The organism is Paenibacillus chartarius (genome assembly GCF_042432825.1).
Lineage (GTDB): Bacteria > Bacillota > Bacilli > Paenibacillales > NBRC-103111 > Gordoniibacillus > Gordoniibacillus chartarius.
The window spans coordinates 57,672-115,342 of the sequence record NZ_JBHLWN010000060.1 but is presented as its reverse complement, the minus strand read 5'-3'; the positions used below and the strand labels follow the sequence as shown (position 1 = coordinate 115,342).

General features: G+C 56.4%; 44 protein-coding genes and 1 riboswitch (1 of these 45 only partly in view). Of the genes, 14 read left to right on the top strand and 30 right to left on the bottom strand.

The features are described 5' to 3' along the window. From ACFFK0_RS14830 to ACFFK0_RS14815, 4 genes are all read right to left on the bottom strand, one after another. Positions 1 to 5,689, bottom strand: partial view of an Ig-like domain repeat protein gene (locus ACFFK0_RS14830; protein WP_377471041.1) — the 5' portion only. It extends 65 nt beyond the left edge of the window; the window shows 5,689 of its 5,754 coding nt (coding positions 1-5,689); it begins with the start codon at positions 5,687 to 5,689; the stop codon falls past the left edge of the window. A gap of 446 nt (positions 5,690 to 6,135) precedes the next feature. Further along, entirely contained in the window at positions 6,136 to 6,867 is a 732-nt protein-coding gene (locus tag ACFFK0_RS14825; RefSeq protein ID WP_377471040.1) for a suppressor of fused domain protein, read from the bottom strand. A 235-nt stretch (positions 6,868 to 7,102) separates the two neighbouring features. Next, entirely contained in the window at positions 7,103 to 8,827 is a 1,725-nt protein-coding gene (locus tag ACFFK0_RS14820; protein WP_377471039.1) for a glutamine--tRNA ligase/YqeY domain fusion protein, read from the bottom strand. A 99-nt stretch (positions 8,828 to 8,926) separates the two neighbouring features. Next, positions 8,927 to 9,688, bottom strand: coding sequence for a YhfC family intramembrane metalloprotease (locus ACFFK0_RS14815; protein WP_377471037.1), 762 nt, complete (start codon positions 9,686 to 9,688; stop codon positions 8,927 to 8,929). Between the two features lie 187 nt (positions 9,689 to 9,875). On the opposite strand from ACFFK0_RS14815, the gene ACFFK0_RS14810 reads away from it, so the two are divergent. After that, positions 9,876 to 10,067 carry a PspC domain-containing protein gene (locus ACFFK0_RS14810; protein WP_377471036.1) on the top strand — a complete coding sequence of 64 codons (192 nt, stop codon included), beginning with the start codon at positions 9,876 to 9,878 and terminating at the stop codon, positions 10,065 to 10,067. A 247-nt stretch (positions 10,068 to 10,314) separates the two neighbouring features. Here ACFFK0_RS14810 and ACFFK0_RS14805 read toward each other — a convergent pair whose 3' ends face one another. Continuing rightward, the gene (locus ACFFK0_RS14805) at positions 10,315 to 11,241 is read right to left on the bottom strand and encodes a GAF domain-containing protein (RefSeq protein ID WP_377471035.1); all 927 of its coding nucleotides are present in this window, start codon (positions 11,239 to 11,241) and stop codon (positions 10,315 to 10,317) included. Positions 11,242 to 11,450: 209 nt separating this feature from the next. Here ACFFK0_RS14805 and ACFFK0_RS14800 point away from each other — a divergent pair, with 209 nt between their 5' ends. Next, positions 11,451 to 11,588: a hypothetical protein gene (locus tag ACFFK0_RS14800; RefSeq protein WP_377471034.1), complete on the top strand. Its 138-nt coding sequence runs from the start codon at positions 11,451 to 11,453 to the stop codon at positions 11,586 to 11,588. Positions 11,589 to 11,876: 288 nt separating this feature from the next. On the opposite strand, the gene ACFFK0_RS14795 is transcribed toward ACFFK0_RS14800, so the two are convergent. Next, a complete protein-coding gene (locus ACFFK0_RS14795; protein WP_377471033.1) occupies positions 11,877 to 12,671 on the bottom strand; it encodes a hypothetical protein in 795 nt (264 codons plus the stop codon). 209 nt (positions 12,672 to 12,880) lie between these two features. Between ACFFK0_RS14795 and ACFFK0_RS14790 the strand changes: the two genes are divergently transcribed. Continuing rightward, entirely contained in the window at positions 12,881 to 14,008 is a 1,128-nt protein-coding gene (locus ACFFK0_RS14790; RefSeq protein WP_377471032.1) for a metallophosphoesterase, read from the top strand. Between the two features lie 196 nt (positions 14,009 to 14,204). Here ACFFK0_RS14790 and ACFFK0_RS14785 read toward each other — a convergent pair whose 3' ends face one another. After that, positions 14,205 to 15,284, bottom strand: coding sequence for a ribonucleotide-diphosphate reductase subunit beta (locus ACFFK0_RS14785; RefSeq protein ID WP_377471031.1), 1,080 nt, complete (start codon positions 15,282 to 15,284; stop codon positions 14,205 to 14,207). A gap of 39 nt (positions 15,285 to 15,323) precedes the next feature. Continuing rightward, a complete protein-coding gene (locus ACFFK0_RS14780; RefSeq protein ID WP_377471029.1) occupies positions 15,324 to 17,624 on the bottom strand; it encodes a ribonucleoside-diphosphate reductase subunit alpha in 2,301 nt (766 codons plus the stop codon). A 163-nt stretch (positions 17,625 to 17,787) separates the two neighbouring features. Next, positions 17,788 to 17,987, bottom strand: a riboswitch (cobalamin riboswitch). Positions 17,988 to 18,202: 215 nt separating this feature from the next. Between ACFFK0_RS14780 and ACFFK0_RS14775 the strand changes: the two genes are divergently transcribed. The 4 genes from ACFFK0_RS14775 to ACFFK0_RS14760 all read left to right on the top strand — a co-directional run bounded on the left by ACFFK0_RS14775 (position 18,203) and on the right by ACFFK0_RS14760 (position 26,363). After that, entirely contained in the window at positions 18,203 to 18,589 is a 387-nt protein-coding gene (locus ACFFK0_RS14775) for a PAS domain S-box protein (RefSeq protein ID WP_377471028.1), read from the top strand. A gap of 179 nt (positions 18,590 to 18,768) precedes the next feature. Continuing rightward, entirely contained in the window at positions 18,769 to 19,389 is a 621-nt protein-coding gene (locus tag ACFFK0_RS14770; RefSeq protein ID WP_377471027.1) for a methyltransferase domain-containing protein, read from the top strand. A gap of 51 nt (positions 19,390 to 19,440) precedes the next feature. Then, positions 19,441 to 25,431 (top strand): CLIPPER-2 domain-containing protein, encoded by a 5,991-nt coding sequence (locus tag ACFFK0_RS14765; protein WP_377471026.1) that lies wholly within the window; start codon positions 19,441 to 19,443, stop codon positions 25,429 to 25,431. Next, a complete protein-coding gene (locus ACFFK0_RS14760; protein WP_377471025.1) occupies positions 25,428 to 26,363 on the top strand; it encodes a hypothetical protein in 936 nt (311 codons plus the stop codon). Before ACFFK0_RS14765 ends, ACFFK0_RS14760 begins: the two co-directional genes overlap by 4 nt. Before the next feature lie 90 nt (positions 26,364 to 26,453). Here ACFFK0_RS14760 and ACFFK0_RS14755 read toward each other — a convergent pair whose 3' ends face one another. The 11 genes from ACFFK0_RS14755 to ACFFK0_RS14705 form a co-directional block, all read right to left on the bottom strand. Further along, complete coding sequence (locus ACFFK0_RS14755; RefSeq protein ID WP_377471024.1) at positions 26,454 to 26,813, bottom strand: ATP-binding protein; 360 nt, start codon at positions 26,811 to 26,813, stop codon at positions 26,454 to 26,456. After that, a complete protein-coding gene (locus ACFFK0_RS14750) occupies positions 26,771 to 27,394 on the bottom strand; it encodes a histidine kinase dimerization/phospho-acceptor domain-containing protein (RefSeq protein ID WP_377471023.1) in 624 nt (207 codons plus the stop codon). The genes ACFFK0_RS14755 and ACFFK0_RS14750 overlap by 43 nt, the downstream gene beginning before the upstream one ends. 18 nt (positions 27,395 to 27,412) lie before the next feature. Continuing rightward, the gene (locus tag ACFFK0_RS14745; protein ID WP_377471022.1) at positions 27,413 to 27,865 is read right to left on the bottom strand and encodes a hypothetical protein; all 453 of its coding nucleotides are present in this window, start codon (positions 27,863 to 27,865) and stop codon (positions 27,413 to 27,415) included. A gap of 16 nt (positions 27,866 to 27,881) precedes the next feature. Next, positions 27,882 to 28,379, bottom strand: a complete 498-nt coding sequence (locus ACFFK0_RS14740; protein ID WP_377471021.1) for a CYTH domain-containing protein — start codon at positions 28,377 to 28,379, stop codon at positions 27,882 to 27,884. 129 nt (positions 28,380 to 28,508) lie between these two features. Further along, positions 28,509 to 30,995: a glycoside hydrolase family 31 protein gene (locus ACFFK0_RS14735; protein ID WP_377471020.1), complete on the bottom strand. Its 2,487-nt coding sequence runs from the start codon at positions 30,993 to 30,995 to the stop codon at positions 28,509 to 28,511. 19 nt (positions 30,996 to 31,014) lie between these two features. Next, entirely contained in the window at positions 31,015 to 32,118 is a 1,104-nt protein-coding gene (gene bglB, locus ACFFK0_RS14730) for a beta-galactosidase BglB (protein ID WP_377471018.1), read from the bottom strand. Further along, the gene (locus tag ACFFK0_RS14725) at positions 32,115 to 34,655 is read right to left on the bottom strand and encodes a hypothetical protein (RefSeq protein ID WP_377471017.1); all 2,541 of its coding nucleotides are present in this window, start codon (positions 34,653 to 34,655) and stop codon (positions 32,115 to 32,117) included. Before ACFFK0_RS14725 ends, bglB begins: the two co-directional genes overlap by 4 nt. A gap of 6 nt (positions 34,656 to 34,661) precedes the next feature. Then, entirely contained in the window at positions 34,662 to 35,480 is an 819-nt protein-coding gene (locus ACFFK0_RS14720; RefSeq protein ID WP_377471016.1) for a carbohydrate ABC transporter permease, read from the bottom strand. Between the two features lies 1 nt (position 35,481). Then, on the bottom strand, positions 35,482 to 36,402 hold the full coding sequence (locus tag ACFFK0_RS14715; RefSeq protein ID WP_377471015.1) for a carbohydrate ABC transporter permease: 921 nt from the start codon (positions 36,400 to 36,402) through the stop codon (positions 35,482 to 35,484). Positions 36,403 to 36,507: 105 nt separating this feature from the next. Continuing rightward, positions 36,508 to 37,812 carry an ABC transporter substrate-binding protein gene (locus ACFFK0_RS14710; protein WP_377471070.1) on the bottom strand — a complete coding sequence of 435 codons (1,305 nt, stop codon included), beginning with the start codon at positions 37,810 to 37,812 and terminating at the stop codon, positions 36,508 to 36,510. 184 nt (positions 37,813 to 37,996) lie between these two features. After that, a complete protein-coding gene (locus ACFFK0_RS14705; protein ID WP_377471014.1) occupies positions 37,997 to 38,869 on the bottom strand; it encodes an AraC family transcriptional regulator in 873 nt (290 codons plus the stop codon). A gap of 224 nt (positions 38,870 to 39,093) precedes the next feature. On the opposite strand from ACFFK0_RS14705, the gene ACFFK0_RS14700 reads away from it, so the two are divergent. The 4 genes from ACFFK0_RS14700 (at position 39,094) to ACFFK0_RS14685 (ending at position 41,699) form a co-directional block, all read left to right on the top strand. Continuing rightward, entirely contained in the window at positions 39,094 to 39,807 is a 714-nt protein-coding gene (locus tag ACFFK0_RS14700; RefSeq protein ID WP_377471013.1) for a gamma-glutamyl-gamma-aminobutyrate hydrolase family protein, read from the top strand. 120 nt (positions 39,808 to 39,927) lie between these two features. Next, entirely contained in the window at positions 39,928 to 40,251 is a 324-nt protein-coding gene (locus ACFFK0_RS14695; protein WP_377471012.1) for a hypothetical protein, read from the top strand. A gap of 302 nt (positions 40,252 to 40,553) precedes the next feature. Next, positions 40,554 to 40,868: a DUF2834 domain-containing protein gene (locus ACFFK0_RS14690; RefSeq protein WP_377471011.1), complete on the top strand. Its 315-nt coding sequence runs from the start codon at positions 40,554 to 40,556 to the stop codon at positions 40,866 to 40,868. Between the two features lie 60 nt (positions 40,869 to 40,928). Further along, complete coding sequence (locus tag ACFFK0_RS14685) at positions 40,929 to 41,699, top strand: metallophosphoesterase (protein ID WP_377471010.1); 771 nt, start codon at positions 40,929 to 40,931, stop codon at positions 41,697 to 41,699. Positions 41,700 to 41,759: 60 nt separating this feature from the next. Here the strand turns inward: ACFFK0_RS14685 and ACFFK0_RS14680 are convergent, their stop codons facing one another. Continuing rightward, on the bottom strand, positions 41,760 to 42,962 hold the full coding sequence (locus tag ACFFK0_RS14680) for an MFS transporter (protein WP_377471009.1): 1,203 nt from the start codon (positions 42,960 to 42,962) through the stop codon (positions 41,760 to 41,762). Positions 42,963 to 43,036: 74 nt separating this feature from the next. After that, on the bottom strand, positions 43,037 to 43,624 hold the full coding sequence (locus ACFFK0_RS14675) for a TetR/AcrR family transcriptional regulator (protein ID WP_377471007.1): 588 nt from the start codon (positions 43,622 to 43,624) through the stop codon (positions 43,037 to 43,039). Between the two features lie 282 nt (positions 43,625 to 43,906). Here ACFFK0_RS14675 and ACFFK0_RS14670 point away from each other — a divergent pair, with 282 nt between their 5' ends. Further along, positions 43,907 to 44,617 carry an ArsR/SmtB family transcription factor gene (locus ACFFK0_RS14670; protein ID WP_377471069.1) on the top strand — a complete coding sequence of 237 codons (711 nt, stop codon included), beginning with the start codon at positions 43,907 to 43,909 and terminating at the stop codon, positions 44,615 to 44,617. After that, positions 44,568 to 45,899 (top strand): MFS transporter, encoded by a 1,332-nt coding sequence (locus ACFFK0_RS14665; protein ID WP_377471006.1) that lies wholly within the window; start codon positions 44,568 to 44,570, stop codon positions 45,897 to 45,899. The genes ACFFK0_RS14670 and ACFFK0_RS14665 overlap by 50 nt, the downstream gene beginning before the upstream one ends. Position 45,900: 1 nt before the next feature. Here the strand turns inward: ACFFK0_RS14665 and ACFFK0_RS14660 are convergent, their stop codons facing one another. Continuing rightward, positions 45,901 to 46,563, bottom strand: coding sequence for a hypothetical protein (locus tag ACFFK0_RS14660; protein WP_377471004.1), 663 nt, complete (start codon positions 46,561 to 46,563; stop codon positions 45,901 to 45,903). Positions 46,564 to 46,875: 312 nt separating this feature from the next. On the opposite strand from ACFFK0_RS14660, the gene ACFFK0_RS14655 reads away from it, so the two are divergent. After that, on the top strand, positions 46,876 to 47,250 hold the full coding sequence (locus tag ACFFK0_RS14655) for a nuclear transport factor 2 family protein (protein ID WP_377471002.1): 375 nt from the start codon (positions 46,876 to 46,878) through the stop codon (positions 47,248 to 47,250). A 51-nt stretch (positions 47,251 to 47,301) separates the two neighbouring features. Here ACFFK0_RS14655 and ACFFK0_RS14650 read toward each other — a convergent pair whose 3' ends face one another. The 8 genes from ACFFK0_RS14650 to ACFFK0_RS14615 all read right to left on the bottom strand — a co-directional run bounded on the left by ACFFK0_RS14650 (position 47,302) and on the right by ACFFK0_RS14615 (position 57,363). Then, positions 47,302 to 48,405 (bottom strand): carbohydrate ABC transporter permease, encoded by a 1,104-nt coding sequence (locus ACFFK0_RS14650; RefSeq protein WP_377471001.1) that lies wholly within the window; start codon positions 48,403 to 48,405, stop codon positions 47,302 to 47,304. A 1-nt stretch (position 48,406) separates the two neighbouring features. Beyond that, complete coding sequence (locus ACFFK0_RS14645; protein WP_377471000.1) at positions 48,407 to 49,495, bottom strand: carbohydrate ABC transporter permease; 1,089 nt, start codon at positions 49,493 to 49,495, stop codon at positions 48,407 to 48,409. Positions 49,496 to 49,593: 98 nt separating this feature from the next. After that, positions 49,594 to 51,015, bottom strand: a complete 1,422-nt coding sequence (locus ACFFK0_RS14640; RefSeq protein WP_377470999.1) for an ABC transporter substrate-binding protein — start codon at positions 51,013 to 51,015, stop codon at positions 49,594 to 49,596. A gap of 270 nt (positions 51,016 to 51,285) precedes the next feature. Further along, positions 51,286 to 52,299: a LacI family DNA-binding transcriptional regulator gene (locus ACFFK0_RS14635; RefSeq protein ID WP_377470998.1), complete on the bottom strand. Its 1,014-nt coding sequence runs from the start codon at positions 52,297 to 52,299 to the stop codon at positions 51,286 to 51,288. 165 nt (positions 52,300 to 52,464) lie between these two features. Then, positions 52,465 to 52,896, bottom strand: a complete 432-nt coding sequence (locus tag ACFFK0_RS14630; RefSeq protein ID WP_377470997.1) for a cell wall hydrolase — start codon at positions 52,894 to 52,896, stop codon at positions 52,465 to 52,467. Between the two features lie 28 nt (positions 52,897 to 52,924). Then, the gene (locus tag ACFFK0_RS14625; RefSeq protein ID WP_377470996.1) at positions 52,925 to 54,283 is read right to left on the bottom strand and encodes a sensor domain-containing protein; all 1,359 of its coding nucleotides are present in this window, start codon (positions 54,281 to 54,283) and stop codon (positions 52,925 to 52,927) included. Then, complete coding sequence (locus ACFFK0_RS14620) at positions 54,280 to 56,349, bottom strand: putative bifunctional diguanylate cyclase/phosphodiesterase (protein ID WP_377470995.1); 2,070 nt, start codon at positions 56,347 to 56,349, stop codon at positions 54,280 to 54,282. Before ACFFK0_RS14620 ends, ACFFK0_RS14625 begins: the two co-directional genes overlap by 4 nt. Positions 56,350 to 56,361: 12 nt before the next feature. Then, positions 56,362 to 57,363, bottom strand: a complete 1,002-nt coding sequence (locus ACFFK0_RS14615) for a BMP family lipoprotein (protein ID WP_377470994.1) — start codon at positions 57,361 to 57,363, stop codon at positions 56,362 to 56,364. Positions 57,364 to 57,671 lie beyond the last annotated feature (308 nt).

The window sequence follows — 57,671 nt, the reverse complement described above, 5'->3', positions numbered from 1 at the left end:
AGGTGTACCAGCCGAGCACCGGGGCCGTCAGCTCCGTGCCTGCGAGCTCGAAGGCGTCGTTCTTCATCTCGCCGCGCGTCAGCCGGCCTTTCTTCCACATCACGTTCAACTCGCCTTCCGCGTTCACAAATTCAAATTTCACCTTCGCGCCCGCCACCGTTATCGGCTGATTGCCGACAAGCTCGCCGTTGATGAACAGCTGCTTCTCGTTCATGCCTACCACCGTTACGGTCCGCTGCAGCTTCGCCGTATTTCCAGCCCGGTCGCTGACGCTGTACTCTACCGTATAAGTGCCCGGCCGGGCGATATCGAAGCCGTTCAAGTTTACCGAGATTTGCGAGGTCAGATCGCCGTCCCGCTCGTCCAGCGCCTGTACATCGGCCAGCGAGAACGCACCGTTCTGCTTGAACACGAGCGGCTGAGTCGTTCCCGGCTTCAGCCGAGGCGGCGTTCGGTCAATGTTGCTGACCTTGGCGTCGACGGAAGTCGTGTTACCGAGTGCGTCCCTGATAACGAACGTAAAGACGCCGTTATCGGTAAAACGATACTGCGTGCTGCCCCCGTTGTTTACGACGGTAAACGGCTCGTTCGAGCTGACTGTCGCAATGACCGGCTCGTTCGTCAGCCCGGTTGTGCTGTACGTCACGTTTGCCTCCGGCGGTGTGCTGTCGATATTGGATACGACAGCCGTTACGCTGGAGGTGTTGCCGACCTTATCCATGAACGTAAAGACGTAGCTGCCGTTTTGATAAAATACCCGCTGCGGCTTCGTTTGGTTGTTCGTCACATAGATCGGCTCATCCGCCGTAAGCGTGACGACGACCGGCTCGCTTGTCGGCGCTGTCGTGCTGTACGCCAAGCTTCCTGTCGGCGCTTGCTTGTCGATCCAGTAAACGTCAGCAGTAACCGTCCCCTGATTGCCAGCCTCGTCGACCATCACGAAATCGAACGTACCGTTCTGGGTGAACGTGTAATCCTTCCGCCCGCTATTGGTCAAGATCGTGACAGGCTCGCTCGGCTGAATCGTCACCACGACGTCCTTATTGGTCGCCATGACGCGCGAATAGCTGAGCTCCGCCGTCGGCCCCTCCCGGTCGATATTGCTGACTACCGCCGTGACCGTATCCGTATTGCCTGCCGCATCCTTATACTCGAATGTGAACGTGCCGTTCTCCGTAAACGTGTAAGACAGGCCGCCAGCATTATTCGTTACGGCTATCGGGCTTTGATCCGGGCCGAAGCGGATCGACGCGGTCACCGCTTCCCTTGTTTTGCGGGCGGGATCCCGGTCGTATACGACGGTTGCCGTCGGTGCGGTTCGGTCAATATTGGCGACCGACGCCTTGAACGTCTGGGTGTTGCCGGCCTCATCCTGGACGACGAACGTGAATTCGCCGTTGTCCTTGAACGTATACGTCGGACTGCCGTTGTTGTTGATGACCCGCTGCGGCGATTGTCCCTGCTGCTCGTCCATAATAAGCGTGGCGACGACCTCTCCGTTCGTCCATTGGTTTGCAGGCACACTGTACTCGATCCGCGCTGTCGGCGGCAGCTTATCGATACCGTACACGGCAGCCGTAGCACGGCCCTCGTTGCCCGCCTGGTCGCGGAAAATAAAGGTCCGCTCGCCGTTTTCCGTAAACAGATGGGTAAAGCCTTGACTGCCGCCTTCGATGAGCGTGACTTGGCCGGCGTTGTCATAAACATTCGCCGTAACGGACACGTTCTGATTCGTCCAGCCCGTTCGGCTGTAGGTTAACGACGCGGAAGGAGCTTCCTTGTCGATATTCGTAACCTGCCCTTGCAGCGGAGCTTCGAGCTCGGCGGAGCCGGCATATTTCCACAGCACGCTAAAGCTTCCGTTGTCTTCAACCTGATAGACGGCCTGGGTCACGCTCTGCTCGATGAGCTGCGGTCTCATACTGTCCGGAAACAACACCTGGACAAGCTCCTTGGCCGGATCTCCGTTCGCCGAGATGGTCACGGTTACCGGGCCGTTCGTAGGCGCTAACGTCGAATAGGCAATGCTTACGGTTTTCAGAGCCGGATCGATCCAATCGACATTCGCTTCCGCCGTACCGGCGTTGCCTGCGGCGTCACGGAAGTTGAACGTGAAGGAGCCGTTTTGCTCAAAGACGTAATAATTGTCACCGCTTGCCGGCTGCGTGATCGCGATATTCTCCGCAGATTGCAGACGAGCCACGACCGGGTTGCCTGTAGGCGTTCCCGGAGCGGGACTGTAGACTACCGCCGCTTGCGGCGCCGTATTGTCCAGAACAACCGCCTGGCTCGTGCGCACCGTAGGCAGATCGCCGCGGTCGACCGCTTTCACGTGCAAATACCAGCTCCCGTCGCCGCCCGAAGCCATAAACCTGTATACGTCCTTCGTAACAGAAACGCCGTCGGCCTCTACTAGCTCCAGCTCGGCATGCAGGTTGTCCGCCGGATGATCCCAAGCGGTCGTAGCGGCGGATACCCACTGATCGTCGGCAGGAGTCAACTCTCTGCTCCATTGGTATTGCAGCTTAGGATCGACGGCTTCGCCGGAGGAATTGTCTACGGTAACCTCGATGAGCGCGGATTTCGCCGGCGTCGGGCTTCCTTCCGGATTCATGCGGACCGTTACCGTCTCGTCGTAGATATTGCCGACTTGCGCCGTAACGGTTTCCCGATTCCCCGCTTCGTCTTCGATAACGAAATCAAATGCTCCGTTCGCCGTAAACGTATGCGTGCTTCCGCCGCTGCTTACGATCTTGATCTTGTCGGACGCGCTGCCGCCGGGGTCCTGCAAATTCGTCAGGCTCGCCGTAACCGGCGACTTCGTCCAGCCGGTCGTGCTGTATTGGACGGTTGCGGCAGGCTTCGTCTTGTCCAGTACAATCGCAGTCGAATATACGCCGCTTTCGTTGCCTGAATAGTCCCGGAGCTTCAACAAAATCGTGTATCTGCCCTCCAGGTCTGGGAGTGTCACATCCGTCTCGTCGACGAAACCGCTCCACGGGCTCCAGCTCGCCCCTCCGTCGGTCGACAGCTGATATTGCAGCTGGTTTCGGCGCTCGAACGGCTCCTGTGTCAGCAGCCGGACCCGGGCCGCCGGAACGTTCGTAAACGGCTTAACGGCCTCTAAGCTTCCGATCGGTGCGCTGTTGTCGAGCAGGAACGGCTCGCTTTGGGCCTGCGCCGAATTTCCTTCCGCATCCGTCGCCTTCACATGCAGTACCCATAGACCGTCTCCGCCTGTTTTTACAAAGCCTGTGGAGTCGACCGGCCTCCAATCCGCTTCCTGAACAGCCTCGTTAAGCGGCTTCCACTGATAGTAGGAAGTTACCGCGTTCTTGCCGCCCGGATCGAGAATGGTGACGGCCGGAGAAGCGCTCTTGGCCGGAATGCCCGAGCCGTTCGGTTCGAAGGCAACTGTCGGTGCGGTTAAATCGAAGCGGAACGTCTTCTGCGTGTAAGCAACGTTGCCCGCCGCATCGACGGCCTTGATGTGCAGGTAAGACTGTTCTTCATGAACGGGCATCGTCCCGATCGTGCCGTCCCCGGCTGTCAGCAGCCAGCCTGAATCGTTAGCATCCGGAGTTGCGCCGCTGTCGGACCATTGATAGGAAACCGACTGCACGCCTGCAGCGTCAAGCGCCTCAGCACGAATAGCGTAGCTCTTCTTGTACGATATACTGCCGTCCGGCGTCACCGTAATTTGCGGACCGGTCCGATCCACCTCGAAGGGCAGCGACACGGCATCGGCCGTATTCCCCGCCTGATCCGTCAAGCGCACGGCAAGTTTCCAGCGGCCCGTGGCGGAAGCGCCGGTCGGCGCCGATGCCAGCGCCGTCCCTAGGCTTCCGTCGGTGCGCCAGCCGGACTCGTCGATTGCAGCTCCGCCGGACAGCCACTGATACTGGAAGCCTGTGCCGTTCAGACCGGCTTGCGCATCGGCTGCCCGAACCGTTACGGAGTGGCTTTTCGCAAACAGAGCGCTCCCGTCCGGCGTGAACGTGACCGTCGGCGCCGAGTTGTCCAAGAACACCTTGACTTTGCCGTCCTTGCTGTTCCCAACGCTGTCATAGCCGCGCACATGCAAGTAGTACTCCCCGGTAACACCGGTTGGAGAAGGAATGTTTAAGCTGTCCGTAAGCACCTCGCCGATCCCGCTTGCGCCCCAATCGGCAGGCGGATTCGCATCGGCAGACCAATAGTACCGGAACGATTTCGGGCCGGAGCCGTTTGCATCCGTAACCGCGACGTTCAGGCTTACAGACTTGCCGTATGTCGCAGGGGGAGCGGCGATTTGCACCGCAGGCGCCGTCGTATCGACGCGCAGCCCCGTCAGCTGACTGCCTTGAATCGTCCGCACCAGAGCGTTCCCCGCCGGATCCGTGATCGTTCCGCCCGTCAAGCCTGTTACCGCCAGTTGAGCCGTATCCTGGCCGCTTGCGGCGACCGTGTACCGGAAATTCAGCTCGTTCAAGCCGTTCCCGACGCTAAGCGCCGGCACCGACGCGCCGTTATTCAGCTGCAGCATGATGGAGCTCGCCGATCCCGAGACATTCACGGTTTCGCCAAATCTTACGGTTAGATCTACGGTGTCGCCTGCCTTCAGCGCCGTATTCGACTTGCTTGCCGTAATTTGGGCGATCTGCGGCGGTCCTCCGTCGACGGCAATGCTTTTCGCCGTAAAATCCGTGGCAAAGCCGCTCGTCTGCTCACTAAGTGCATTACCGGCCAAATCGGTTATGTAAAGCATGTTGCTTGCCGTATTCAGAGCGCTGCCGCCCTGCAGGTTGAAGGCGCTCTGCTGATCGGTCGCTCCCACGGTATATGTATAAGTCAGCGTATTCGTCAAATTGCCGCTCTGGTACACCGCTTGTCCGCCGGAGTTCATCGGAATTTTCAAAGCCGTGTTCACCTTGACCGGCTCATCGAACTGCAGGTTGAACGTAATCGTATCTCCCGCTTTATAAGTTCCCGGGGCATTGTTTACGGTAACTTTGCTCAGCTTCGGCGCAAGCTGATCGGCCAAATAAACCTGAATGTTTCTTACGCCGGTCAGGTTGTCGCCAGTCTCCCCATCCGTCGAATAAAAATAGAGCTCGATATCCCGCGTGCCGGGGGCGAGGTTAAACCAAGGGGAGTTGATCGTTTTCCAGTCCATGACGTTGTTGAATTCGTCGCTCCCCTCGTCTTCACCATAGCCGATCAACTTCGTAGCCGTGCCGAAAGGATCAATCGACCGGATGGCGGCCTCGAGCAAATCGTTGTCCCAGTTGTCAAAGCTTCGGCCGTCGAAGTTGACCTGAACCCTCATATCGCCTTTGTCAACGGCTTGCTGTACGGCGCTGAGCGACATACGGAAGGTGGCCTTCCAGTTGCTCATGCTGCCGTTCGGCTGGACCACCGTACTGTTGCCTGAGTAGAGCGTTCCGGTATCGACCCCCTCCGTCAAGGAAGCCGGGGAGAAATAACGGAAATTATTTTCGCCGGGTACCCCGGGGCTTGTCGAATTTTTGATCAAGATTTCCCCAGTCGAGGGAGTAGCGGCATGCGCTGGCAAAACCGCTAAAGTAAAGGCGACGCCCAGCGCTGCGGAAAGTCCTGTAATGGCTTTGGCCGGCACGTACCGAGCGGCCTTCAGCTTGCGCTGCTGGGCGGCAGACTGGCGTTTGCGGGCTTTTCGCGACTTGCGCAAAATCAATCCCTCCCTTTCCATCGTTATTTGTCTGTTATGATTCTCGATACTTCCTTATGTTTCGCGTATTGGTAAAATAGTCCCACTTCATTTTACACTGATCGACACGTATCGGGAATACTTTTTTTATTAAGCCCATATATACCAAAATATTACAAATGAAAAACATATGTAATGCCATGCAAGGCTTGCCGTACGGACAGGCTCCGGGAAAATGCATGGGTGGGATCAGGCGCACCGCAGCTATGATCACAGAAGCTACTCCTTCTGCGGTGGGGAGGGGAATTCGGCTATTGTTGCTTCTTACCGAAGCGGTACGTCGGGGGAAATCCCTGCGATCAAGCAGGCAATTTCACGCTCTTGATACCCGCACAGCAAAAAACAAAGCAATGCCGGCCGCTGCGGGACCAGCATTGCTTTACTTTGGCTTGCCAATCGGATCTCTGTCACCAGAACCAAAAACGCTTCCTCAAGACGCATTTGCGCTGCGGATCAAGCAGCTCGCTTATGCCCGCCCGATCCAGCTTCTCGAACAGCTTGTCCGCCCCGTGCTTCAGCTTGAACGCCATCTCTTCCTCGTACAACGGCACCAGCCCGAAGAAGTGAACCGTCTTCGTCTCCGACAGCTTCAGCTTGAAGAAACCGGGCACATTGTCCAAGGACGCAGGAATCGTCAGCATTACACCGTTCAGCTTCGTGCCGGCAGCATAAGGCTCCGCCGGATCTCCGTTCGGAACCGTATGCCCCAAATGCAGCCATGTATTGTATTCATGGGGGAGCCGGGCCATCGTCTTCAGCAGACGGATCGGCCAGTAGCACGATTCGTCCTTGAAATCCTCTTGTGAGAACCGCCACGTCGGCGGCAGCGCAAGCATCAGCTCGGCATAGCGGTACGTTTCCGCACCGGGCGGAACCGTCATCGGCAAATCGCTCATGCCGCAGGTGACCAGCGTATAGAAATTGCGTTCCGGCGTCGGGGCTACCAGGAACAGATCCAGATGAACGAGATCCGAAATCATTTCATGATACACGCCCGCAATCCGTCCGATATACTGCTCCACATGTTCGCCGACCGCCTTGATCGTCTCTTCGTTGCCCAGCGCAAGCTGAAACGGCGTCTGCCTTTCGCCATGCCGGTAAATCGGCTGTCCGGAAGGCGAAGTTCCAATGTTGACCATCTCTCTGTACCCCCAATGCAACCATGCAACTGCACGGTTCGACATGTCGTTCCTGTTCGCTATATCTTACAGCTTTACAATACCATATCTTGGGCGGACCGCAAACGATTTTTCCGAAATTCGATAATCGTTGAAGCGTTTATACCCCGGAACGGGAACAATTGTTCCATAATTGGATAATCATTCCTGCCGCTGCGCACAAATAAAGCCGCGCCCCTAAGGACACGGCTTCCCCTTATTTGCCCCCGGCTCCAGGGTCAAACGAGCTCTTCAGCGATACGATGCGGTTGAAGACGAGCTTCTCCGCCGTCGTATGCTTCGGATCCACGTTAAAGTACCCATGCCGGAAAAATTGAAACTTATCATGCGCCTTCGCATCCTTCATGTTCGGCTCGACGAAGCCATGCACGATCTCCAGCGACTTCGGATTCAGCTTGTCGAGGAAAGAGGCTTCCGCTCCCGCGGCACCGGCCGCATACGCTTCGCCTTCCTCATCGTCCGCCGCAGCTTCGTCCTGCTTCGCCATGAGCGGCTCATACAGCCGGAACTCCGCCGGCACCGCCTGCGTCGCCTCGACCCAATGGATCGTCCCCTTCACCTTGCGGCCCGTAAACCCGCTGCCGCTCTTCGTCTCCGGGTCGTATGTGCAGCGCAGCTCGACAACTTCGCCCGCCTCGTTCTTGACGACCTCTTCGCACTTGATGAAATACGCATGCTTCAGCCGCACTTCGTTGCCCGGGAACAGCCGGTGGTAGCCTTTGACCGGCTCCTCCATGAAATCGTCCCGCTCCACGTAAATTTCCCGCGAGAACGGAATTTGGCGGATGCCCATCTCCGGAGCTTCCGTGTTATTTTCCGCATCGAGCATCTCGACCTGGCCTTCCGGATAATTCGTAATGACCACCTTAAGCGGCTGCAGTACGGCCATCGTCCGCGGGGCCTTCAGCTTCAGATCGTCGCGCACGAAATTTTCCAGGAAAATGAGATCGATCACGCCTCCGCTCTTGGAAACGCCGGTCTCGGCGCAGAAATTGCGGATTGCCTCCGGCGTGTAGCCGCGGCGGCGAAGGCCCGAGATCGTCGGCATGCGCGGATCGTCCCAGCCGTCCACGCGCTTCTCGTCCACGAGCTGCTTCAAGTAGCGCTTGCCCATAATCGTGTCGGCGAGCTTCAGCTTCCCGAACTCGTATTGATGCGGCACCTGCGGCATTTCGCACTCGCGCACGACCCAATCGTAAAGCGGACGCTGCTCCTCGAACTCCGTCGTACAGATCGAATGCGTCACACCTTCGATCGCGTCCTCGAGCGGATGCGCATATGCGTACATCGGGTAAATGCACCATTTGTCCCCGGTGTTGTGGTGCGCCGCGTGAAGAATCCGGTAAATGACCGGGTCGCGCAGGTTGATGTTGCCCGATGCCATATCGATCTTCGCCCGCAGCACCCGCTCGCCGTTCCGGAACTCGCCCTTCCGCATCCGCTCGAACAGGTCGAGGTTTTCCTCCACGCTGCGGTTGCGGTAAGGACTTTCTTTGCCCGGCTCCGTCAGCGTACCGCGCGTCTCGCGGATCTGATCCGGCGTCTGGTCGTCCACATAAGCCTTGCCCTTCTTGATCAGCAGCACGGCGCGCTCGTACATCTCGTCAAAATAATCCGAAGCGAAGAACAGCCCGTCCCATTCGAAGCCCAGCCACTTCACGTCCTCCTGAATGGAGCGCACGTACTCCTCGTCTTCCTTGACCGGATTCGTATCGTCGAAGCGAAGATTCGTCTTCCCGCCGAACTCGTCCGCGAGCGAAAAGTTCAGCCAAATCGACTTGGCATGGCCGATATGCAAATACCCGTTCGGCTCGGGCGGGAAGCGGGTGACGACGGTTTGCACCTGGCCGCTCTTCAAGTCTTCCATAATGATCTGTTTAATGAAATTGGTCGGCGCCGCCGCTTTCGATTCCACTTCCATCGCCATTCCTCCTGAGTTCGTAATCGGATTTGAATATAACAACTATCATACACAATCCGAACCCCAGAAATCAAAGCCCTTACGGCCATACACACAAAATTAACCGTCAGCCCGGCGCCACCAGCGGATCATTCCCCACAAACAAACGATGCCGACCAGCAAAATGATGCTCTCCTGCACAAGCAAACGTCCCGCTAGCACGGCAGCCGTCGCATCAATCGCTACATGTACGGCAAGAGCGGCAAAGTATGGCATCCATCTGCGGCGGACATAAGCGGTGTACACGAGCACGCTCATCGCCACGTGTGCGGTTACGGCACTCATACGTTCCAGCAGCACGACAAGCTGCAGGCTCCATCCCGTACCCGCAAACCGGTCCAGCAGCGGCTGCAGGGCCGCCGCTTGCTCCGCCGGAACGTTCCATCCACCGTTCGCGAACAGATACAGCATCACTCCTGTAGAGATGGAACTGACGCCGACAAGCAGAGCGCTCTCGATGCCGCCGTGGCCAAGGCCGAGCGCTATCGCATCGTCCTTGGCCGGCCGCTTGACGAACCAGCGGTAGGCGAAGTAGCGGCCGGTTTCTTCGAAGAAGCCTGCCGTAATCGCGGCGCCGAGGCCGAACAGCAGGAACGGAACGCCGCTCGTCCAGCCGTTCTGGACGGCCAACTGATTGAGCGGAATTTGCCACGGCAGCCGGAGGACGATCTGCGATACGAAGAACGTCAGCGCTCCGATCGCAGCGACTCTCCACCGCAGACTCATTCCGAACCTTCGGCGCAGCACGGCCATAGCTGCGAACGGCAGCGCCATGCAGAGCAGGCCGACGATAATAATGATAAGCAGTGTTGCAAACGACATTGGAACCCCTTCTTTCTGTGCGCGATGCCATTAATACGCTGACGGGTCTTCATTCGTTCAAACGAAGCAAGACCCGACCAAAGGCCGGGCACCTGCACCGCCGCGGGTCCGTTTCGGCCGGAGACGGGGCGGTCTACAATACAGTCATAAGCAATTCCATTCACATAACTAATGGAGGAATGTATATATGAACCGACTGTACCGTTCCGCTTACAACCGCCGTTTAACCGGCTTATGCGGAGGCCTGGCCGAGCGCTTCGGCCTCAACGCAACGCTGCTGCGTCTCCTGCTCGTCATCGCTACCTTGTTTACCGGCGGCTCGCTTATTTTGCTGTATGCCCTGTCCAGCTGGATCGTACCGAAGCAGTACACGGCATAAAGCCGCTGCACAGCGCCGCGGGGCCCGCCGATACTTTCGGCTTTATTTTACCGGAGCCCTCGCGGCTGGCCCCGGCCGTTGTTGCCGCGGCGCCCTTGGCCGGGACTTTGGTCCCGCATGTCTACTGATGATTTTGCAGCAATCCCGAGAGCGAAGCTGCATTTGCCGTCGCCCCGACTTTCCAATAAAAATATGCATCGCTTCATTTTCCGGTAAAGCAAAAAAGCGCCCTTGAGGACGCTTGAACTTAAGCCGACCGCATCGGCATAGTCATTTTTTTCCGCATATGCAGTTCCGTCGAATCGCCGTTATCGTACAGCACGACAGTATCCATAATTTCCTGCATCAAGAGCGTCCCCCGTCCCCTGCCGGAGACGTTCGGCTCATTCGATTCGCGCAGCTGGAATGCTTGTCCCGCCTGATAAATCACAATATCGAGATCGTTATGGCCCACGTTCCAATACAGCTGAAACGTTCCCGGTCGGCCATGCTGATACGCATTGGTGCACGCCTCTTCCACCGCCAGCTTCAGCAGCAGCGTCTCCGTTCTCGTCCAACCGATTTCGCCCGACAGCTTTTCCGTAATGTCCATAGCCCGCTCGATATCGTCTTCGCCCGCTATCGACAGGCTGCGGCTCATGGGAGTATGCAAACCCCGATCCCGCAGCTCGATTTCGGCCGCAACCCATTTGCTGAAATCGCGGAGCATCTTTTCCCCGGCCTTGTCGAACTCGCGAGGCTTTACATCAATCACGCATAAAGTGCCGAGAATATGTCCCTTAGCCGTCACAATCGGCGCGCCGGCATAAAAACCGATTCCCATTTCCTTGACGGACGGAAGCGTTCGATACTTCTCATGCTCCGCCGCATTGTGCACGACAAGCATCTGCTTGCTTGCGACCACGTGCTGGCAGAAGGACCAAGAGCGCGGCGTCTCCCGCGTCTGCATCAGCACTTCCGGCAAGCCGCAGGCTGACTTGAACCATTGCCGGTCTTCCGTCACTAGCGAGATTAGACATATCGGCATCTCAAATACACGGCCGACCGTTCTCGTAATCCGGTCGAACGCTTCCTCCGCCTCGGTATCGACAAGGGCAAGCCGGTACAGCTCCTGCAGACGCTCCTTCTCTTCTTCCCGGCTGGATACTACAACGCCCCACGCAAGCTGCTCCACGCGGTTTCACCTCAAGAATCATTGTCTACGGTCATCATAGAACCAAATTGTTAAGAAAATACAAGATTCGACAAAACTCACGAAAATAATGTCGAATAAAATATTAACATAACCTTCACTTGATGTTAACCTCCCGTTAAAATAATTCATTTACTATGAAAGTGGCTCAAGAAGCTGAATCCATCAATCTCAAGAAGGAGTGACGACCCATGCGCAGACGCAGATGGAGAAAAATCCGCATCCTTTGGCTGGCCGCAGCGTTGTCGGTGACGGCGAATGCCGTTGCCGCCGCTGCTGCCGGAAATAAGGGAACGGCCGTCGATGCGCAGCCGCTGCCAGCCTTCTAGGATATAAACGATATGTATGGCCGGGTCTATGCCAGCAAGACTACGGACGATCCGATGAATGCGCTTGCAATAATACCTCGTTCTTAATGCGGCTTTCCGAAACGGGAGTTCGAAGCCTTGCTCCCGAACGGAACAAAGTGACGCTAACCTCCGAAGCAGATTTCCTGTCCATGAGAAGCGACCGCGTTAAGCGGAAGTTATTTATCGCCAATCCGAAAGCTCAATATGTTTCTTCTATGGTCAACAATAACAATGCCCTCTGCCGGTTCGACAGAGGGCATCGTTATTTTATTGTGCAGGGGCAGGTGCCGGCTGCGGGGCTGCAGGCGCTTTGTGCGTGCGCTGCACGAAGGTTTTGATTTTGTCGGTCATGCTTTCTTTAATGTGCTCGACGAGCTGGTCTTCGCTGATGCCTTGAGCTTGAGCGATTGCGCTGAGCGACTGGCCTTCCTGCAGCTTCGTCTGCAGCTCGGCTTCCGTCAGCTTCAAATATTCGGCCAAAGCCGCGGCGTCGGTGAACTTGCCCAAGCCGCCATGGTCCCCGCGGGCGCCGTTTCCGCCGCGGCCGAACGGAAACTGTCCGTCGACTTCCTTCGTAATCCGGTCAGTCAGGTTCGCTTTCGCCTGATCGGCCTGCGCCTGCGTCAGCGTGCCGTTCTTCACCTGCTCATCCAGCTTGGCGGTGATCGCATCGCTCAGCTTCTGCACGAGCGTCTCTTTGCTCAGCCCGCTTTTCTCTTGCGCGACTTGCGCTAGCGTCTTGCCGCCGGCCAGCTCGTTCTTCAGCGCAGCTTCGTCGATGCCGAGCAGCGCCGCCGCTTCTTGAACCACATTGCCGCCGTAGCGCTGGCCGCCTTTGCGGTCCTTGAAGCCCTTACCCTGGTTTGGCTTCGCAGGAGCCGCCGTCGTCGAATCAGCAGCGGATGCCGCTGGAGTCGTTGCATATGTAGATGGCGCTGCAGTCGCAGTTCCCGCGTCCTCCGCGTATGCGGTATTGTGAATCAGTGCGGCGCCGCCGCCTACAAGCAGTGCTGCAGCTAAAGACGTTGTCAGAAGGGTACGGCCGAGAGATACGTTTTTCATCGTGGATACCAACCTTTCGTTTTTGAAGTGTTGTTTGGTTTTCGTTCGCCTTACACCCATAGGATAACTGCCCAACATGAATTTCACCTGAGCCTAAGCTGAGGATAACGTTAATGCCAGCTGAAAAAATGCTGAATGTTGGTCCGAGTGGCGGCAAATGGTACAATGAAATGCAGTACCGTGGAGCGGGCCAAGGAGGGTACAACCTGATGAGATATCGGTTCATGTTCATGCTGCTTTTATTTTTTGGGCTTAGCGCCTATATCGGTTGGCACGGGGCCATTTTGCTCGACGCTCTCGGCCTTGCCGCCGTCAAGCCCCTGCTTGCCGCGTGTTTCGTCGTCTTGACGTTCGCCTATTTGCTCGGCAGGCTGCGCATACTCCCCAGACCGCTTCGGCTCGCTCTTAAGCTGATCGGATCGTATTATTTCGCCGTATTCGAATTTGCCGTCATTCTGCTGCCGGTCGCCGACATCGCAGGAGCGCTGCTCGCCTGGTCCGGAGTCGGCTCCGCCGTTTACGTGCCTCTGCTCGGCGTTATCGTGGTCGCTATACTGGCGGCGCTGCTGCTGCGAGGCTCTTACAACGCGTGGACGCCGATCGTTCGCCGCTATCCGGTCGACATCGACAAAGATGCAGGCGGCCTGTCCGGGCTTCGGATCGCCGTCGCTTCCGACATTCACCTCGGGGATATTGTAGAGAACCGGTATTTGAACCGGCTCGTCGATGAGATCGGCAAGCTGGAGCCGGACCTTGTGCTGTTCGCGGGCGACGTGCTGGACGATGCGGTCGAGCCGTTCCTGCGCAAAAATATGGCCGATGTGCTGAAGCGGCTGAAAGCCCGTTACGGCGTATACGCTGTCCTTGGCAATCATGAATATTACGGCGGCGGCATCGAGGCGTATGTAAATCGGATGAGGGAGATCGGCATCCCGGTGCTGCGGGACGAAACGGTCATCGTGGAAGGAAAGTTTGCGGTCGCGGGGCGAAAGGACAAAGCTGCGGAGAGCATGGACCCTGACGGGCGCTTAGCCGTAGATGAGCTGCTGGCGCAGGTAGACTCGCGCCTGCCGATCATTTTGCTCGATCATCAGCCTCATCATCTGGAGCGCGCGGAAGCGGCCGGCGCCGACATCATGCTGTCCGGCCACACGCACCGCGGCCAATTCATGCCGAACCATCTCATTACCCGCCGCTTGTTCGAGCTGGATTGGGGCTACAAGCGCAAAGGCCGGATGCACGCGATCGTCTCGTCCGGTTACGGCACGTGGGGACCGCCGATTCGCATCGGCAGCCGTTCGGAAATTGTAGAGGTTGTGGTGACGTTCACACCGTAAACGTCATTCCCGGGTTAGGGTCATGGTCATGCGGCTTGAACGGAGGCTCCAATACCCGGGAAGACCGTATTCGACAACGAAAAGAACCCTTCCCGGCAGCCCGCTCCCCCAACTTTCGGATAAGGCAACAAAAAACAAATGCCCGTTTACTGCCTTATTACAGGCTTAAACGGGCATTTCCTTATTGCATTAACACCTACAAATCCAGCTCATCCAGCTCGTCCAGCTGCAGATCGCCGCCGCCCTTGGCGTAGTTGATCACCTTCTCTTCGAAGAAATCGGTCTTCGTCTGGTTGAACTGCGTGAACTGGCGGATGAACGGCAGCGGATCGCGGTCGGCTTCCGGATAGAGCGGCTCGAGCCCGAGCGCCTGCAGCCGAAAGTTTGACAAATATTGGATATATTCGGCGATCAACCGGCTGTTCAGCCCCTGAATCCGGTCCCCGACCGCATACTGTCCCCATTCGATCTCGTGCTCCACAGCCGTCTTCATCATGCCCCTCAGCTCTTCCTCCAGCTCCGGCGTAAACAGCCCCGGCTCCTCCAGGCGCAGCTCGCGGAACATGTTCTGGAACAAGCTCAGATGCGTCAGCTCATCGCGGTTAATATACTTAATCTCCGTGCCGACCCCGGTCAGCCTGCCGAAGCGGGCCAAATTGTAGAAGAAGCTGAACCCCGCGTAAAAATAAATGCCCTCCAGAATGTAGTTCGCCATCATCACCTTGACGAACCCTTCCGGCGACTGGTGATCGATGAACTCCTGATAGCAGCCGGCGATAAAGCCGTTGCGCTTCAGCAGGAACGGATCGGTGACGGCGATCTCGTAAATGCCCTGCACCCGGTTCGCGCCGACGACGCTTTCCAGGATGTAGCCGTAGCTCTGCGAATGAAGCGCCTCCTGGTACGTTTGAATGTTCAGCAGCAGATTCACTTCCGGCAGCGTGACGAAGTCGTTGATATTCGGCAAATTGACCGTCTGCAGCGAATCGAGAAAGACGAGGAACGAAATAATGCGGTCGAACGCATCCCGCTCCGCTTCGTCGAGCCGCTCGTAGTGCAGCTTGTCTTGGCCAAGCGAAATTTCCTCGGGAATCCAGAAATTTTGCATCATCGTCTTGTACAGCGGAAAGCTCCACTTGTATTTGTTGTTGCTCAGCATCATCAGATTCGTCGTCTCGCCGCCGATCAGCCTGCGCTGCGCCGGGTCGATGCCGGCCTTCGGATTAAACAGCGCCTTCGGCTCCAGTCGGCCCTGTCCTGTATGTCCTGTTGTCATGTCCGGTACAATCCCTTCTTATCAAATGGAAAATCTCGCTTACACCGCGCACGCTTCGCAGTTTTCCACCTCGACGCTTCGGCTGCGCGTATAATACAGCGTCTTCACGCCGCTCTCCCAAGCGCCGACGTACATCTGGGCGATCTCGGCAGCCTTCGTCTCCGGCGTAATGTACAGGTTGAAGCTCTGCGACTGATCGATATGGCGCTGGCGGGCGGCGCACGCCCGAATGCTCCAGGTCTGCTCGATCGTGTGCGCTTCTTTGTACAGCCACATTGTGCGGGCGTTCAGATCCGGCGCAATGATCGGCACGACGGCGTTCTTCTTCTCGTCGAGATAGAACCGCGCATAGATCGGGTCGATACTTTGTGTCGAGCCGCCATATTGGGCGCTTGAGCCGTTCGGCGCGACCGCGAGCAAATAGCCGTTGCGCATCCCGTGCTCCCGCACCTCCGCCGCCAGCTGCCGCCATTCCTCGCTGTCATAGCCCCGCTGGGCAAAATACGCGCCCGTCTCCCAATCCGAGCCCTCAAAGAGCGGGTAGCTTCCCTTCTCCCGGGCGAGCTCGCAGCTGGCCTTAACGGCATAGTAGGCAATCCGCTCGTACAACCGGTCGACGAACGCAATGTGCTCGTCCGACTCCCAAGGGATGCCCTGCAGTGCCAGCATATGATGATAACCGAACGTCCCGAGCCCGATCGCCCGGTAACGCGCGTTCGTCAGCTCCGCCTGCTTGACCGGCAGCTGGTTGACGGTAATTACATCGTCGAGCATCCGCACGACGACAGGCACGACCTCGGCCAGCAGCTCCTCCGAATGCACCCGTCCGAGGTTCAGCGAGCCGAGATTGCAGACGACAAAATCGCCGGCGCGCCGCAGCTCCGCCACCTGCTCCACGCCGTCCACCTCGAGCACCCGGCGCTCCAGCGGACTGTCGGCGGACATATTTTGCGCAATTTCCATGCACAGGTTGCTCGAGTAGATCATCCCCGCGTGCTTGTTCGGATTGAGCCGGTTGACCGTATCGCGGAAAAATTGGAACGGCGTCCCCGTCTCCGTATCCGAGCGGATGATCGCCTTAAGCAGATCGACCGCCGCCACTTCCTGCTTCGCAATATCCGGATGGTCGACACACTGCCAGTAGCGCTCCGTGAACGTACCGCCGCCCTCGCGCTCGTCGTAGCAGTCCTCCAGCCGCCAGCCCATTACCGTCTCGATCTCGTGCGGGCACATCAAGTAAAATTTGCCGTCCCGCACCCGCGTCTCCTTCTTGAGCTGGCGCATAAATACGTCGGGGATCGACAGCGCCGGGAAAATGTCATGCGCCTTGCGGCGCTCGTCCCCGTTGTTCGTCTTCAGCGCCAGGAAATCCCAGACGTCGCGGTGCCAAATATCGAGCGTGACGCTGACAGCGCCGCTGCGCATGCCGAGCTGGTTGCAGGCGACCGCCGTATCGTTGATAATCCGGATCCATGGGATGATGCCGCCGCTCGTATGCTTGAAGCCGCGGATATCGGAGCCGGCTGCGCGCACTTTGCCCATATAAATGCCCATGCCGCCGCCGAATTTGCTCACCTGGCTGAATTGGTCGACCACATGGAAGATCGACTCGAGCGAATCGTCCACCGTAGCGATAAAGCACGAGGACAGCTGGTGGAACGGCTTGCGCGCATTGGACATCGTCGGCGTCGCTTCCGTCATCTGCAGCTGCGACATAACATCGTAAAAGCGCTTCGCCCAGTACACCCGCTGCGGCTGCGGCTCGGCGAGAGCAATCGCCATGGCTACGCCCATGAACGCCTCCTGCGGCAGCTCGTACACTTCCTTGCTGTAGCCGCGAACGCAGTAGCGCTCGGCAAGCGTCTTGACGCCGACGTAGGTGAACAGCTCGTCCCGCTCCGGCCGAATATAGGCTCCGAGCTCCTCGATGTCTTCACGGGAGTACCCCTTCAGCATATAAGCGCCGTACAGGCCCAGCTCCGTCAGCTTGTCCAGCAGCTCCGCGAAGCTGCCGTAGCCGTAGACGCCGGCCGGATAGCCCCGCTGCTGCGCCGCTTCCTTGTACAAGTCGTATATGTACAGCCTTGCTGCAACCTTGTCCCACCCCGGCTCCTGCACCGACGTCAGCTCGGCGGCGGTCTGCACGAGCTGGCGCTGAATGTGGCGGGTCGTGATGCCCGGTTTCAGCTGCGCGTGCAGCGTATCCAACAGCGCATCTTCGGACAAGCCTGTGCCGGCGACCGCGCGCCCGACGACAGTCCGTATTTTTTGCGGGTTCCAAGCTTCGTTCGTGCCGTCGCGCTTCGTGATTTGCAGTACTTCCATGATCGTTTGAGTCATGTTGGTCAAGCCTCCTGAATGGATAATGAGAAAAGGGCATTCCGCCGTTCCCCTTCGCAGAGAAAAGAACGTCGAAATGCCCGCAGCAGCATAGTGATGCAAACTTGTCGGCCCAGAACCGGCCGCCCGGCTTTCCGCAGTTTCCCTATCTCCCGTAGGTACTGGCAGCGAACGGACACAGGCAGGTCTCCTGGCTCAGGTTCATTGCAGCTCTGCTCCTTCCCGGCTTATTGAGCCAGTGGATCCTGCAGCTTGCTCCCCTTACAGTGGCGGGACCGCGTCGGAATTGCACCGAACTTCCCTATTAAGCCTGCGCTTCGCACCTTCGGCGAAGCGACAGACACCTTGTTCCGCATTAACAATATATAGTTGTCTTGTACCAATTTACACTCAATATATAGTATCGTCAATTATTTTTTTTTGCAGTACCCCACAATTTGGAGGTGTCCGGTCTAAAGTATATAATCATAGATAGAGCTCCGGTTTCCGAACGAGGAGAATGTCTCTCTATGATTTATCTAGTCACAAATCAGCGATTCTCATGATATAATAGACTTTACTTGGAAGGAGTTGTGCCAATGCCACTTAGTCGCTTATCAACGCGCGGCATTCTGGATCATATATTCCAGTACTCACCGATCGGAATGGCTCTTGTCGCCTTGGACGGAAGCTTCCTGAAGGTCAATTCAGCTTTATGCGACATTACGGGCTATGCCGAGCAGGAGCTAACGACGCTCTGCTTCCAGGATATTACTCTCGAAGAGGATTTGCCGGAATCAGTGCGCGTTATCGACTGTCTCCTCAATCGCGGCGACAACTCCGTGGAGCTGACAAAGCGGTATTTTCACAAGGCAGGCCATCGGGTAACCGTCCGCATCCATACCAGTGTCGTACGCGATCCTGACAGCAACAGCCCCATTCTGCTCGTCGCTCAAATTTTGAAGCTGCCCGAAGCTTCTTGCTGAAGCTGCGTTCCGCCGCTTTGCCTGCACTCCGCCGTCCGCTTTCTCCCAAGCCGTGTGAACGGCTCTTTCTCATGACGTTAGCCCGGACCATCATGGGCATTGTCCCTTACCCGCCGTTCCGATTCTGCATAAGCTGTACAAACTATTTTGCAGAATGGCTACGAAAGGAGTAATGGTCCATGAAGCTGGACATCGGCTGCGGTGCCAACAAGCACGCCGGCTTCTTCGGCATCGACAAGCTGCCGCATCCCGGCGTCGATCTCGTCTGCGATATCGACCAGGGGATCCCCTTGCCCGATTCCTCGGCCTCGTTCATAATGGCCTGCCGATCGCTGCCGTACGTTGCGAATTTGCCGTTCGTACTAAGCGAGCTGTACCGCTTGTGCGCCGACCGTGCGGTTGTGTGTATCTACGCTCCGTTCGCCCGTCATTTCCGCCATCTGACGAATCCGTACTTCCGGCAGCGCTTCGATGAATATACGCCGCGCTACACAACCCCGACATTTTACCAGCCGCCGGATAGCCCCGCATGTCCTCCTATCCGCTACGATGATGCGCCTGAACCGCCTTGCGATTTGCGTTTGCTGCGTATGGAGCTGTTCTATGACGAGCCTTTCTCGTCGGAATGGTTCGACAATGAGGAGCGCGAGATGCTTAAGGACCTTCAATTTAACGTAGCAAGCGATATTTTGTACTATTTTCTCGCCGCGAAAAGCCCTATCTCTAACGATGAATTGCTGCACATGAGCCGGCTTTCTTATCCCGAGCCATTCTGTCTCGCAAGAAAGGACAAACGCTGACGTTTTCAAGGCATTTTCAGAGCAAGCTTTCATATAGTTGAGATTGTCGAGTTGCCCGCATCCCTGGCGCAGCAAATTTCCGGACAATTGGTCAAGGGGGTGTTTCCAATCGCACTGATCCTCCGCTCTTCTCTGAATGCCACCGGAGCGATCACGTTTACGGGCAATACACTCGGATTAAGCCGCTCCGGAACGGAAGGAGAACCCGGCACCCAGGACAGCATCGGCGCTTTCATCACAACGAATGCGGCGCTGCGCTTCGGTTCTTACCCGGCCGGCACGACGAACAATTATGCGAACAACCAGTCCGCCGCCCTCCTATCCATGCCTGCCGGCAGCGCCGTCCTGTATGCGGAGCTGATTTGGGGCGGCTCTTACCGTAACGGCAATGTCAATCTGAGCGGTGCAATAAACAATCCGATTTCCTTCACGACCCCGCTCGGCACGTTCTCCATAACGCCCGATACGGTGACATCTAACGAAGTCGATCTCGGCAGCGGCGCCTTCGCCTACGTTCGCACCGCCAATGTGACGCCCCTGGTCAGGCAGGCCGGTCCGGGCACGTATGCCGCCGGAGGTGTGGTCGGTACTATTGTCATCAACAACGATTCCACGGCGAATCATGCCGGATGGACGCTTGCCGTCATTTACGAGAATCCGTCCCTGCCATTTCGCAACATGTCGCTGCGGGCCGGCGCCGTACTCGTCCAATCCGCCTCACCGCCAGTCAATACGACCATAACCGGCTTCGCTACGCCGACATCGGGAACGATCGGAGGGCGGGCCTTATTCAGCGCTCAAGAAGGCGATGCGAACCGTACCGGCGATCAAGCGCTTTTCGGCCCTACCGCATCCTCATTGGCCGCACTCTCCGGCCCCAACAACTTCGCAGCCAATTTCTTCGCTTCCCAGATCAACAACGATACCGGACAATTAAACACAACAGGGACATTCGGCAATCGCAACCAAACGAACGGCGCCCCGGGGACGAACATCTCCGGCGGACGGCAGGGCTGGGATATTACGAACGTCGACGTCTCGGCGCGGCTCGTGAACAATCAAAACAGCGCCGTGCTGCAGCTGACGACGTCAGGCGACGCCTATGTCCTAAATGCGAACGCCATCCAAATCGATATCAATGCACCCAAGGTGTCTGTCATCAAGGCTGCGAATGTGACCGGGGCTGTCGTCGGAGACACGATTACATACTCCGTTACCGTCAGTAACACGGGCACCGCCAATGCCGGAAGCGTCGTCGTCTCCGATGAGCTGCCGGCCGGTCTTGCCTTTACGGCAGGCTCCGTGACGGTCGGAGGGGCGTCTCGCCCTGCCGCCGATATAAAAACCGGCGTGTCAATCGGGACGCTGGCCCCCGGCGCAGCTGCCACAGTAACGTACCGGGCCACGGTCATTTCCGTGCCGAATCCGCAGTCGGCATCCAATACTGCCAACGCCGCCTTTTCGTTCCAGAGCGTTGCCGGCGGACCGACCATAACCGGAGTGATCCCCTCCAACACGGTCACGCTGCCGATTTACGCCCCGATCCTTACGCTGGTCAAGTCGGCGGACACGGCGAACGCCACCGTCGGTGACATTGTAACTTATACGCTGCAGCTGACGAATACCGGAAATGCCGGCGCTTCCGTGACCTTGACCGACAATATCCCTGCCGGCGCCAGCTACATCCCGAACAGCTTTCGGCTGAACGGCATCGTCGTCGTCGGCGCGAATCCGGCCGCAGGCGTGCCGATCGGTACGGTCAACGGCAGCGGAGGAACGGCCACAGCTGCGTTCCAGGTTCGGGTAGAGTCGCTGCCGAATCCGCCCCAGTTAACGAACCAAGGCAGCGCGGGCTACACGTTCAGGCCGCCGGACGGCCGTACGTTTACCGGTACAGCGGTCTCCAATACGGTCGTCCTTCCGGTCGCACTGCCTAACGTAACGGTAAGCAAATCGGCGGATCGAACAGCCGTAACGGTAGGGGAAACGATTACCTATACACTCGTTATAGCCAATAACGGTACTTCGCCGATAACGAACGTCAATCTGGCCGATCCGCTCCCTGCAGCTCTTCGGTTCGCAGCGGGCAGCGTTACGCTGGGCGGCATTAATCAGCCGGCCGCCAATCCGCAGACGGGCATTGCCGTCGGAACGCTCGCAGCAGGCGCTTCGGCAACCGTCAGCTTTCAAGCTGCGGTCGTCTCGCCGCCGGATCCCGCCCAATTGGCCAATACGGCTACCGCAGCCTACAGCTCCGGCACATTTAGCGGCATTTCCGCGTCCAGCACGCTCCTTACACCGGTGTACCAGCCTGTCATTGCGGTACGAAAGAGCGCCGACCGCAGCGCTGTTGCCGTCGGCGAGACCGTCACGTATACGATCGTTGCGAACAACAGCGGCAATATCGCCGCTTCCGCCACGGTGACCGATACGATTCCCGCGGGCACTGTGTTCGTCCCGGGCAGCGTTACCGTTAACGGCACGGGCGTACCCGCCGCTTCGCCTGTAAGCGGGATTGGCGCAGGAGAGCTATCGCCGGGAGCATCCGCGACCGTAACGTTTCAGGTGCAGCTCCAAACGCTGCCGAATCCGCCACGGATAGCGAACGCGGCATCCGTTTCTTTCACCTATCAGCTGCCGGACGGGCGTTCATTCTCCGGAAGCTCGGCGTCGAATACGGTGATGCTTCCCGCTACGGTGCCTTCAGTTGCCATAGCCAAGAGGGTGAACGCCGCCGCCGCTGCTGTCGGCGATACGTTGACCTATACGCTGAATGTGAGCAATACAGGTTCAACGGCGGTGAACGACATCTTGGTGTCCGATCCGCTGCCTGCAGGCGCGGCCTTCGAAACCGGGAGCGTCACGGTTCGCGGCACCGCACGTTCCGACGCCAATCCCGCCGCAGGAATCTCGCTCGGAACGCTTGCCGCCGGCGATTCCGCCGACATTACCTTCCGTATCCGCGTCCTTCCGGCAGCGCAAGGAGGAACGCTAGGAAACCAGGCGTTTGTCAGCTATAGGCTGGGCAGCTTTAACGGTTCATCCGCCTCAGGTACCGTCAGCACTACCGTCGTTCAGCCGCAAATCCAAGTCGTTAAGAACGCTCTCGTACCAACGGCAATTGTCGGTGTACCTTTCGCCTACGTGATCCGCGTAACCAACACCGGCAATGCGGAAGCGGCAATTGTGTTAACGGACCCGCTTCCGCCGGAAGCCGAGTTCGTTACGAACAGCGTGATCGTAGGCGGTACGCCTATGCCGGGGGTTACCCCGACAACGGGCATTCGGGTCGACGCGCTGCCTCCCGGGGCGTCGGTGGAAGTCAGCTTTCAAGTAACGGTCACTACTCAGCCGGCCAGTCAGCAAACGAGCAATCGGGCCGTTGCTGCATACACCTTCACGCTCCCTGACGGCCGAACGGTAACGCAAAGGGCCGAATCGGTTACGACGGCGCTTCCCGTCTCCGCCCCGCAGGTAACGGTTGGTAAGCGTTCGTCCGCCGCCATCGCTTCGGCCGGCGAGACGCTCCGCTATACCGTTGAGGTCACGAACTCCGGCAATGCACCGGCCAATCAAGTCATCGCGTACGATCCTATTCCCGCCGGGACCGAGCTCGTACCCGGAAGTGTAGCCGTCAACGGCGTCTCGCGCCCGTCAGCCGACCCGAGCAGCGGAATCGCTGTCGGCGTACTGAATATCAATAGCACGGCAGTGCTAACTTACGAGGTGAGAATAACGATGCCAGTTAATTCCCCAGTGGTGAACCAGTCGACCGTCAGCTTTACGTCCGGGACGTTCTCCGGCTCCTCGGCATCCAATAAGGTCGCGACCCCGATCTTCCAGCCGGAAATTACGCTCGGCAAGAACTCGATTCCATCCATTGCCACGGTAGGCGATACGGTCTCGTATACGATCAACATTACGAATACCGGCAATATCGCAGCTCTGGTTACGCTGTCCGACAACATTCCTGCCGGCACTACGTTCGTAGCGAACAGCGTCATCGTGAACGGCTCGCAGCGGCCGGGCGCAAGCCCCGTCGATGGAATCGTCGTCGGCGCCGTAGCGCCGAACGCTTCCGCTGCCGTCACGTTCTCGGTCGTTATTGACGAGCTGCCCCCGAATCAACAGCTCGTCAATTCGGCCGTATCCACGTTTACCTTCACCCCGCCGGACGGACGTCAGCGGCAGGGCAGCGCGGCATCCAACATCGTCGTCGTTCCGGTTTCCTCCCCCAACGTAACTGTAGTCAAGAGCGCCAGTTCGCCGAATGTATTCGTAGGGGATACCTTAACGTATTCGATCGCGATAACCAATAACGGCTTGTCGCCGGTCAACAGTATCATCACGAGCGATATAGTCCCGCCTGGCAGCATCTTCGTAACGGGCAGCGTCGTCATTCGCGAAACGCCGGCTCCAAGAGCCGATCCGGCGGCCGGCATTATCGTAGGAACTATAGCTTCCCTAGAAACCGCGGTCGTCACCTTCGATATTCGCGTCGTCTCTCTGCCGAATCCGGCGGAGCTTAACAACCAGGCATCGGTTAGCTTCACATCGGGCACGTTCTCCGGATTGTCGTTATCTAACGTTGTTACGACCCCGGTATTTACGCCGATCGTGAATCTCGCCAAAAGCTCAAGCGCCGATCGAGTGACCGTCGGCGATACCGTCACCTTCAGCTTCAATGTAACCAATTCGGGCAACTACGCAGCCGCCGTAACGCTGACGGACCCTCTCGAAGAGGGCACCGCTTTCGTTCCTAACAGCGTTATCGTAGGCGGAACGCCGGTACCGGGCGCAACGCCGGCGGGGGGGATTCCGGTCGGGTCCGTTCCGGGCGGGACGACCGTTCCGGTGTCGTTCTCGGTCGTCGTCCATTCGCTGCCTCCCGGCCAGCAGCTGACGAACCAAGGAACGGCAGCCTTCGAATATATCACGCTCGACAACCGGACCTTAACCGGGACGGCCGCTTCCAATACGGTCACGGTTCAAGTGTCGACTCCGGAGGTTAGCGTCGTGAAGAGCACGGCAGCAACAGACGCCGTCATCGGCGATCCGATTACGTATTCGACTGTTATCACCAATAACGGTACCGCCCCGGTCAACAACGTGGTGTTCACCGACGTCATTCCGGCAGGAACGGCATTCGTTCGAGGCAGCGTGACGATAAACGGTGCTCCGCAGGCTTCCGCGGATCCGGCTCGCGGTGTTTCCGTCGGCTCGATTGATCCCGGTGCCACAGCTGTCGTAGCCTTCACCGTATCCGTCACGTCGCTTCCGAATCCGGCCCAATTGAGCAATGCAGCCGCCGTCAGCTTTACATCCGGCACGTTCTCGGCTACAGCCTTCTCGAATGCCGTCATAACACCGGTCTATCAGCCCATCATCGCCGTCACGAAGAGCGCCAGCGAGACCGATGCCACTGTCGGCGATACGATCGTATTTTCGTTCAACGTATCGAACAACGGCAATCTTGGCGCCTTAGTGACGTTAACCGATCTGCTCTCGGAAGGGCTTGAATTCGAGCCGAACAGCGTCGTTGTCGGCGGAGTCGCCCAGCCGGGTGCTTCCCCTGCCGGCGGCATAGCGGTTGGCGCCGTAATGCCGGGAAGCACGATAGCCGTCTCGTTCCATGCCACCGTCACGGCATTGCCGCCGTCGCAGCGGTTCACCAATCAGGCGGCCGCCGCCTTTACGTTTACACCTCCGGACGGCCGTCAGCTGCAAGGCAGCGCAGCATCCAACCCGGTTACGATCCGCGTCTTCTCGCCGGATGTCCTTGTGGTTAAGAGCGCCGACGTTCCGGACGCCGCCGTTGGCGAAACGATCACCTACACGGTCACCATTACGAACAATGGCATTACAACGATCAATAACGTCGTTATGACAGACCCTGTGCCGGAAGGAACCCGCTTTAATGCAGGCAGTGTTACCGTTAACGGCAACTCGCGCCCGGAAGCCGTTCCGAGTGCCGGTATCGTGCTCGGCTCCATTGCTCCGAACGCTTCGGTTGTCGTTACATTTGGAGTGACCGTACTATGAGGCGGGGCCGGCGATCGACAAGAGAAATTCTCAATCAGTCGTTCGTCCGGTTTCAGTCGGGGCGATATGCAGGAGAAGCCGTATCGAACGAAGTCGTTACGAACGTGCACGATGATTCGGGGGATCTGATTGACATCGAAGTAAGCAAGATGGCGAGTGCCGCCGAAGCAAGCCGCGGCGACGAATTGGTGTATACGATCCGTGTGGAGAATACGGGCGAAGCGGCAGCCGTCGTCGAACTGACCGACACTTTGCCGGAAGGCTGTATGTTCCTGTGGGGCAGCGTACGTGCAGGCGCCGGCAGCCTGCCGAACGCCAATCCCGCGCAAGGCATCGCGCTCGGCACTCTGCTGCCGGGAGAGCAGTCTGTCGTCAGCTTCCGTGCCGCTGTACCGGATATCGAATCGGCTTCGCTGCCCCCTTTGCTCGAGAACAAAGCGGCCGTCCGCGCTACCCGGCGCCGCAAGGACGGTACGTTCGAGGTGTACCGGCGCGAATCGATCCCGGCGGTAACGCGCCTGTACGCCCCCGTTATCCGTATCGATGTCAGCATCGACCCGCTCACAATCGAGCCGCATTCACTTGTCGAATTCAAGCTGACGATCACGAATTCGGGCAATGCCGCCGCTTCAGTTACAATATGCGATCTGGTTCCGGCAGGGATGGCTGTCGTCCCCGGCTCCTTACGCTTGGAAGCCACGGATGGTCCCGTGCAGTGGCACTTCGCCGCGGGCTGTGTTACCGCTGCTGTCGTCAAGCCGGGAGCAACGGTCATCGTTATGTACTTGGCTGAATTGGACCGGCATAGCCTGGCTGAACGTTTACAGGGACGCATTAACGGTTCCTATACATATGTCATCAATGGCATTACGCATACGTATCGAATCTTCTCCGGAGCATACAAGATTCTTGTGGAATATCCCGACGAATGAACGACAAAGGCGCCCGCCGTCATCGTAGTTCAAACGAATACACGATGACGGCGGGCGTTCCCCTAGGCTGTGGCATGAGGAAGCGGCCGCTTAGGCCCCTTGCAAAAATTTGATATGAAACGTTGTACCTCGGCCAAGCTGAGACGTTACGGCAATCGATCCGCCGTGACTCTCTACGATACTGTAGCATACCGTCAAGCCAAGCCCCGTTTCCCTCGTTTTCGTTGTGAAGAACGGCTCGAACAGCTTCTTTTTCGCTTCTTCCGTCATGCCTCGGCCCTTGTCCGCAACCCGAATTTCGTCCTCCTCCAGGTTATGCGTAGATATCGTCAGCTCCCCCTTGTCCTCCATCGCTTCCAGTCCGTTGCGAGCCAGGTTCAGAAGCAGCTGCTTCATTTCCTTGTCGTTTAACAGCAGCATCGGTACGTTGTCGTCCAAGCGGTATTCCACGAGATGCCCCGATAATTGGCTTCCGCCGAAAACAGCGGCTCCAGTGTGCGCACGATGGCGTTAATATCCGTCTGTTTGCGTTCGACAATGCGATTCTGCGCAAGAGACAGGAAATCGTCGATGATGGCGTTCTCCCGGTCCAGCTCGTCGATGATGATGGGATAGTAGGGATGACCGGCCGTTCCGCTGCGCTCTTGAAGCAGCTGAATGAAGACGCGGATGACCGCCATCGGATTGCGGATTTCATGCGTAATGCTCGCCGCCATTTGGCCTACGAGGCTTAGCCGTTCCATGTTGCCGATCTCCTTGCGCAGCTTCAGCAGCTCCGTAATTTCCAGCGATATCGACACCGCTCCCGATATGCCTCCTTGAAGGCTGTGGAGCGGGAACGCATTCACCGCAAACGTACGGTCCCCGTACTCGCCGATGACGGAGCGGTGCGTTTCTCCTTGGAGAGCGCCCATAATCAGCGTATCGGCGCCCGAAATACCGCAGGCTTCCGCTAATACCCCGTATGGCCTCCCGATTAAATTTTCCCGCTGAAGACCAGGTACATAAGTCAACAGGGCATAGTTAACCACCGTAATCGTCGCATCCGGTCAATCGCCACGATCGTCGCAGGCGACACTTCGATCAGCTTGCGCAGCTTTTGGGCGTCCTCGAAACACGTCTGTGACAAGCGCTGCAGTTCCTGCTGCAGACGCAGCTTCTCTCTCGCCCCTCCCACCAGCTTGGACGATCGCTCCAATGACGGCGCACTGCAGCAAGCTGTACACGGCGAGAACGGTATAGAAATCCCCGGAGAGCTGAACTTCGTCCTGGGAAAGCCGGTAAAAGATGCCCAGCAGCGTGAACAGTGTCGCGAATCCGTCTAGTCCAACCGCAATCCAGACCTTCGCCGCCACGCTCCCGCGCGCAAATCGTCCTTTCAGCAGCAGCGCCAGCTTGCCGGTAAACCACCTGTCACCTGCCGGTTTATCGTTGCCAAGCTGCATCATGAATGCCGGAATCAAGACCAGCAGCACCTGCAGCGTCGGTTCCAAGCCATTCAAGGCAATCCTCTCCCGCTTAGGACTGTGACTGCAGCTTGAGCCACAGCGTCTTGTTGCGAAACTCTTCCTCGGCCCCGAGCTCTCTGCCGAACCAGGCCGGCGGCGCAAACGCCTGAGCTTCCTCTAACGACGCGAACTCCACTTCAACGACCGCAAGCTCGACCTGCTTATATTCGTCGATCTCATAGCTGCGTCCGCTGCCGTCGGTCAGCGTCGTTCGGATCTTCTCCAGCGGAATGACCCCCGTTCGCTGCAGCAGCTGCTCATAAATTTCCCCGGAAATCTCATACTCGATCTCTTCCCGCGCCATGCCTTGTCCGGCTTTGAATGTATGCGTGTAGCGCTCCTTGCCCTGCCGGCCGACCTTCTTGCGGATGCGGATTTCTTGCTCGTTCGTATAGGCTAAATAAGTTTGATAAATATATTCGGTCGCTTGGACCGTCACCCCCGGCAATGCCAGCACTTCCGCTGCAGGCAGCCCCAGCAAATATTTTCGTTCGATTTCTTGGCTCATGATCATCCCTCCTTGGCGATTATACCATGTCCCTTGCCAAAGGAAACTATCGTAAGAGCAAGCAGCCCGACCACAGCGAACACCCCCGGCCGGCAATATGATCCGGTACGGGGGTGCGCCATCCAATTGTTATATCGAAATTAAATCCTTCACGCCGAAATCGACGGCCACACTGTATTCCTGAAGAGGACGTACATACTTGATCAGAGCCGCCTTGCGCTCCATATCGTAGTACCAGCCCGCTTCCGACGCCTCCCAATCGCGCCGGTCCAAATACAGCGGCAGCTTGCCGCCCTGCAGCTCGATTTGAATCGGAGCGATGCGGCTGCACATCAGCTCAACGACGATCCGCTTCACCGGACTGTCATAGGAGCCCTCGTAGCCGAAGCTGAGCTCCGTCCGGCTGCCTGCCTTCACGCCGACCGTCGTCTTCAAATAGTTGCCGTGCTTGAACTGATTGCTCACGCCGTCGTCGTCGTATACCGTAAAGCTCGAGCTCTGCGAAGGCTCAATCAGCAGCTTCAGCTCTTCCACGACGTCGTTATGAATGTTGTGCAGCCCTTCCGCCAGCGGAATGACGGCGCCGCTGCGGATGAACATCGGAATGGAGCCGATATCGACCGGCACCTCGATCGTCTGGCCGCCGGCGTAGCGCTTGCCGCTCCACCAATCGATCCACTCGCAACCTTGCGGCAAATAGACCTGCCGTACCGCCGCACCCGGCTCAAGCACGTTCGCCACAAGAATCGAGCTTCCCAGCATGAAGTCGAAGCTCTCCTCCCATACGTTCGGATCGTTCTCAAACTCGTACACGAGCGGGCGCATGACAGGGCTCCCCGCCTCGGCCGCTTCGCGCAGCAGCGAGTAGAAATACGGAACGAGCCGGTACCGCAGCCGAATCGCATCCCGGACGTACGGCGTATACGCCGGATACATCCATGGCTCCGTAACCGTATTGTCCGTGTTGCAGCTGTGAATGGAGAAACGCGGCTGGAAGATGCCGTTCTGCACCCAGCGCACGAACAGCTCCGGCTCCGGGGCCGGCCCGAAGAAGCCGCCGATGTCGCAGCCTTGATTCGCCACACCGGACAACCCCATCCCCAGAATAACCGGGATGTTGTATTTCAAGCTCTTCCAGCTCGTATTGTTGTCGCCGGCCCAAGTCTGGGCGTAGCGCTGAATGCCGGCGAAACCTGCACGGTTCACTATATACGGACGTACGTCCGGCGCTTCCTCGGCGATCGCCTCTTTGGCCGCCCGCGCCATCAGGTTCGGCAGGACGGGACGCAGGGCGTCGATCCCTTTGCCCGCCCCCTCATAGTGGCACTTCGCATCCTCGTTCTGAATTTCATACTCGTTATTGTCGTTCCAAATTGACGTCACGCCGAGCGATATGAAAGAGGACTTCAAGTGCTTCTTCCAAAGCTCCCGTCCGGCCGGATTCGTAAAATCGACGAAGGAGGCGGCGCCGCCCCAATAGCGGTCGGTTTCCGGCTTCACGCCTTCGCTGTCCTTGATGTAGGCGCCCGCCTTATCAAATTCCTGATAGAGCGGATGAGTCAGCAGCATACCCGGCTTAATGTTCGGCGCCAGCGCAGCGCCTGCCTCTTTCAAGCTGCGGATGAACGCTTCCGGATCCGGGAACCGGTCGCGATTCCAATTGAATACGTACCGCTTGCCGTCCTTGCCGGTCGTGTATCCCGAGGAGAGGAAGAACCCGTCGCACGGAATGCCTTCCTCCTTGCATCGCTCTACGAAGCCGAGCACAGCTTGATCGGCGTTCCGATCCAGCTCCGTATAGTACATCGTGGAGCCCATGTAGCCGAGGGAATACTTCGTCGGCATGATCGTCTTGCCCGTCAGATCGGTATACCGCCGAACGACATCCTGCAGACGGGGACCGTTCATGAAGAACAGATCCAGCTCGCCCCCGTCCGCACAGAAATACGTGTACGGCGTCCAATAGCCGCTCCGCTCGCTGCCTACATCAAATACGGATTCGTACGAGTTGTGATAGAACATCCCCGTCGCTTTGCGGCTGCTGCCATTCCACTTGATGTAGAACGGAATATGCTTATATAACGGATCGGTATACTCGGAGTCGTAACCGATCGTGTCGACATTGCGCATTCGAAGTCGGCGGCTGCGCTTGTTCAGCTTCCCCGTCTTCTCGCCGAAGCCGTAATAATGGTCGTTTGCATCCATGGCGGAATAATGATACAGTCTTCCGAGCTTATCCTGCACGAAGCCCTTCTCGGGCACATCTTTATGCAGCACAGTACCGTCCGCGTCGCGAATTTCGAAAGCAAACGGCTGCTTGTGCACGATGAGCCGCAGCGAGCGCGTGGCTGCCGTCAATTGGGCGCCTTGATCCTCGAAACGGACAGGCAGCCCCTCGATCCGTACCCGGTCCGGATCCCCGGCGGCCAACTCGTCGTCCCACGCCGCCATCGCCAAGGCGTACGAGCCTTCCTTCCCGAACTCATCGCTGAAAGAGCAGCGAATTCGAATGATATCGTCCGTCATCAAGTAAATGCGGTAACGGGCGGCATCGGTGAACAGATCGGCGTAATCGGCTCCTTCACTTACTCGCAGTAACGTTCTGCTCACTCTCATATCCGAACACCTCTATGTTTTATCTATTTTTAGCGTGTACAAGGCCTTCCATCAGGATCAGCAGCGTCAGCGCCTGCCCGTACGTCATCGGAGAAATCGGAATATCCTTATAAAATTGAGCATCGTTCCCGACCGGAGTCCCATAGGACACCTCGCCTACGACGCCATTCTCGTCAATCCGGTCCAGCACCGCGCGCAGCGCGCGGACCCCCATCTCTTCGAACTCCTTGCCCAGGTACCCTTTGCGAACGCCCTTCAGAATGCCATAGCCGAAGGCGGCGGTGCACGACGTCTCCACATAGGAGGTCTCGTCATCGAGCACCGTATGGAACATGCCGTCGGCTCTTTGCAGCTTGCCGAGCGACTCCACCTGACTGCGGAACGTATCGAGCAAATATTCGCGAATGCCGCTCTCCATCGGGGCCATGTCAAGGAAATCGACGATCCCGCACGTGTACCAGCTGTTGCCGCGTCCCCAGCGGACGGCGCCGTAGTTGTGGCGTCCGTTGAAATCCCAGCCGTGAACGAACAAGCCGGTCGGACGGTCATACAAATATTTGATGTGAATCAGAAACTGCTTCTTCGCCTCTTCCACATAGTCCGGCCGGCCGAAATAAACACCCGCCTTCGTCAGGAACAGCACCGTCATGAACAGCGTATCGATGAGAATTTGCCCGTCGTTGGCATCGCCGGTAATCATGTGCTGGAACGCGCCGTCACCCGTACGGATCAAGCCGTTCTCGCGGTCCATAATCCAGCGGCTCCACTCGTCGCAAATCCGGATATAGTCTTCGTTGCCGGTCTCCTCGCACAAAGAAATCAGCGTAAGGAGAGGCGAGCACGTATTCACATTTTTCTCCGGCAAGCCTTCACGGATTCTCGCATCGTACCAGTCGGTCAGGAATTGCAGCGTCGCAGCGTCCTTCGTCTCCCGGTAAAATTGATATAACCCGTAAATGCCTACACCTTGCGGCCATTCCCACAGATGAATGTCAATGAGGCCGATCGGATAAATTTCGTCCATGCTGTCGTTCTTCATCGATTTCATCGCGTTCGACACTCGGCCGATCGCATCCAGCATGATGGCTTCATTAAGATCTATAGTTGAGTTCGTATTGTTCATCGGCTGATCTCCTCCCGCTTCAAGCTGCCTCTTACGCCCGCTCCGTCCCGTACGACCGCTTCGCCGCCCACAGCCAGCGGCTCGTTCCAGCCAAGCTTGACCGAACCGTACACCGGATCGGCGACCGTTACGGCAGGCGGGCCATCCGCATTCAGCACCTGAACATCGGCATCTGCAAGCTGCTGGACGAAATCTTCGAAAGAAGCGAACTCCGTCGCGTCTCCGCCCCGCAGCAGCCACACATTGCGGCGTCCGGCCGAGACGAGCTCCCGCGCTCGCAGAGCTCCTTGCTCCGTCATGGTCAGCCCGTTCTCCGCATACACAGCCGCATAAGCCCCGTTCGCCTCGCCGAAGTACCAGTTGCCCCGCTGTTCCGTCCGGTCGAAGGCATGCAGAGGGAAATACGCGTGCGTGTAATCGGCATCGTGATCGCTGCCGATGTCATACAGCAGCACGGCCAATCCCCGATGCTGCGCGGCCTTCGGCAAATAGCCGTTGCCGGCCCAGAAGCTCGGTCTGCCGGCACCGTACGGGTACAGCTCGCCCGGGTGGTTGATCCACACTTGAGCTTCCGATGAAAGGACCAGATGGGCGATATGCTCCTGATATCCTCTTAAGCCTGGACGGAAGCTGTCGATGCTGCCCAGCGCATAAGCGGCTGTCCGGTAATGATACAGCTTGGCATAGCCGTCCTTGCCTTGCTCCAGACGATAAGTGACTGCTTCCCGGCTGCCCAAGCGCTGCAGCTCGCCGTACGACGCTGGCGGCTCATAATCGGACAAATACAGCGATACGTGGAACGTCGTGTTGTTCACATTGCCGACACCGTAAGCAACCCACATCAGCGAAGTCGTACCCGCGCCGTGATTGCCGATCAGCTCCTTCTCGTAGCTGCGGCCGAACGTCGTGGCGAGAATGCCGTTATGAGCCTCGGCGGTCATGTAGGCGTAGAGCAGGTCCATCGCCTTGCCGGCTTTCTCCCGCAATCCGGCATCCCAAGCAAGATCGTACAGATTCACAAGGCCCAAAATATCGATCGGAATGTACGCGTTGGAGTTCCATTCCGCCAAGCCTTCTTCGAAGAAGCGTTCAAACCAGCCGTGCAGCTGCGCTTCCGCCTTCGCCCGGCGCTGTTCGCCCCGCTCTCCGGAGTTCGTGAAGAGATCCGCAGGGAACAGCTGTCCGGCAAGCAGCTGGCACGAATGGAACAAGAGCGCATGATTCTCGCTGAAGAACCACATCACATCATCGCCCGGCTCGTCAATCCAATAGCGGAAGCCAAGCATCGTTTCTTTGATTTCGTCCCAGAAATCGTCTGCAAACAAACCGCTGTCGCGGTAATCGCGCCAGAAGCGGAACAAAGAGATCAAGTAGAAGTCGGCGCAGTCTCTCCGCTCGCGGATGCCGGCAAGCCCCACCTCGATCAGCTTGCGGGTCGTTTCCGGGTCTCCGCCGGTCTTCAGCTTCGCAATCGCCGTATGAATGTCCGCGTTGCCCTTCTCGGCGACGCATTCCAGCGCGATCCGCTTCCGCTCGGCAACGGTCCGGCCAGGCGCGTCCTCGATCTCGAACTTGCGGTTCCACATTTCCAGCCCGTACACCTTCTTGAACGGTATGCCGCCGGCAACGGTCTGAAACTCGAACTGCTTGTACTCGGTCCCGAAATCGCGCGTATGCCCGATGACGAGCTCCTTGCTTCCCTTCGGCAGCACACGCCGGATCGTCTTCCCATACCCGAAGATAAAGGTGCTGTAGTTGATGACGAATTCTACATCCCGTTCGAACGATTCCGTGAACTGCAGCACGATATCCTCGTCCGCAAAGCTGTCCTTCGTCAAATACGCTCCTGTTAAAGCGCGCTCCATATGCGACGCTTCCTCAGCGTTCAGAAGTGCCGGCAGCGGCAGCTTCAGTTGAATCGCTTCGCCGCCCGTGTACTCGATGGTGAAATGGTACAGCGTATCCCGCTCGGCCAAATCCTCATGCAGGACGACGAACTCGTTGTCCCCGGCCTGCAGCTCCACCTCCACCGAATGCAGCTGCTCGATGTTGCGCGTGAACGGCGTGAAATCCGCCTGCAGCTTGCCGTTCACCCACAGGGCGACTCCGCCGCATGTCTTGATGTTTAGCACGGCCCGATGTGCGGCAGGGCTCACTACGGTCGTATATGCATAACGAAGCATATGAGTCGGCACATAATAGAAGCCGGACGTCTCCACCCGAGGGTTGCCCCAAGGGAAGTAGACCTCCCACTCCGCCGAGCTTTCCCAGCGCGAAACGGACTCCCCTACAGCCGGAACACCGTCCAGCGGAAACTCAGGTACGCTCGCTCTCCGTTCCTCGACGAACTCCCTGCGGCACGGATTCTCGTGGATCGAGAACCCTTTGATAAGCCAGTCGTTAATGTCGCCTTCCATCGTCATCGGCTCAAACCGGACATGGCGCGTCAGCACCCCGCTGACCAGCCACCGGTTCAGCACGCGATGCCGAAGCTGCAGCGGTTTATATGCAAGAGCTTGAGTGTTCGATACAGTCACAACCGATCAACCTTTCATCCCTGTAGTCGCCATACCTTGTACGAACTGCTTCTGGAAAATGAGGAACACGATCAGCACCGGAATCATCGTAATCGTCGACATCGCCAGCAAAGAGCCCCAATCGACGTTAAATTCCCCGATAAAATTGGACAGCGCCAGCTGAACCGTATATTTGGTCGGGTCGCTGATCACGATGAGCGGCCACAGGAAATCGTCCCAGCGCCACATGAACGAGAAGATGGACAGCACCGCGATGATCGGCTGGGCGAGCGGAATGATGATGCGCCAAAATATTTTCCACTCCCCGGCTCCGTCCATTCTTGCCGCCTCCAGCAGCTCATCCGGCACCGTCAGCAAATATTGGCGGACAAGGAACACGCCGGTCGGCGTCGCTGCAGGCGGAATAATAATTCCCCAAAGCGTGTTGTACAGGCCCAGCGAAGAGATGACCCGGAAGATCGGGATCATAATCACTTCAAGCGGGATCATCAAAGTTGAGATAAAGCCGACAAGCAGGATCGTATCGCCCTTGAACCGGTATTTGGCCAGGGCGAAGCCGGCCATCGTATTGATCAGCAGCAGCAGCAGCGTCGACGTGACCGTTACGAACAAGCTGTTGCCGAAATAAAGCCCGAAATTTCCTTTGGCGAACGCCGTAACGAAATGCTCGACCGTGAAAGGAGCCGGCAAAAATACCGGCGGCCAGCTGTACAGCTGCTCTTTCGTCTTAAAGGAGGACAGAACGGTCCAAATGACTGGGAACACCCAGAACAAAGACAGTAACGACAGCAATGTATAGATCATCCATTTTGGCGATGTTTTCATGTTAGACCGCTCCTCCCCTCGTCAGACGGAATTGAATAGCCGAGAAAATACCGATAATCACGAACAGCAAGACCGACATCGCACTGGCCAGACCAAGCTCCTGCTTCTCAAATCCGATTTCATAAATATACTGTACGACGAATGTCGTATCATTGCCCGGTCCGCCGCCGGTCAGGGCGACCATCAGCGGATACGCCTTGAACGCGTCGATAATCGAGATCATCAGCACAAGTACGCTCGTCGGCTTCAAGAGCGGCAGCGTAATGCTGCGGAACGTGCGCCAGCGCGATGCGCCGTCCAGATGCGATGCTTCATACATATCGACCGGAATCGACTGCAGACCCGCAATGAAAATAACCATGAAAAATCCGACGCGCGACCACAAGGTAGCGACAATAACGGAGAAGTTCGCAAAGACCGGATCCGTCAGCCAGCCGATCGGCTTCAGCCCGATCAAGGTCAGCATGTAATTCAACACGCCGAAAGCGTCGCCGAAAATCCATTTCCACGTCAAACCGACAATAATGAACGAAATCATCGTCGGCCAATAGATGACGGAACGGAACAGCCCTTTCAGCCTTACATCCTGAATCAGCAGGATGGCGATGCCCAGCGATAGTGCGAATAAGGAAGGAACCGCTATCGCCGCATAAATTCCCGTTCGCCCGAGCGCCGCCCAGAAATCGCCGTCGGCGAAAATTTCCGTGTAATTGTCAAATCCGATAAACTCCATCGGGTTCAATCCGTCATACTCATGAAACGAGTAGACGAAGCCGAGTATGGCCGGGACGACGATAAACGTCGCGAAGATGACCAGGTTCGGCAGCACGAACAAATAGGGGGCTATCGCTCTTCTCAGCTTTTCCTTCTTCCCTGAGGACAGTGCCGCCGCTCCCCCGCGACCTACAGCATGTTGCGCCATTTCTCCCAACTCCTCCCCATTATTTCCATTTTCTCTGTATCAGGTAAAATGGGCTGCCTTCCACCGTAGATGAAAGGACAGCCCGCTTGATCTTTGTGACGGCGCTTATTTGCTCTCGTCGGCGATCGCCTTGTCGATCAGCTTAGCCGTTTGGTCCAGCGCCTCTTGCGACGTCATTTTGCCGCCGAGCACTTTGGAGATGTTGTCCTTCAGATCGTTCGAGAATTTCGGTACAATCGTTTGACGCGACCAGTCGTTTGCCGCCAGCGGCGTCGTATTCGCCAGCTCGTTCGCAAATACTTCGAACATCTCTTTGCCGAACGCGTAATCCAGCTTTGCGCTGTCCTTGCGCGGGCTCAGGAAGAGCGAATTCTGGTTATATTTCGAGTTGATTTCCTTCGATGTCGCCCACTGAATGAACTCCGCCGCTTCCTTCTCCACCTTGCTGCCCTGGAACGCCATCAAATACTTGCCGCCCGGTACCGACGAACGGATTTTTTGCTTCGGCAGATAGGTAACGCCCCACTCGAAGTTCGTAATGTCTTTGTAGTTGCTGAGCATCCAGTTGCCGGCCAAGTGTGCTGCAACGGTTCCGGTACGGAACAGGTTGTTCGGGTTTTCGCTGCCGAGCCATACCGACGTCGGAATGATGCCGTCTTTATGCATCTTGGCGAAGTAGTCCAGCGTCTGGACGCCTTCCGGCGAGTTGATCGCCGCTTTCTTGCCGTCCGAGCTGATCATGCTTCCGCCGAACTCATAGAGCATCGTGGACCAACGGTGCGGCGTGTAATCCCAGACGAGACCGTACTTGGCTCCGCCCTTCTCCATCACCTGCTTCAAGGAGGCGGAGAATTCGTCCCACGTCCATACGTTGTCCGGACCGGTCGGCACCTTCACGCCCGCTTTGTCAAACAGCGTCTTGTTGTATATGAGCCCGTTCGCCGTCAAATCCATCGGTGCGCCAATAACCTTGTTATCGACCACGTAGTAAGGCTTAATCGAATCGACAAACTGGGACGTGAACGCTTCGGCGCCGCCTACGTATTGCGACAGGTCGACCGCTTGTTTGGCGAATGCGCCGGTATCCGTCATTCGAGCGAGCGCAGGAGGCTGGCCGCCTGCGATCATCGTTTTGATTTTATTAGGTAAGTCTTTGAAAGGAACCTCGATAAAATTAATTTTGACATTGGTGTTCTTTTCTTGATATTCCTTTACAAGCCCTTTCATAACATCGCCTTCAATACCGTCCGAGAACCAAACGAAATCGAGGGTTACATCTTTTTTCGCCGCAGGAGCTGCGGTATTAGCGGCCGAACCGGCATTATTGCTGGTATTGCTTCCGCAAGCGGTTACAGCAGCGACCATGAGTGTTGCAAGCGAGACAGCCATGACAGTTTTCATGCTCTTCATCGTTTTCAATGTCAACTCTCCCTTTTCATGTTTCTAGGTTAGTTATACCGCAATTACTGGCTAGCGTTCGTCAAACTTCATCCGAAATGATCGTTTGGTAGCGCTTAATCATTAAATTATCACATTTTTTTGCCGTCCACTTTACCGATCTTGCTGTATCTTTAACGTAAATTGCTGATTGATTTCAATTCGTTTGTAGTGCGATTTTTCGGAAGGCTTGCGGCGATACCCCCGAGAACTGCTTGAACGACCGGCTGAAATGGATCGGAGTCGTGAAGCCCAGCTTTTCGGCAATGACGCCGATAGGCTCGTCCGTTGACAGCAGCAGCTTCTTCGCTTCCTCCAGACGTCTGCGCACCAAATAATTGTTGATCGTATGGCCCGTTATTTCCTTAAAAATGTGGCACAAATAATATTTGTTCAGGTGAAGCGCTTTCGAGATATCGTCTAGCGAAACTTCCCCCGTATAATTCTGGTTGATAAACTGCAGTATGCGTTTGACGTTGGACTGGCTTTGGGATGGGGTCTGTTCCATTCCCGCGGTCGGCAAATGCTTGGACTTGCGGTACACTTTCAGCAGCAGCCGGGTTAACGTCGCCCGCATGAACAGCTCATGGCCGAACGACTCCTTCTCGGCTTCATTCTGCAAGGTGCGAAACTCGTTCTCGATACTGTCCCGCTCATCCGGATCCCAACGAAGAATCAAGCCGCCTTGCACATCGAACAACGCAGTGAGCTTATCGATCATGTCAACCGGAACGCCCTCCCGCAAAAACTCCTCGGTAAAATTGACATAGCTGCGGATGTATACAACCTCTTTGGAAGGATTGATCCGGTGCATGACTCCTCCGCGAAACAGCAGCATCGTCCCCGGGCTCATATCGTACACTTCCTCGCCGATGCAGAAGTTCGCTTTGCCTTTTTGAAAATAGTATAGCTCCACCCCTTCGTGCGTATGCACCGGCCAGCTCGTCTGCCAGTCCGAAGCGTCGGCGCGAACATAAATGCCTTGTCGCTTGAGAGCAACATTTGTTGGAGTATGAATCATGAATGACATCGCTTACACCCCCCTGTTATGGCATTGTATACGCTATCGTATCACATTTGCAGGAACTTCACATGATCTTTATTGTGCATAATTTAACATTTCTTGCCGTTGTGCCGGCGGGATTGCTGAAGTGTCGGCCGAAAGACTCCGCTTTGCGACAGGGAGTGATGCGTATTCAACAAAGCATACTGTATAATAAGCCTATACTAACTGCAGAAACAGGGGGGAAATCCATGGGGAAACCGATGATCGGCATCTTGCCGTTATACGATGATGACAAAGAAAGCTACTGGATGCTGCCAGGCTACATGAAAGCCATCGAGGAGGCCGGCGGCATTCCGGTCATGCTGCCTCTGACCTCCGACGCCGAGATCGTTGCAGCAATAGCGAATGCGTTTGACGGTTTTGTTTTTACCGGCGGCCATGACGTTAACCCTGAGCTATATGGTGAGGGAACCGAAGATTTTTGCGGGAAGCTGTGTACGGAACGCGATGCGATGGAAGCCATGTTATTTAAACATGCCATTGGTATGGATAAGCCTTCATTCGGGATATGCCGCGGTTTACAGCTATTTAACGTCTTGTTAGGCGGAACGCTGTATCAGGATATTCCCATTCAATTAACAGCACACCCTAGAATCAATCATAAGCAAAAGCCGCCCTACACCGAACCCGTCCACAGCGTAGCCATAGACAGAGAGAGCCTGCTTCATCGCATTGTCCGGACGGATTCACTAAGCGTAAATAGCTATCATCATCAAGGCATTAAGGTCTTGTCAAGCCAACTAGAGGCTGCGGCCAAAGCCGAAGACGGGCTTATCGAAGCGGTTGTGATGCCGGAGAAGAGATTTATTTTGGCCGTGCAGTGGCATCCGGAATTCAATTACAAGGCCGATCGCCATAGCTATCAACTATTCTTGGCATTTGTAAGTGCATGTACGCGATGATTGATGGGCAATGGTGACGGGTGTTTATTGAAGATGTGTCTTTTCTGAGAGGAGTAGAGATCGACTTCGTCGAAGATCAGAATCACAAATTCTCTACAACATGAAAGAAGGCGCATCACGATGAACAAACCTACGGATTTATTGAAAGACCGTTACTATATTACCTTGGAAATTCAGACGAATACCAAATACGGCAAACCGGAAATCAGGCAGATCCCTATGCTGAAGCAGCGCGGGCAAAAACCGACCCTTGGCGATTATGCGATTCTATTAAAGAACGAATTCGATACGGACTTCGAAATTAGAGATATCATCAAGATGATGTATAAACCTCTTGATAACAATACGTCCATCATTGCCGTTTATATCATGCGCAGTGTGTACGACGAAACGTATCACCGACCGCAGATGGCGTCAAATTTACTGTCGGCCAAATTCAAATAGATTGAGTGTATGGAACAGCTTAGACGGGCTGCAGCACGGCGGTGGAAAATATCCATCGCTTTTTTTCGTTTCTGTGTGGTGCGCTTCAGTTCCGAGCAGAATTGATCCAAATGTGGTAGTATAAGGTAAAAGAAATCAATGCCGCATATGCATACTTTCACGATTCTATCCTTTACTGACCCGTGTGCACCATGATCGAATGCATTCTTATCAATGTGAACTTAATATCGTTCAAAGCCGTTTCATTTCATACGGCTCGAAGCGGATTTGTACGAAATTTCGAACAGTGAGGAGGGCTTTCATTGAAATACTTTTATGCGATATTAGCGGTTTTGGGAGTCGTGCTGCCGTATTCACAGTTTCTTCCTTGGATCGTACAGAATGGCCTTGACATAGGTCAATTAGCAGAAGATATAGCTCAAACTCGCATGGGCGCATTTGCATGGATGGATGTTCTTGTTTCAGCAATAGCGCTTATTGGGTTCATCCTATATGAAGGTAAAAAAAATGGCATGAGATCGTTGTGGTTACCGATTGCAGGTACGCTTGTTGTGGGCGTTTCATTAGGGCTTCCTTTGTTTCTATTGCTTCGCCAAATGCACATGGAGAAGAAATGACAAGCCTGGATGCGGCTGCGGAGATTCCGAATTGCTCACCGAGGGGGCAATGAATAGCGAATGTATTTTACGATTATTTTGGTTATCGCAGCCTTCGTCTATTTCCTGTTAATTTTACCGACCCAATGGCTGAAGGTGGAACGGGTTCGCTACGCTTGCGGGCTTGGCACTCGCGTTCTGCAGATCAGCGACCTCCATGTCGAGAAGCTCCGGATCAGTGCGGAAAGATTGACCCGACTCATTCAGGAGGAAGCTCCGGATTACATCGTTCTCACTGGTGACTTTACGCAAAAATCCCGGTATTTATCTAAGGTGCAGCAGTACGCCCAAGCGATTGCCAAACCCGGCATCCCCGTCTATGCCGTATTGGGGAATCATGATCATCGCCTGCACCTCTCTGCCCTCAAGCAGCTGATCCGGATTCTCGAAAATGCGGGTATCAACGTACTCATCAATCAGTCCATAGCCTTAGATACGTTTCAAATTGTCGGCGTTGATGATTTTGGCAGCAAGAAAAGCGAGGTTGAAGCCGCATTCGAAAACGCCGCCCCCAACAAACCGATCCTGGTCCTGACACACGATCCTAATCTTATCCCTTGCATTCAACACAAGTATACCTACCTGATGGCCGGCCATTTCCACGGTAAGCAATTCAATGTGCCCTTGTTGTTCCGCTTGTTAAATAAGGGAAGGCTTGCAGCCGCCGGCATTTACAAGGGAATGCATTCCGGGACCTATGGCCGGTTCTATATCTCCAAAGGGATCGGTCAGGCCGGAATCAATGCCCGGTTCCTGGTCCGCAGCGAAGTGACTCTGCATGAACTCGATTAAGTCATTTGGACGGTCTGGAATGTGTTGCCGTGCACATCCGCACCTGATTTTCTCTGTGCCTTACCTGACTTGCGCTCCCTGCTCTTGTCTGCCTGCTTTAAGGCTCAGTATAAAACATATGAACAGGACGAGGAAAGCGAGCGCATACGGGTAGTTGATGTCGACGTCGAACAAAAATCCCGCCACGATCGGGCCGACAATATTGCCGAGACTCGTGAATGCCGAATTCAGGCCGGCGACGTAGCCCTGCTGATCCTCGGCGACCATCGACATCTGGGTACCGATTGCGGGCCGCAGGATATCGATTGCCAGAAATACGATGAAAGTGACGGCGAAGATGATCCAGAATTTGTGGACGAACAGTGTCAGCAGAATAAACACGCCGGCGAAGAGAAGACAGACCGAGATGACCCGGCTCTCCCCGAACCGCTTCAAAATCCAGCTGAACGCCGTCAGTTGCACGACCGCGCCGGCGATCGAGCCGAACGTGATGATAAAGGCGATATCCTTCGGCTCGAACCCGAACCTGTGGTCGACGAACAAGCCGAACACAGTCTCGAAATTCGCCAAGCCGAACGACAAAACAAAGACAATGATAAGGCTCAGGAAATACGGCTCCCTGTAAGCATATCTTAATTGGGTGAGAAGATTGGCCCGCGGTTTCGCCGCGCCCGCCGGGGCGGATGCCGCGACAGCCGCCGGCCGGGATTCCGGAAGAATGAGCAGATTGATGCAGGCCGCAAGCACGCCCGCAATCGCCGCGAAGTAGAACGGCACCCGGATGCCGAACTCGGCGATATAGCCGCCGATGCCGGGGCCAATAATAAAGCCTGTCGTGATGGCCGCGTTGATATAGCCCATCCCCGCCGCGCGCTCTTCCGCCGTTGTGACGTCAGCCGCATACGCCATGACGGCCGGCATGATCATGGCCGCGCTAATACCGCCGAGCAACCGGGCGACGAACAGCAGCCATGAGGAGCTTGCGTAGCCGAACAGCCCTTCCGACAGAGCGAACAGGAGCATGCCGAAGACGATCATCCGCTTGCGTCCGAACGTATCCGACAGACGGCCCGCGAGCGGCGAGAACAGCAGCTGGGTCAGCGAGAAGGCCGCCACCAGCAAGCCTACGGTTCCCCCCGTAATGCCCAGACTCTCCATAAATTTCGGCATGATCGGGATGACCAAGCCGATTCCCGAGAAGACTAGAAACAGGTTGAACATGAGTATGAGGACGGCGCCCCGGTTTTTCAGCAATAACGTCATGATGGATGCCTCCAATTTCATAATCCTGAATATTCATTCTAGATGTTGGTGTAAAAAAAAGGCACGCCAGGCGGCTAGGCAATGCCATGCAGAAACACGTCCATGGCCAGCCGGTAAGCCGCCAGCGCTTCTTCCCGTTCCATTCTGCGCGTATGCTGATTGAGTCCTAACATAAGACTGTCCAGGATGATGGCCAACCCGGTGACGTTGGTCAATTTGATCTCGCCGCTATCCACGCCCCGCTGCAGCAGCTGCCGATTGAAATCAATATAGCCCTGGACCATCTCGTTCAGGCGTTCTTCGATATCCGATGCCTTCTCCGCGTTGTTGAAAAACTCGTCGACGGCTTTGGTCAGCGGATGGTTCAGCTGATCGTGGGCGAGATGCTCCGCGATTCCGTACAATTTATCGAACGTCGTCGGGTATAGCGCCTCCTTGGCCAGCCAAGTCTCCTCCCACTCGCGGTTCCATTCCTCGATCAGATACAAGAACAAGCCCTCCTTGCTCTTGAAATGGTAGTAAATGTTTCCCGCGCTGCAGCCTGTCGCCTTCACGATCTCCTCGATGGCCGTAGCCTTGTAGCCCTTCTGCACGAACAACGCCCGGGCCGCGTCGGCGATCCGCTTCTTAGTCTGTTCCGTTTGCTGCTGCTTTTTGTTCAATTAACTCTCACCTCGATAGCGATTTCCGCACGCTTTCACCCTGCCGGACCGCCACAAAATACTGAAGATATATTCAGTATAAACGTTGATCTCTGAGCTGGCAAACGTTGCCCCCGACATAACCCAGCTTTCCATATTGCGGAAATGGAATCAATAGGTCTTGTTCTTCTGTTCTGCAGTTAAACTATTTGGAATTTTCCCCTTGACTCAGCAAGACTGAAACCTTATGGTATATCTATTCAATAATTTAATTGAATAGTTGAGGTGTGATCTGTTGTGGTCATGGAGCGCATGTGGAAGGACCGGTTGTATCAGGAATTTGCACGAATCGGCAAATGTCTATCCAGTCCCAAACGCTTGGAATTACTTGACTTGCTGTCCCAAGGTCCCAAATCTGTCGATCAACTCGCCAAGATAACCGGGATGAGTGTTGCGAATGTATCCCAACACCTGCAAACGTTACATGAATCGAGGCTGGTTCGTTCCCATAGACAAGGGAACTTTGTGATCTACGAAATCGCCGAACTCTCTGTGGCCGATTTCATGCTGTCCTTACACCGTATTAGCGAAAAGCAATTGGTAGAGGTGCAGAAGCTGAAAACGGAAATCATGCAAAATCATGCGAGTTTGGAGCCTATAGCTTTGGAAGAGCTCCTCGATCGGATGGCGAAGGGAGAAGCGGTATTGGTGGATCTTCGGCCGCAAGACGAGTATGAATCGGGGCATATTCCAGGCGCGATATCGATACCTATGGAAGATCTGGAGAACCATCTGGCCTCCCTGCCTGCGGATAAAGAAATTGTCGCTTATTGCAGAGGCCCGTATTGTATCATGTCCGCCCAAGCCGTTGAAATCCTTAAGAATAAGGGATTTAAGGCATCTCGTCTGGAAGAAGGCGTAATCGAATGGAAACGATATGCTGAAGAAAGGGTGATTCTAAGCGATGACGCACGAATCCCAAGTAAAGGACACATCGATTCGCCGCTACATTGATGCGCCGGAGCTGCAAAAGAAGCTGTATACGCGTTCCCTGCTTATCGTAGTCTTATCTCAAATATTTGGAGGCGCGGGTCTTGCCGCCGGTGTAACCGTCGGCGCACTTCTTGCGCAAGAGATGCTGGGTACGGAAAGCTTTGCGGGTGTTCCCGCGGCCTTGTTCACCCTCGGTTCCGCTGCGGCTGCCTTGCTGGTAGGCCGGTTATCCGAGCATTACGGCCGCAGGTTAGGGCTTGGAGCCGGGTTCTTCGCCGGAGGCGTCGGGGCACTCGGAGTCATATTGGCTGCGGTCAATAACAGCCTGCCTCTTTTGTTCGTCTCGCTGCTGATTTACGGTGCAGGCGGGGCAACAAACTTGCAAGCCCGTTACGCCGGAACCGACCTGGCTATGCCTCATCAGCGGGCAAAAGCGATTAGCACGGCCATGGTTTCGACGACACTAGGCGCAGTTGCCGGCCCTAGTATGGTGGATGTTACAGGTCATTTTGCGGCTTTCATTGGGATTCCGGCGCTCGCAGGTCCGTTTATTCTGGCCGCAGCGGCTTATTTTCTGGCAGGAACGGTCTTCTTGATTCTCCTTCGTCCCGATCCCTATGTCGTTGCAAAGGCTGTGTTTGCGTCAAAACAAGCAGGGGCACAAACTCAAGCGAACGCTGAAGGAAAAAGAGTGCCCCAAACCAGCAAGAACGGCCTGATCGTCGGAGCGACCGTCATGATCTTAACCCAGATCGTGATGATTGCCATCATGACAATGACCCCGGTCCACATGAAGCATCACAGCCATAGCTTGGGAGATATAGGGCTCGTCATTGGCATTCATATAGGCTCCATGTACTTGCCTTCGCTCGTCACGGGGGTTCTGGTTGACAAAATCGGTCGTACCGCCATGTCTATTGCTTCTGGCGGCGTTCTGTTGCTTGCGGGCATTACAGCCGCAGCAGCCCCTGCGGATTCGATGCCGGTACTCATTGTCGCTCTATCGCTGCTTGGCATCGGTTGGAATTTCGGCTTAATCAGCGGGACAGCGATCATTGTTGACGCTACGGATCCGACAACACGCGCAAAAACGCAAGGAACGATTGATGTGCTGATTGCACTTGCCGGCGCCTCGGGCGGTGCGCTGTCCGGCATCGTTGTAGCTCACTCAAGCTATGCGACGCTGTCGCTTGTTGGCGGAGGACTCGCCCTCTTGCTGATCCCGGTTGTTATATGGTCTAGAAGAAAAGCAAATGTACCGGCGGGAGAACAAGCTGATCATTCCGACTCATTTTCCGCCTGACTCAACGCTGCGCTGTAGTAAAGGTGAACGTATGTGTGCGCCTGCCCGCTTCAACAGTCACTTTCACCTTGCGGCCCGGGTAAAATGGCTGCTCCGGTGTAAAGCTGATGCCGTACGGAGAGGCGGCGGTTGCTCCCGGGGTGTGAAGATCGGGCTCGTCCGCGTAATCGATTCGCATCCCCATGCTGTCATAGCTGCCCTTCCATGCAACGGATATCTCCGTATGAAGCGGTACATTCTCCGCACCGTCCGCAGGGCTGATCGAGGCGATCCAATTGCGGTTCTGATACTCGTCCCAGCCCCATACCGCTCCGATCACAGCCAGCAGCACGGCGGCAAAGGAAAGCCATCCTCTCCGGCTTAGCTTAAGCCCCGGCTCTAGCCCTCCGCGCAGGGCCTTGCCGGCAGCCACCATGGCAGTTACAGCGATAAGTCCAATCCAACTATGCAGAGCTATGCCTATAGCCATGCCAAGCGCTTCCCACGGCATCCAATGTCGAGTGAAGGCACCGCCGTAAAGAAGCCACATCAACAGTGCCGGCACTTGTGCTAGAATTAATAGCGACATCCCGACGAAGGATAAGAGGAGCAAAGCCTTCTGGATCCGGACAGGGGACAGCTTGATCGCTGTGGCTCCGGCAATGGATGCCGCTCCGCCGATCATGGATAACACTCCCCAATTCCCGATTTCCGCTTCTTTCACATCTCCGAGGATGTACCAGGGGAAACTGGGATAGAACAGGCAGCCTATTAAGAAACTGCTGAAACCTGCGAGATAAACCATCGAAACCGGCCTTTTGGTAAATGGCGGCAAAGCCTACAGCCCCTTCCCACATTATGGCTATCATCTCCTGTTGACGCTGTGTGCCGGGGGAAGGTTGCAGCCGCCGCGGGAAATAAGCGGAATACCTGGATTTTCCCCGGTTGAAAATGTAACATTGGGACAAAGGATGAGAATGCGAAAGGATGATGGACCGTGGACCCTTCTTACAAAGAGAAGGCCGTGTCGTTTCTGCAGATGGTGGCAGCGGGGAATGTGCGCGAGGCTTACCGAAGCTATGTAGCTCCGGATTTCCGCCACCATAATCCGTATTTCCGCGGCGATTCCGAGTCGCTGATGCTCGCGATGGAAGAGAATGCGGCCAAAAATCCGCACAAAACCCTCGAGGTCAAACATGCCATCGAAGAGGGTGACATCGTTGCGGTTCATTCCCATGTCAAACAAAATCAAGAGGATCTTGGGGGAGCTGTGGTACATATCTTCCGCTTCCATGACGATCTCATCGTCGAATTATGGGATGTGGGTCAGCCGATCCCGAAGGATTCCCCCAATGAGAACGGGATGTTCTGATGACAATCAAGGCTGCCGCGGTCAACGGCAGCCTTGTTATTTTTCCGCTGCTTACCCTTTCACCGACCCGCCGAGCAGCCCGCGCACGAAAAACTTCTGCAGCCCGAAGAACACGGCCAGCGGCATCAGCATCGACACGAACGCGGCGGACGTCAGCAAATGCCAGTCGTTCCCGCGCGAGCCGACCATATCGGCGATCCGCATGGACAGCACCTGAACGTCCGGCTGCGAGCCGATGAATACGAGCGACACCAAGTAGTCGTTCCATACCCACAGAAACTGGAAGATCGAAATCGACGCCAGCGCCGGAACCGATAGCGGCAAGATTAACCGCGTAAAAATCGTAAAGTTCGACGCACCGTCCATAAACGCCGACTCGAACAAATCTTTCGGCAGCCCGGCAATGTACGTGTACATGAAGTAAGTCGTCAGCGGCAGGCCGAACGCGGTATGGGCGATCCAGATCCCCAGGTAGGAGCCGTTAAGACCGAGTGCCGTATAATCCTTCAAAATCGGAATCAGCGCGACCTGCAGCGGCACGACCAGCATCATGATGACGATGACGAACAGCGGACGGCGTCCCGGAAACCGCAGCCACGCGAAGGCATACGCCGCGAACGTGGCGATCAGAATCGGGATGATCGTCGCCGGCACCGATACGGTTAGCGTATTCAGGAAGGAGCGCGACAAATTCGTTCCCTTCTCGGTCTTCGTCGAGCCGTCCGGCAGCTTGATCTCGTACGTTTTCCCGCCAAGCACATTCCCATAGTTATCCAGCGTAAAATTCGTGTTCATCTTAATCGACGGCTTCAGCACGTTCAGCGTGCGCGCCCGGCGATTTTCCCACATGATCCTCCGGCCCTCGTCCACCGTCACCCCTTCCGTCAGCTGCTCGTTCGTGTACGTCTTCCCTTCGAACGGAATCGGCTGCGTCAGATCGAGGTCCTTCGGCAGCTGGATCGTCTCCGCCTTGCTCCAGTCCTTGTGCGGGAACACTGTCCACCAGCCGCTTTGCAATATGTCCGCAGCCGGGCGGAACGACGATACGAGCAGACCGAGCGTCGGGATGAGCCACAGCACACAGATGAAGCCGAGCACGAGGTTGACGATCCAGCGGCCCTTGCTCTTCGCGCGTTTCGCTCTCGCTCTCGCCATGCTAGAACCCCCCTTCCCGTTTCAGCTGCCGCAGGTTGAACCAGATGACCGGAATGACGGCGATGAGCAGCACAATCGCCAGCGTCGAGCCGAATCCGAAGTTGCGGTACATAAAGAACTGCCGGTAAAATTGCGTCGCCACGACCTCCGTATCGTATTGGCCGCCCGTCATGATCATGACCACATCGAAAATTTTCAGCGTGAACACCACGATCGTCGTCGTTACCGACAAAATTGTTGCGGAGATGAACGGAATGATGATGCGGAAGAAAATGCCGATTTCCGACGCCCCGTCGATGCGGGCCGCTTCCAGCATATCCTCGGGAATTCCTTTGATCGCCGCGGAGAAAATGACCATCGCAAACCCCGTCTGCATCCAGATGAGAATGACGATCAGGAACAAATTGTTCCACGGCTGATTCATCGCCGTCCAAGCCATTGGCTCGACGCCGAACTTCGTTACGATGGCATTCAGCAGGCCGATCTGCGTCTGCCCCGGCTGATAGTAGTAAATAAATTTCCAAATGACGCCCGCAGCGACCATGGAAATTGCCATCGGCATGAACACAATCGCCTTCGCCAGCCGTTCGAACGAGCTCCGGTCCGCAAGAATGGCGATCAGCAGTCCGAAGCCGACGCATGCCGCCGTTCCGAGCACGACCCACATCAAGTTGTTGCGCAGCGCTACCAGCAGGAGACGGTTCGTGAATATCGCCGCGTAATTGGCAAGTCCGACGAAGTTTTCCGAGCCTGCATCCAGAAAGCTGAGGTACAGCGTGCGCAGAGTCGGCAGCAGCAGAAGCCAGCCGAGCAGCAGTACGGCAGGACCAACGAATACATACGGCAGGATGCGCCGGCGCCAGCGGTCCGGGTACTGCTCGGCCATCCAGTTGAACGAGAGATAGACGGTATACATGCCGCCTACGCCCCAGACGATGGCGAGCAGCGCATAGATCGGCGAAGGCAGCTCGGCCGTTCGCAGAAACTGAAAGATCGCACCGTGGACAATCACGTTAAGCAGCGGCACACCGGCAGTGACGAGAATCAGCCACAGCGGATTTACGGTCTTACGCGTCGCGGTCGACTCCATGCTTATTCCCCCTGGAAACAAGAGGAGCCCGGGGCGCTGTTGCCCGGGCGTGCCCTCTCGTTGTTTGATGTAGCCGGATTCCGGCATATCGTCATGGATTACTTTTTGTTCCAGCCCGCCTGAATCTCCTCAAGCGCCTTGTCGAGATCGACAGTGCCGCTGACGTAGTCCGTCATGCCTTTCCAGAACGTGCCTGCGCCTACGGAGCCCGGCATCAGATCGGAGCCGTCGAAGCGAAGCGTCGTTGCGTTCTTCACCAGGTCGCCCATCCGGCGGTCCACATCGCTCGTATACCATTCCGGCTTCGCATCGTTCATCGGCGCGATCACGCCGCCGGATTGCACCCATGTCTTGATGGACTCGCCGGTTGTGAAGAACTGCAGCACGGCGCGAACCTCCGGACGATCGTTGAACGCTGCATAGATATCGCCGGCGACGAGGACGGGGCTGCCATACTTGGCGTCGATCGGCGGCAGATAGAACCAGTCGTAGTCGGTGCCGGCCTTGGCCGTGTTCGGGAAGAACGACGTAATGAAGTTGCCCTGGCGGTGCATCCATGCCTTCGGCGGGTTATCAAACATCACCTTTGGCGCGTCGCCGAATGCAGTCGTAACGATCGACTTGCGGCCGCCGTAGACGAGGCTGTCGTCCAGCCAAATTTCAGCCATCTTCTGAACGGCGTTCTTCACTTCAGGCGATGTGAACGGCAGCTCGCCCTTCACCCACTTGTCGTAGTTTTCCGGCGTCGTCGTACGGAGCATGATATCCTCGATCCAGTCGGTCGCCGCCCAGCCTGTCGCTGCGCCGGACTCAATGCCGATCGCCCACGCTTTGTCGCCGTCCTTGGCGATTTGCTTGGAGAGCGCAATCATTTCGTCCCACGTCTTCGGCACCTTATAGCCCGCTTCGTCAAACTGCTTCTTCGGATACCAGACGAGCGACTTCACATTGGAGCGGTTCCAGATGCCGGCCATAATTTTCCCGTTCGTGCTTTCCATCGTCGCCATATCCAGCCAGCTTGCGTTGTAGTTCGCCTTCAGCTTGGCAGGGTCCATCAGCTTATTTACATCAAGCACTTTGCCCTTCTTCACGAAAGAGGCAAGCAGACCCGGCTGCGGGAAGTCGGCGATATCCGGGGCATTGCCGCCGTCGACGCGGATCGAGATCGTCGCTTCGAATTCTTTGGAGCCCTCGTATTGAATATCGATGCCGGTCTTCGTCTCGAACTCTTTAATGCTGTTCTCGAATTTTACTTGGTCGGCGTCCGTGAACGGACCGAACATCGTCACTTTTTTGCCCTTGAAAGCACCCGCCATCGCCTGATCCAGCTCAGATCCGGAAGCGGCGGGCTTCGCCGGTTCTGTAGAAGCGGCCGGGGTTTCCGTCTTCGTGCCGGCCGTATTGCCGCCGCCGGCGCTCGGCGTTTCCGTCTTGGCACCGCCGCTGCATGCAGTGAATACGAGCGTTGTCGCCACAAGTGCGGAAGCGACTGCAAAGCGATTTTTCTTCGATGGACTCATGTTTGATCTACCCCTTTATTTTGGATGGATAAAGTGCAAATCACCATATACCTTAATCCTCAATGAATGTCACGCCCGGAAGCAAGCGGTTTGCGTGAAGTACGCGGCAGCGGGATCACCTCCTTGCAGCATGCGGATTGTGCCGTGAAGCGTCTCATGGCTGATAATCCAGATATGTAACAAAAATATTTGAAAAGCTTTTCAATTTTTTCAGACAAGTGGTAACGCTCTCAATTTGAATGGATTGTGCCGACGCATCCCCTGCTGCACCTATCCGATCGGTGCGGAGCCTGTTGATTGCCTAACGATGATTTCATGCGGCAAATATTCGCGAAGATTCGAAGCAGGCTCGCCGCGAATTAACCCATCCAGCTTCTCAACGGAGCGATAGCCGATCCGGTACGCCGGCTGTGCGACCGTCGACAGCTTCGGAATCGTCATCTGCGCCATCCGGATGTTATCAAAGCCCATGACCGATATTTGTCCGGGACAGGCGATATGGTGATCGTGCAGGTAAGACAGAACGCCCATCGCGAATTCATCCGAAGCGGTGAAAATCGCCGTGATGCCGGGAAATTGCCGCAGCAGCTGTGCGGCCGCATCATACGCTTCGTCATGCCAGTGCTGGGCGTAGATGACCTGCTTGCCGCTGGCCTCCAGGCCGTGCTCCCGCAGCGCGCGCTGAAATCCTTGCAATCTCGGCAGTCCCGCAATCGGATCGGTGAGCCCGAACGAAATCATGCCGATGCTGCGATGGCCTTGCGAGATCAAGTAGCTGACGGCATCGTAGGCGGCAGCCTCATCGTTAATCTTGACCGACGGCAGCTCGTATTCGAGCGAATGCGTCGATACAAGCACAATCGGCGTGCGGTAGCAGCGCATTTCCTGATAATAATCCGGATACACGACCTCGCTTGCGAACAGGATGCCGTCCGCGCGTTTCTCGTTCAAGCTTTCGAAGTAAGAGAACAGCCGGTGCTTGTCGTGATCCGTATTGCAGATCATCAGGCTGTACCCGAGCGTCTTCGCCGCATCCTCCATGCCGCGAATGACGCCGGCGTAGTAAGGATTTTGAATGTCGGGGATAATCACGCCGAGCGAATTCGTTTTACGGTAAATGAGTCCTCGCGCCAGCCCGTTCGGTTGGTACTGCAGCTGCTCGATCGCCTGCTGAACCTTCTCGCGCTTGCTCGCCACGACGGATTCCGGAGTGTTCATGACGCGGGAGACTGTGCTGATGGACACGCCGGCCAGCTTGGCGACATCACGGATGGTCGGTTTCACAATAATACGGCACCTTTCTTGAAAACCTTTTCACAATATTGATTATAGGAGATAGCGCTTTCATTTTCAATAGGTTTTGGAAAATTTAATCTCTGCCCGTTCGCTTAAGATGGCGTGGAAGAGCCGCCCTAAGGTGCAAGGCAGCACATCTTCCGTCGCCGCAAATCAAAACGCTTTGTAAATCCGTTCGCATTCGCCCGCGGTCGGCTGATAGAAGCAATGCCTCTTGAATCGTCCGACATGCGGCTGGTTATACCAGTATTGCGGGCATACGCCGCTGCCCGGCCGGAAATACCACAGGCTGAATTTGGACGGCCACAGCCGCTCGCCGTTAATTACCCGGCGGGCAAGACGCCTTTCTTTGTCACGAGGAGCCTGATAAAAATAACCGTGAATAACCGCCTCGAAAGCATGCGGCTGATACACCATTTGCGGAATGGTGCGGATCCCCTTGAAGTCCGAACAGTCCGCCCGAATTCGATTAATCCCGACATTGCCGACCATCAGCATGCCCTGCTCGCCTTCGCCTTCCGCCTCCGCTCGAAGCAAGCGCGCCATCAAATCTACGTCCCGCGCCCTTGCCTTAACGACTGCCATACGTTCACCCCGCAATCCCGGTACTACTTTAGTTTATTGGGTATGCAGGTTGTTTCATGTCATTTTCCTTACGACTCTTGATTTTACTGTATAAGCAATAGCCGTTTTTGCCCGATTCCTTCACGTGATACATGGCGCGGTCGGCGTGATTCAGCAGCGTGTCGACATCGGTGCCGTCTTCAGGGAAAACGGCGATGCCGATGCTCGGCGTTACGGACAGCTCTGCGTCCCCATAAGCAATCGGATCGCCCAGCACCGTGAGCAACCGATCGGCGAGCTTCGTCACATGCCCCGTGTCGGATACGGAGCCGATCAGCACCGTGAACTCGTCGCCGCCCATCCGGCCTGCCGTATCGTCGGCACGCACCGCCGCTTTCAATCTGGAGCCGATCGTATGCAGCACCTGGTCTCCGGCAGCGTGTCCGTACGTATCGTTAATATGCTTAAAGCCGTCAAGGTCGATCCAGATCACGGCAAACCGGTTACCGCCTACGTTTGCGGAGATCAGCGAGCTTCGCAGCCGTTCCTGGAATAAGCGGCGGTTCGGCAGCTCGGTCAACGCATCGTAGAAGGCCATATAATTGATCGTCGTCAGCGCTTCGCGGTGGGATGTTATATCTTTGGCAATACAATAGATGCCGACGACTTCACCGTCGACGAGAATCGGCAGCAGCTTGACCGTCAGCTCGACCCGGCGGCCTTGCTTGTTCTTCAGGGCCGTATCAAACTGCTGGGCCCCGCTGCCTTTCGCTTCCAGGAACAGCTCCTGGAAGAGCGTGTGGTCCTCAGGCACGATCAAGTCTGCGAGCGCCTTCCCCAGCAGCTCTTCGCCAGCATAGCCGGTCATGCCTTCCGCAGCCCGATTGACGTCGGTCATCCTCCCGTCAAGGGACAGGGACAGCGTCGCATCGGAATTTTGCTCGAACAGGGACCGGAAGCGCTGCTCGCTCTCTCTCAGCTGGCGCTCCGCCTTCTTTCGCGCCGAAATATCCCGCACGATACACGCGTAGGAGACGACAGTCCCCTGCGCGTTGCGTATCGCAGCTATCGTCTCGCTGGCGCTGAAGACCGAGCCGTCCTTACGGCATCTTAGCGCATCGTCGTCGATGAAGTTCCATTCCAGCCTGCGCAATTTGTCTTGAAATTCCGGCCAAGCCTGCTCGCCGATCGTCGGCAGCCGTCGGCCGATCATTTCGGCTGCCTTCCAGCCGAACACCGTCTCCGACGTCCGATTCACATAGATGACGATATTGTTCATATCGCATACGATAAAAGCAACCGTCGCATTATTCGTGAGCGCCTCCACCATGCCGTAGGCAAGCTGGAGCTCCTCGTCCTGCTGGCCTTCCCCCGCCGTACCGTGCAGACGCTGAAGCCATCGATTCATGTTATCACTCCCACAGCCTGCTGCTGCTGCTCCTCACTCAGCAGAAGGACGATATCTTCCGCCTTGACGGCGTGACTGAACAAGTACCCTTGGGCGACATCGCAATTCCAGGAGCGGCACAGCTCCAGCTGTTCGGTCGTCTCGACCCCTTCAGCGACGACCTTCATCTGTAAACTATGCGCCAGTTTTACCATAGCCGCTACTATGGCTGCATCCTCATCTTTACTGGCTATATCGCGAATAAACGATTGATCGACCTTGAGCGAGTCGACCGCAAATTTCTTGATATAACTGAAAGAGGAGTAGCCGGTACCGAAATCGTCAATGGCCAGCTGCAGACCGAGCCGCTTCAGCTCTCCGAGCGTATGGATGACCGAAGCCTCGTTAAACATGGCGACGCTTTCGGTAATTTCCAGTTCCAAGTAGCGCGCGTCGAGCTGCGTCTCCTCGAGAATACGGCGTATCGTCTCCACCAGATCCTGCTGCTGGAACTGCAGCGCCGATAAGTTGACGGATACGCGAATCGGAGGCAGGCCGCTCAGCTGCCATTGTTTGTTTTGGCGGCAAGCTTCCTTCAGGACCCAGGCGCCGAGCGGCACGATCAGCCCCGTCTCCTCGGCAAGCGGAATGAACCGGGACGGAGGCACAGGACCAAGCTCGGACTGGTTCCAGCGCAGCAGCGCTTCAACACCATGGATCCGGCCGGTCTGCACGTCCATCTGGGGCTGATATTTCAGCTCCAGCTCGTTAAGCTCGAGAGCCCGCCTCAGCTTGCTTTCCAGCTCCAGCTTCTCCAGAACGGCGTCGCTCATCTGCGGATGGTAGAACTGATAATGGTTCGCCCCCAGCTTCTTCGCCCGGTACATCGCCATATCGGCGTACTTCATCAACGTCTCTCCGTCATCCGCATCGGTCGGGTACAGGCTGACGCCGATGCTGGCGGTCACATACAGCTCGTGGCTCTCGATCGTGTAAGGAAGCGACACCGAGGAGATGATCTGCCCGCACAGCTCGGACAGCTCCTGCGTGTCGTCAACCAGGGGGACCAGTACGGCGAATTCATCGCCGCCTAACCGGAACGCCGTCCCATGGCCGGCCATATAGCCGTTCAGCCGGCTTGCGAACGTCCGCAGCAGCTGGTCCCCTGCCGTATGACCAAGCGAATCGTTAACGTTCTTGAAGCGGTCCAGATCGAGATAAAGCATGGCGAATTTTCGACCGCCGGACCGCGCCACGGACAGCTCCTGCTCCAGCTGATTCAAGAACTTGCGGCGATTGGGCAGCTCCGTCAGCGGATCGAAATAAATCAGCTCCTCCAGCTGCCGCACCATGCTGGAGAACGATCGGCTCAGGTCGCCGATTTCGTCCTGGGCCGGATGCTCTTCCACCTTGGTCAGACGGCCGGCGGCAACCGCTTGGGCTTGATCGGCAAGCGTCTTGACCGGTTTCGTAATATGGCGTGTCAGCCGGTCGTTCGACAAGTACGCAATCCAGATCAGCATCATGACGCCGAGCGCACAAAACCATATGATCCCCTTGATCTCGGACTCCAGCGTCGACGTGTGGTGCTCGTATAACGCCTGAACCAGCCTCTGAAGATTGAATAAGTCATTCAGTATGCCTGCGGTCCGGATGGACTGCCGGTTCGAATCGACTTGATCCTGCAAGGCCATCGCCGTCTTGGCCGATGCTTGCAGATCGTTCCATTTGGCTTCTGCAGCGGCAAGAAGGCCCATGATTTCTTTAGCTTCATCAGACCTCACTTGCCCGGTGCTGTCGAGGTGCTCGAGAATTTTTCGCAGCTCGCCCATCACCTGCCCGCTGCGCTCCAGCTGCTGTCTGGCCTCGGCCTCACTCCCGAAGGTAATGTTAAAGGCATAGTGATTGAGCGCCTGCTGGGTAAGAACGATAGATGATTCGAGCCGTTGAACGGTCACTATTGCGGCAACGTTATCCTTGTCCGAAGCTTGCATATCGAGCATCTTGACGAGAATGAATCCGACCAGCAGCGCCGCCAGCAGTAACGCCACCATCGTATGCATCAATAATTTTGTACGAAGCTTCATTCCATGCCCTCCTTACCGCTCTGCGGTTTCCGGCTTCGCACCGGACAACAGCGGCTCCGTAAGGCGATCCCATATTTCCCGTTCCTGCGGACTGAGCGGGGACAGGCGAAGCGGAGCGAGGCTGACGCCGTTATCGCGCAAACCGAGCCGAATATGTTTCTTAGTCAGGCTGCCTTCCTGCACGAACGATCGCACGGCAACGTACAGGCCTACGTCGATATGCTTCAGCATGGAAGTGAGTACGGACCGCTCCGCTATGGTAAATTGGTCGCTGTCGACTCCGATGCTGTACACCTTGGCTTCTTCGGCATATCGCAGTACGCCGCTGCCCGTCAAGCCTGCCGCTGCATACAGCACGTCGGCCCCCTGATCGATCAGCGTCCGGGCCAGCCTCCTGCCCTGCTCCGGATCGCCGAAGGTATCGCCATAGAGTCCCAGCACCTTGACTTTCGGATTGGCTGCGCGAGCTCCTTTCTCAAAGCCTTCTTCGAATTTATTAATGACCGGAACGTCAATACCGCCAATAAAGCCGATCGTATTGGTGCTTGTTTTGAGGCCTGCCACAATGCCCGCCAAGTAGCTGCCCTCCTCCTCCTTGAACGTAAGCGTGGACACGTTCGGAAGCTCCGACGTCTCGTCGACCAGCAGGAACGGCACGGCAGGATATCGGACGGCGACCCTTTCCAAACTGGTCTTGGAACTGAAGCCTACCGCTACGACCAGGTCGCAGCGGGCCTCAATGAGCTCCAGCAGGCCTTGCTCGTAGACGCCCTCGGACGGCGGCTCGCGGTAGTCGAAGACGATCCCCAGCTCGTCCCGCGCCCGGGTTAAGCCGCGAAATGCGGCATCGTTGTAAGATTGATCGCCGAGCCCGTAGTCTGCCAGCATCAGTCCGATTTTAAGCGGTTTCCCGGTCGGTTTAGGCTTGGTATAGGGCAGTGCGGAGCATGCGGTAAGCATCCATACGGACAGTGCCAGCAAGATTACAAAAGGCAAACAGCGGCTAAATCTCATAACTAATAGTTCCTTTATACTAGTTTTGGTTGATTGCGAAGTCCCTGATGCCGAATCTTTGGTACCATTATAGCGAGAGTCGGTAAATGGACATGACGATTTTCTTAAGGATTTTGTAAATTTTTGTCGTAAACCTTCCGTCGCCCCGCATTGCTTCCTTGCCTGCCGCCCACTATGATAGAGATGAACCTATTTTCTGTCCGGGGAAGGAGCTGCCGGAGCATGTCCATACCTGCACCGCAATTCGCCAGACCTCCTTGCTAATCTGCTGAAGCTTACCGTTCCCGTGCCCCTCCGGGTCGAATTGC

What these genes read in the sequence shown, in the direction of transcription:
- ACFFK0_RS14820 (WP_377471039.1), bottom strand. Translation starts at nt 8,827, where the DNA reads ATGGAAGTGGAATCGAAAGCGGCGGCGCCGACCAATTTCATTAAACAG.
- ACFFK0_RS14740 (WP_377471021.1), bottom strand. Translation starts at nt 28,379, where the DNA reads ATGAGCCAAGAAATCGAACGAAAATATTTGCTGGGGCTGCCTGCAGCG.
- ACFFK0_RS14770 (WP_377471027.1), top strand. Translation starts at nt 18,769, where the DNA reads ATGAAGCTGGACATCGGCTGCGGTGCCAACAAGCACGCCGGCTTCTTC.
- ACFFK0_RS14775 (WP_377471028.1), top strand. Translation starts at nt 18,203, where the DNA reads ATGCCACTTAGTCGCTTATCAACGCGCGGCATTCTGGATCATATATTC.
- ACFFK0_RS14685 (WP_377471010.1), top strand. Translation starts at nt 40,929, where the DNA reads ATGTATTTTACGATTATTTTGGTTATCGCAGCCTTCGTCTATTTCCTG.
- ACFFK0_RS14705 (WP_377471014.1), bottom strand. Translation starts at nt 38,869, where the DNA reads ATGTCATTCATGATTCATACTCCAACAAATGTTGCTCTCAAGCGACAA.
- ACFFK0_RS14720 (WP_377471016.1), bottom strand. Translation starts at nt 35,480, where the DNA reads ATGAAAACATCGCCAAAATGGATGATCTATACATTGCTGTCGTTACTG.
- bglB (WP_377471018.1), bottom strand. Translation starts at nt 32,118, where the DNA reads ATGAACAATACGAACTCAACTATAGATCTTAATGAAGCCATCATGCTG.
- ACFFK0_RS14800 (WP_377471034.1), top strand. Translation starts at nt 11,451, where the DNA reads ATGCGCAGACGCAGATGGAGAAAAATCCGCATCCTTTGGCTGGCCGCA.
- ACFFK0_RS14700 (WP_377471013.1), top strand. Translation starts at nt 39,094, where the DNA reads ATGGGGAAACCGATGATCGGCATCTTGCCGTTATACGATGATGACAAA.
- ACFFK0_RS14785 (WP_377471031.1), bottom strand. Translation starts at nt 15,284, where the DNA reads ATGACAACAGGACATACAGGACAGGGCCGACTGGAGCCGAAGGCGCTG.
- ACFFK0_RS14630 (WP_377470997.1), bottom strand. Translation starts at nt 52,896, where the DNA reads ATGGCAGTCGTTAAGGCAAGGGCGCGGGACGTAGATTTGATGGCGCGC.
- ACFFK0_RS14665 (WP_377471006.1), top strand. Translation starts at nt 44,568, where the DNA reads ATGACGCACGAATCCCAAGTAAAGGACACATCGATTCGCCGCTACATT.
- ACFFK0_RS14795 (WP_377471033.1), bottom strand. Translation starts at nt 12,671, where the DNA reads ATGAAAAACGTATCTCTCGGCCGTACCCTTCTGACAACGTCTTTAGCT.
- ACFFK0_RS14640 (WP_377470999.1), bottom strand. Translation starts at nt 51,015, where the DNA reads ATGAGTCCATCGAAGAAAAATCGCTTTGCAGTCGCTTCCGCACTTGTG.
- ACFFK0_RS14625 (WP_377470996.1), bottom strand. Translation starts at nt 54,283, where the DNA reads ATGAATCGATGGCTTCAGCGTCTGCACGGTACGGCGGGGGAAGGCCAG.
- ACFFK0_RS14715 (WP_377471015.1), bottom strand. Translation starts at nt 36,402, where the DNA reads ATGGCGCAACATGCTGTAGGTCGCGGGGGAGCGGCGGCACTGTCCTCA.
- ACFFK0_RS14815 (WP_377471037.1), bottom strand. Translation starts at nt 9,688, where the DNA reads ATGTCGTTTGCAACACTGCTTATCATTATTATCGTCGGCCTGCTCTGC.
- ACFFK0_RS14645 (WP_377471000.1), bottom strand. Translation starts at nt 49,495, where the DNA reads ATGGAGTCGACCGCGACGCGTAAGACCGTAAATCCGCTGTGGCTGATT.
- ACFFK0_RS14710 (WP_377471070.1), bottom strand. Translation starts at nt 37,812, where the DNA reads ATGAAGAGCATGAAAACTGTCATGGCTGTCTCGCTTGCAACACTCATG.
- ACFFK0_RS14695 (WP_377471012.1), top strand. Translation starts at nt 39,928, where the DNA reads ATGAACAAACCTACGGATTTATTGAAAGACCGTTACTATATTACCTTG.
- ACFFK0_RS14810 (WP_377471036.1), top strand. Translation starts at nt 9,876, where the DNA reads ATGAACCGACTGTACCGTTCCGCTTACAACCGCCGTTTAACCGGCTTA.
- ACFFK0_RS14825 (WP_377471040.1), bottom strand. Translation starts at nt 6,867, where the DNA reads ATGGTCAACATTGGAACTTCGCCTTCCGGACAGCCGATTTACCGGCAT.
- ACFFK0_RS14660 (WP_377471004.1), bottom strand. Translation starts at nt 46,563, where the DNA reads ATGATCGGCGGAGCGGCATCCATTGCCGGAGCCACAGCGATCAAGCTG.
- ACFFK0_RS14790 (WP_377471032.1), top strand. Translation starts at nt 12,881, where the DNA reads ATGAGATATCGGTTCATGTTCATGCTGCTTTTATTTTTTGGGCTTAGC.
- ACFFK0_RS14780 (WP_377471029.1), bottom strand. Translation starts at nt 17,624, where the DNA reads ATGACTCAAACGATCATGGAAGTACTGCAAATCACGAAGCGCGACGGC.
- ACFFK0_RS14680 (WP_377471009.1), bottom strand. Translation starts at nt 42,962, where the DNA reads ATGACGTTATTGCTGAAAAACCGGGGCGCCGTCCTCATACTCATGTTC.
- ACFFK0_RS14670 (WP_377471069.1), top strand. Translation starts at nt 43,907, where the DNA reads ATGGAGCGCATGTGGAAGGACCGGTTGTATCAGGAATTTGCACGAATC.
- ACFFK0_RS14615 (WP_377470994.1), bottom strand. Translation starts at nt 57,363, where the DNA reads ATGAGATTTAGCCGCTGTTTGCCTTTTGTAATCTTGCTGGCACTGTCC.
- ACFFK0_RS14760 (WP_377471025.1), top strand. Translation starts at nt 25,428, where the DNA reads ATGAGGCGGGGCCGGCGATCGACAAGAGAAATTCTCAATCAGTCGTTC.
- ACFFK0_RS14620 (WP_377470995.1), bottom strand. Translation starts at nt 56,349, where the DNA reads ATGAAGCTTCGTACAAAATTATTGATGCATACGATGGTGGCGTTACTG.
- ACFFK0_RS14650 (WP_377471001.1), bottom strand. Translation starts at nt 48,405, where the DNA reads ATGGCGAGAGCGAGAGCGAAACGCGCGAAGAGCAAGGGCCGCTGGATC.
- ACFFK0_RS14735 (WP_377471020.1), bottom strand. Translation starts at nt 30,995, where the DNA reads ATGAGAGTGAGCAGAACGTTACTGCGAGTAAGTGAAGGAGCCGATTAC.